Annotated in this window: 49 protein-coding genes and 2 tRNA genes (2 of these 51 cut by a window edge); 16 read left to right on the top strand and 35 right to left on the bottom strand. The window is 46.5% G+C overall.

Going from position 1 to position 57,671, the window contains the following annotated elements; genetic code table 11:
• A protein-coding gene (locus BM367_RS10540) for a TonB-dependent receptor (RefSeq protein WP_092460338.1) crosses the window boundary here: on the top strand, nucleotides 1–1,405 show its 3' portion. Its footprint begins 1,424 nt before the window's first position; 1,405 of the gene's 2,829 nt are visible here — the last part of the coding sequence; its start codon lies off the left edge, out of view; it ends in the stop codon at nucleotides 1,403–1,405.
• A gap of 19 nt (nucleotides 1,406–1,424) precedes the next feature.
• On the opposite strand, the gene BM367_RS10535 is transcribed toward BM367_RS10540, so the two are convergent.
• Nucleotides 1,425–2,192, bottom strand: coding sequence for a phosphatase PAP2 family protein (locus tag BM367_RS10535; protein WP_177224205.1), 768 nt, complete (start codon nucleotides 2,190–2,192; stop codon nucleotides 1,425–1,427).
• A gap of 103 nt (nucleotides 2,193–2,295) precedes the next feature.
• On the opposite strand from BM367_RS10535, the gene BM367_RS10530 reads away from it, so the two are divergent.
• Nucleotides 2,296–3,711, top strand: a complete 1,416-nt coding sequence (locus BM367_RS10530) for a methyltransferase RsmF C-terminal domain-like protein (RefSeq protein ID WP_092460334.1) — start codon at nucleotides 2,296–2,298, stop codon at nucleotides 3,709–3,711.
• A 149-nt stretch (nucleotides 3,712–3,860) separates the two neighbouring features.
• The gene (gene acnA / locus BM367_RS10525; RefSeq protein ID WP_092460332.1) at nucleotides 3,861–6,653 is read left to right on the top strand and encodes an aconitate hydratase AcnA; all 2,793 of its coding nucleotides are present in this window, start codon (nucleotides 3,861–3,863) and stop codon (nucleotides 6,651–6,653) included.
• Nucleotides 6,654–6,711: 58 nt separating this feature from the next.
• Here acnA and kdsB read toward each other — a convergent pair whose 3' ends face one another.
• The 13 genes from kdsB to panB form a co-directional block, all read right to left on the bottom strand.
• Entirely contained in the window at nucleotides 6,712–7,470 is a 759-nt protein-coding gene (gene kdsB / locus BM367_RS10520) for a 3-deoxy-manno-octulosonate cytidylyltransferase (protein ID WP_092460331.1), read from the bottom strand.
• A gap of 64 nt (nucleotides 7,471–7,534) precedes the next feature.
• Nucleotides 7,535–8,119, bottom strand: coding sequence for a YdeI/OmpD-associated family protein (locus BM367_RS10515; protein ID WP_092460330.1), 585 nt, complete (start codon nucleotides 8,117–8,119; stop codon nucleotides 7,535–7,537).
• Between the two features lie 43 nt (nucleotides 8,120–8,162).
• A complete protein-coding gene (locus BM367_RS10510) occupies nucleotides 8,163–8,645 on the bottom strand; it encodes a methylated-DNA--[protein]-cysteine S-methyltransferase (RefSeq protein WP_092460328.1) in 483 nt (160 codons plus the stop codon).
• A gap of 2 nt (nucleotides 8,646–8,647) precedes the next feature.
• Entirely contained in the window at nucleotides 8,648–10,129 is a 1,482-nt protein-coding gene (locus BM367_RS10505) for an alpha-L-fucosidase (RefSeq protein WP_143104011.1), read from the bottom strand.
• A gap of 98 nt (nucleotides 10,130–10,227) precedes the next feature.
• Nucleotides 10,228–12,039, bottom strand: coding sequence for a RagB/SusD family nutrient uptake outer membrane protein (locus BM367_RS10500; RefSeq protein ID WP_092460324.1), 1,812 nt, complete (start codon nucleotides 12,037–12,039; stop codon nucleotides 10,228–10,230).
• Nucleotides 12,040–12,059: 20 nt separating this feature from the next.
• On the bottom strand, nucleotides 12,060–15,392 hold the full coding sequence (locus BM367_RS10495) for a SusC/RagA family TonB-linked outer membrane protein (RefSeq protein ID WP_245759966.1): 3,333 nt from the start codon (nucleotides 15,390–15,392) through the stop codon (nucleotides 12,060–12,062).
• A 228-nt stretch (nucleotides 15,393–15,620) separates the two neighbouring features.
• Nucleotides 15,621–16,736 (bottom strand): FecR family protein, encoded by a 1,116-nt coding sequence (locus BM367_RS10490; RefSeq protein ID WP_177224204.1) that lies wholly within the window; start codon nucleotides 16,734–16,736, stop codon nucleotides 15,621–15,623.
• A gap of 127 nt (nucleotides 16,737–16,863) precedes the next feature.
• Nucleotides 16,864–17,424, bottom strand: a complete 561-nt coding sequence (locus BM367_RS10485; protein ID WP_092460320.1) for an RNA polymerase sigma-70 factor — start codon at nucleotides 17,422–17,424, stop codon at nucleotides 16,864–16,866.
• A 102-nt stretch (nucleotides 17,425–17,526) separates the two neighbouring features.
• The gene (locus BM367_RS10480) at nucleotides 17,527–18,387 is read right to left on the bottom strand and encodes a hydroxymethylglutaryl-CoA lyase (RefSeq protein WP_092460319.1); all 861 of its coding nucleotides are present in this window, start codon (nucleotides 18,385–18,387) and stop codon (nucleotides 17,527–17,529) included.
• A gap of 97 nt (nucleotides 18,388–18,484) precedes the next feature.
• Nucleotides 18,485–19,228 carry a 23S rRNA (guanosine(2251)-2'-O)-methyltransferase RlmB gene (gene rlmB, locus BM367_RS10475; protein ID WP_177224203.1) on the bottom strand — a complete coding sequence of 248 codons (744 nt, stop codon included), beginning with the start codon at nucleotides 19,226–19,228 and terminating at the stop codon, nucleotides 18,485–18,487.
• Nucleotides 19,221–19,811 (bottom strand): NUDIX domain-containing protein, encoded by a 591-nt coding sequence (locus tag BM367_RS10470; RefSeq protein WP_092460316.1) that lies wholly within the window; start codon nucleotides 19,809–19,811, stop codon nucleotides 19,221–19,223. The genes rlmB and BM367_RS10470 overlap by 8 nt, the downstream gene beginning before the upstream one ends.
• Nucleotides 19,808–21,352, bottom strand: coding sequence for an L-piperidine-6-carboxylate dehydrogenase (amaB, locus tag BM367_RS10465; protein WP_222842623.1), 1,545 nt, complete (start codon nucleotides 21,350–21,352; stop codon nucleotides 19,808–19,810). The genes BM367_RS10470 and amaB overlap by 4 nt, the downstream gene beginning before the upstream one ends.
• A 20-nt stretch (nucleotides 21,353–21,372) precedes the next feature.
• On the bottom strand, nucleotides 21,373–22,185 hold the full coding sequence (gene panB, locus BM367_RS10460; protein WP_092460312.1) for a 3-methyl-2-oxobutanoate hydroxymethyltransferase: 813 nt from the start codon (nucleotides 22,183–22,185) through the stop codon (nucleotides 21,373–21,375).
• Between the two features lie 155 nt (nucleotides 22,186–22,340).
• Between panB and BM367_RS10455 the strand changes: the two genes are divergently transcribed.
• Nucleotides 22,341–23,405, top strand: a complete 1,065-nt coding sequence (locus tag BM367_RS10455; RefSeq protein ID WP_092460310.1) for an NAD-dependent epimerase — start codon at nucleotides 22,341–22,343, stop codon at nucleotides 23,403–23,405.
• A gap of 1 nt (nucleotide 23,406) precedes the next feature.
• On the opposite strand, the gene BM367_RS10450 is transcribed toward BM367_RS10455, so the two are convergent.
• From BM367_RS10450 to panD, 5 genes are all read right to left on the bottom strand, one after another.
• Nucleotides 23,407–24,306 carry a Ppx/GppA phosphatase family protein gene (locus BM367_RS10450; protein ID WP_245759965.1) on the bottom strand — a complete coding sequence of 300 codons (900 nt, stop codon included), beginning with the start codon at nucleotides 24,304–24,306 and terminating at the stop codon, nucleotides 23,407–23,409.
• Nucleotides 24,303–26,372 (bottom strand): polyphosphate kinase 1, encoded by a 2,070-nt coding sequence (ppk1, locus tag BM367_RS10445; RefSeq protein WP_245759964.1) that lies wholly within the window; start codon nucleotides 26,370–26,372, stop codon nucleotides 24,303–24,305. The genes BM367_RS10450 and ppk1 overlap by 4 nt, the downstream gene beginning before the upstream one ends.
• A 152-nt stretch (nucleotides 26,373–26,524) precedes the next feature.
• On the bottom strand, nucleotides 26,525–27,028 hold the full coding sequence (gene rfaE2, locus BM367_RS10440) for a D-glycero-beta-D-manno-heptose 1-phosphate adenylyltransferase (RefSeq protein ID WP_092460308.1): 504 nt from the start codon (nucleotides 27,026–27,028) through the stop codon (nucleotides 26,525–26,527).
• On the bottom strand, nucleotides 27,009–28,022 hold the full coding sequence (locus tag BM367_RS10435) for a lysylphosphatidylglycerol synthase transmembrane domain-containing protein (protein WP_177224202.1): 1,014 nt from the start codon (nucleotides 28,020–28,022) through the stop codon (nucleotides 27,009–27,011). Before BM367_RS10435 ends, rfaE2 begins: the two co-directional genes overlap by 20 nt.
• A 4-nt stretch (nucleotides 28,023–28,026) precedes the next feature.
• Entirely contained in the window at nucleotides 28,027–28,371 is a 345-nt protein-coding gene (gene panD, locus BM367_RS10430; RefSeq protein ID WP_092460304.1) for an aspartate 1-decarboxylase, read from the bottom strand.
• A gap of 158 nt (nucleotides 28,372–28,529) precedes the next feature.
• Here panD and BM367_RS10425 point away from each other — a divergent pair, with 158 nt between their 5' ends.
• Nucleotides 28,530–29,642: a VIT1/CCC1 transporter family protein gene (locus BM367_RS10425; RefSeq protein ID WP_092460302.1), complete on the top strand. Its 1,113-nt coding sequence runs from the start codon at nucleotides 28,530–28,532 to the stop codon at nucleotides 29,640–29,642.
• A 21-nt stretch (nucleotides 29,643–29,663) separates the two neighbouring features.
• On the opposite strand, the gene panC is transcribed toward BM367_RS10425, so the two are convergent.
• The gene (gene panC, locus BM367_RS10420) at nucleotides 29,664–30,509 is read right to left on the bottom strand and encodes a pantoate--beta-alanine ligase (protein ID WP_092461022.1); all 846 of its coding nucleotides are present in this window, start codon (nucleotides 30,507–30,509) and stop codon (nucleotides 29,664–29,666) included.
• A 106-nt stretch (nucleotides 30,510–30,615) separates the two neighbouring features.
• On the opposite strand from panC, the gene BM367_RS10415 reads away from it, so the two are divergent.
• Both BM367_RS10415 and metK read left to right on the top strand, forming a co-directional pair.
• Complete coding sequence (locus BM367_RS10415; protein WP_092460300.1) at nucleotides 30,616–31,443, top strand: glycogen/starch synthase; 828 nt, start codon at nucleotides 30,616–30,618, stop codon at nucleotides 31,441–31,443.
• Nucleotides 31,444–31,635: 192 nt separating this feature from the next.
• Nucleotides 31,636–32,892, top strand: a complete 1,257-nt coding sequence (gene metK, locus BM367_RS10410; protein WP_092460298.1) for a methionine adenosyltransferase — start codon at nucleotides 31,636–31,638, stop codon at nucleotides 32,890–32,892.
• A gap of 80 nt (nucleotides 32,893–32,972) precedes the next feature.
• Here the strand turns inward: metK and rplT are convergent, their stop codons facing one another.
• The 4 genes from rplT to BM367_RS10390 are packed head-to-tail and all read right to left on the bottom strand — an operon-like array spanning nucleotide 32,973 to nucleotide 36,857.
• Nucleotides 32,973–33,320, bottom strand: a complete 348-nt coding sequence (gene rplT, locus BM367_RS10405; RefSeq protein ID WP_092460296.1) for a 50S ribosomal protein L20 — start codon at nucleotides 33,318–33,320, stop codon at nucleotides 32,973–32,975.
• A 31-nt stretch (nucleotides 33,321–33,351) separates the two neighbouring features.
• Entirely contained in the window at nucleotides 33,352–33,549 is a 198-nt protein-coding gene (gene rpmI / locus BM367_RS10400; protein WP_092460294.1) for a 50S ribosomal protein L35, read from the bottom strand.
• 54 nt (nucleotides 33,550–33,603) lie between these two features.
• On the bottom strand, nucleotides 33,604–34,305 hold the full coding sequence (locus tag BM367_RS10395; RefSeq protein WP_092460292.1) for a DUF4197 domain-containing protein: 702 nt from the start codon (nucleotides 34,303–34,305) through the stop codon (nucleotides 33,604–33,606).
• Between the two features lie 14 nt (nucleotides 34,306–34,319).
• Complete coding sequence (locus BM367_RS10390; protein WP_177224201.1) at nucleotides 34,320–36,857, bottom strand: TonB-dependent receptor; 2,538 nt, start codon at nucleotides 36,855–36,857, stop codon at nucleotides 34,320–34,322.
• 303 nt (nucleotides 36,858–37,160) lie between these two features.
• On the opposite strand from BM367_RS10390, the gene BM367_RS10385 reads away from it, so the two are divergent.
• The 4 genes from BM367_RS10385 to BM367_RS10370 all read left to right on the top strand — a co-directional run bounded on the left by BM367_RS10385 (nucleotide 37,161) and on the right by BM367_RS10370 (nucleotide 40,073).
• Nucleotides 37,161–37,234: transfer RNA gene (locus BM367_RS10385), tRNA-His, on the top strand.
• A 106-nt stretch (nucleotides 37,235–37,340) separates the two neighbouring features.
• A complete protein-coding gene (locus BM367_RS10380) occupies nucleotides 37,341–37,853 on the top strand; it encodes an FKBP-type peptidyl-prolyl cis-trans isomerase (protein WP_092460289.1) in 513 nt (170 codons plus the stop codon).
• A gap of 49 nt (nucleotides 37,854–37,902) precedes the next feature.
• Nucleotides 37,903–39,330 (top strand): L-serine ammonia-lyase, encoded by a 1,428-nt coding sequence (locus BM367_RS10375; protein WP_092460287.1) that lies wholly within the window; start codon nucleotides 37,903–37,905, stop codon nucleotides 39,328–39,330.
• Between the two features lie 17 nt (nucleotides 39,331–39,347).
• Nucleotides 39,348–40,073: an SDR family NAD(P)-dependent oxidoreductase gene (locus BM367_RS10370; RefSeq protein WP_177224200.1), complete on the top strand. Its 726-nt coding sequence runs from the start codon at nucleotides 39,348–39,350 to the stop codon at nucleotides 40,071–40,073.
• Between the two features lie 11 nt (nucleotides 40,074–40,084).
• Here BM367_RS10370 and BM367_RS10365 read toward each other — a convergent pair whose 3' ends face one another.
• The 3 genes from BM367_RS10365 to BM367_RS10355 are packed head-to-tail and all read right to left on the bottom strand — an operon-like array spanning nucleotide 40,085 to nucleotide 45,887.
• Complete coding sequence (locus tag BM367_RS10365; protein WP_143104010.1) at nucleotides 40,085–41,062, bottom strand: hypothetical protein; 978 nt, start codon at nucleotides 41,060–41,062, stop codon at nucleotides 40,085–40,087.
• Nucleotides 41,063–41,065: 3 nt separating this feature from the next.
• A complete protein-coding gene (locus BM367_RS10360; RefSeq protein ID WP_222842622.1) occupies nucleotides 41,066–42,760 on the bottom strand; it encodes a TonB-dependent receptor in 1,695 nt (564 codons plus the stop codon).
• Nucleotides 42,761–42,779: 19 nt separating this feature from the next.
• Nucleotides 42,780–45,887 carry a tetratricopeptide repeat protein gene (locus tag BM367_RS10355; protein WP_177224198.1) on the bottom strand — a complete coding sequence of 1,036 codons (3,108 nt, stop codon included), beginning with the start codon at nucleotides 45,885–45,887 and terminating at the stop codon, nucleotides 42,780–42,782.
• Nucleotides 45,888–46,107: 220 nt separating this feature from the next.
• Between BM367_RS10355 and BM367_RS10350 the strand changes: the two genes are divergently transcribed.
• Together BM367_RS10350 and BM367_RS10345 are read left to right on the top strand one after the other, a co-directional pair.
• The gene (locus BM367_RS10350; RefSeq protein WP_177224197.1) at nucleotides 46,108–46,515 is read left to right on the top strand and encodes a DoxX family protein; all 408 of its coding nucleotides are present in this window, start codon (nucleotides 46,108–46,110) and stop codon (nucleotides 46,513–46,515) included.
• 20 nt (nucleotides 46,516–46,535) lie between these two features.
• Nucleotides 46,536–46,955, top strand: a complete 420-nt coding sequence (locus BM367_RS10345; RefSeq protein WP_092460276.1) for an acyl-CoA thioesterase — start codon at nucleotides 46,536–46,538, stop codon at nucleotides 46,953–46,955.
• Here the strand turns inward: BM367_RS10345 and dacB are convergent.
• Nucleotides 46,934–48,403: a D-alanyl-D-alanine carboxypeptidase/D-alanyl-D-alanine endopeptidase gene (dacB, locus tag BM367_RS10340; RefSeq protein ID WP_177224196.1), complete on the bottom strand. Its 1,470-nt coding sequence runs from the start codon at nucleotides 48,401–48,403 to the stop codon at nucleotides 46,934–46,936. The genes BM367_RS10345 and dacB overlap by 22 nt on opposite strands.
• 222 nt (nucleotides 48,404–48,625) lie before the next feature.
• Here dacB and BM367_RS10335 point away from each other — a divergent pair, with 222 nt between their 5' ends.
• Nucleotides 48,626–49,873: a CinA family nicotinamide mononucleotide deamidase-related protein gene (locus BM367_RS10335; RefSeq protein WP_092460272.1), complete on the top strand. Its 1,248-nt coding sequence runs from the start codon at nucleotides 48,626–48,628 to the stop codon at nucleotides 49,871–49,873.
• Between the two features lie 321 nt (nucleotides 49,874–50,194).
• Nucleotides 50,195–51,106 (top strand): hypothetical protein, encoded by a 912-nt coding sequence (locus BM367_RS10325; protein WP_092460269.1) that lies wholly within the window; start codon nucleotides 50,195–50,197, stop codon nucleotides 51,104–51,106.
• Here the strand turns inward: BM367_RS10325 and BM367_RS10320 are convergent, their stop codons facing one another.
• Nucleotides 51,107–51,403, bottom strand: coding sequence for a hypothetical protein (locus BM367_RS10320; protein ID WP_143104008.1), 297 nt, complete (start codon nucleotides 51,401–51,403; stop codon nucleotides 51,107–51,109).
• Between the two features lie 291 nt (nucleotides 51,404–51,694).
• On the opposite strand from BM367_RS10320, the gene BM367_RS10315 reads away from it, so the two are divergent.
• A complete protein-coding gene (locus BM367_RS10315; protein WP_092460265.1) occupies nucleotides 51,695–52,618 on the top strand; it encodes a DUF3667 domain-containing protein in 924 nt (307 codons plus the stop codon).
• On the opposite strand, the gene BM367_RS10310 is transcribed toward BM367_RS10315, so the two are convergent.
• The 6 genes from BM367_RS10310 to BM367_RS10285 form a co-directional block, all read right to left on the bottom strand.
• Nucleotides 52,619–53,272 (bottom strand): protein-L-isoaspartate(D-aspartate) O-methyltransferase, encoded by a 654-nt coding sequence (locus BM367_RS10310; protein ID WP_092460263.1) that lies wholly within the window; start codon nucleotides 53,270–53,272, stop codon nucleotides 52,619–52,621.
• Between the two features lie 119 nt (nucleotides 53,273–53,391).
• Nucleotides 53,392–53,462: transfer RNA gene (locus tag BM367_RS10305), tRNA-Gln, on the bottom strand.
• A 45-nt stretch (nucleotides 53,463–53,507) separates the two neighbouring features.
• The gene (locus BM367_RS10300) at nucleotides 53,508–54,512 is read right to left on the bottom strand and encodes a bifunctional heptose 7-phosphate kinase/heptose 1-phosphate adenyltransferase (protein ID WP_092460262.1); all 1,005 of its coding nucleotides are present in this window, start codon (nucleotides 54,510–54,512) and stop codon (nucleotides 53,508–53,510) included.
• A 7-nt stretch (nucleotides 54,513–54,519) separates the two neighbouring features.
• Nucleotides 54,520–55,968 carry an APC family permease gene (locus BM367_RS10295; RefSeq protein ID WP_092460260.1) on the bottom strand — a complete coding sequence of 483 codons (1,449 nt, stop codon included), beginning with the start codon at nucleotides 55,966–55,968 and terminating at the stop codon, nucleotides 54,520–54,522.
• A 24-nt stretch (nucleotides 55,969–55,992) separates the two neighbouring features.
• Complete coding sequence (locus BM367_RS10290) at nucleotides 55,993–56,580, bottom strand: OmpH/Skp family outer membrane protein (RefSeq protein ID WP_092460258.1); 588 nt, start codon at nucleotides 56,578–56,580, stop codon at nucleotides 55,993–55,995.
• 126 nt (nucleotides 56,581–56,706) lie between these two features.
• Nucleotides 56,707–57,671, bottom strand: partial view of an aspartate kinase gene (locus BM367_RS10285; RefSeq protein ID WP_092460256.1) — the 3' portion only. It continues 358 nt past the right edge of the window; only the last 965 of its 1,323 coding nucleotides appear in the window; its start codon lies off the right edge, out of view; its stop codon occupies nucleotides 56,707–56,709.

The raw sequence follows: 57,671 nt of genomic DNA, 5'->3' as shown, positions 1-57,671 counted from the left end.
AGCTAAACAACAGGGCGCCCCCGATGCACTGGCATTTCAAATAGCAAGGGCTTACGCCGACCAGGGCATGCCAGCTCCTACCGATGTAAACTTCGGACAATATAAAGATCAGGTAAACAGCTCTCCGATTCCACAGGGATCCAGATTTATAGAACACTCCAGCCTCTGGCATTATGAAGGTTTCTATGACTTTTCCTATCTCACACAACAGGTGGTAGACCTGCAGGCCGGCATCAGCTACAATCGCTATCATCTGAACTCAAAGGGTACCTTGTTCGATGATCAAAGTAAAAAACTCACCATTGACCAATACGGATTTTTCCTGCAGGCCTCACGTAAGTTGATACACGAACGCTTGCGACTGATTGCATCTGCACGGTATGACAAGAATCAGAATTTTGAAGGGAAACTCACACCACGCTTTGCAGCCGTGATTACCGTTGCGCCCAATAATACCATTCGCTTGTCCTATCAGACGGGATATAAACTGCCCACCAACCAGAATCAATATATTGATTTAAATGTGGGACGGGCACGACTAATTGGCGGATTGCCCCAATTCATCAATAAATACAACTTAATCAATAATCCAGGATTTACGGTAGACAATGTAAATCAATATGCCGCTGCTTATCAGGCTGCCTATATTGCCAACCTGCAACAGGGACAATCTCAGCAACAAGCACAATACAATGCTGCCGTAACAGCAGAAAAAGTACTTCAGCCCTATGTTTTCAAAACATTCAAGCCAGAAACGGTTTATTCCTATGAACTGGGCTACCGCGGCATCATCCATCAGGTTTTGATGATTGATGCTTATGTGTATGCAGCTAATTACAAAGATTTCTTCGGCTCCGTATTTTTAATTCAGGCTAAAAACGGCCCGCAGCAAATCATTCCCCAGGATCCTAATAAATACTACGGTCCGCAGCTGGCCAGCGATCAAACCCGAAACGTATATCAGGTAACGGTGAACAGCGAAGGGCGAATTAAAACTTTTGGCTGGGCCATAGGTGTGGATTATCAACTTCCGCATCATTATTTGCTAAGCGGCAATCTGTCCTACAACAAACTCAATGGTGCTCCTGCCGGATTCTTTACCCAATTTAATACACCCGACTATCAAGCCAATATGGGTTTCAGCAATCCGGATGTATTTCATGGCTGGGGATTTGATATACACTGGAGATATCAAAATGCATTTTTGTATCAAGGCAGTTTTGCCGTAGGACAAGTACCTGCTTTCAGTACCCTGGATGCAGCTATTAGCTATCGGCTGGTCAGGCAAAAACTCTTGTTCAAGCTGGGCGGCACCAATATCCTGAATCATTATTATCAAAACGCATTTGGCAATCCCAAAATAGGAGCTTTATATTATGTGTCTGTAGGATATAATGTGTTTTGATAACCTCCTGGTAAAATTACTACCTGCCCTGCTTACTTAAAAACAGCCAGGGCAGGTTTTCTTTTGCCACATCAGGGGCTGGGTGTTTCCAATGAAACCAGCGGTCTATATCAGGTAAAATTGCATAGGAGGCTTCTGTGCAAAGTATGCCTAAAGCAGCACCTACCGCCACATCGGAGTACCAGTGCCTGTTGTTATACAACCGGAGGGCTGCGGTGGTAGCAGCTACCGGAAATCCCGTATATGCCACCCAGTGATGTGGACTGTTTTTGTATTCCTCATATAAAAACATAGCCCCACCAAAAGCCGTGGTGGTATGCCCCGAAGGGAAGGAATGAAAATCACTTCCATCGGGTCTTTGTTCATGCACGGCATATTTCAGGCTGGTCACGACTATGCCCTGAATCAATGTAGTAGTGAAAAACAAAGCTAACTGATGCTTTATATCGTGTGCAGGCTGCAGATGGGTGAATCGAAGGGTAAATGTCTCAACTGCTGGCACATACTGCAAATAGTTATCAACCGAAGTGTGAAAATGCGGATAATCTTCCACAATCTCCCCTTTCAGCCCAGCACTGCTGAACAAGAATTTGTGATGGTCATAAGTGGCAAGGCCATCGCCTATCAATAAGCCTGGCACCAGCCCATCCTTGACTATGGGCTTGTCAAACCATCGGTCAGGTAAGCCTTGATTTATATCCTTTGCAACACCCGTATGTTGAAACAATGCAGCCGTAGAATTTTCCGTCCGGAAAGCCGCCATTTGCTGGGCCTCAAGTGTATGCATAAAAAAAATGCAAGCATATAGCATCCAGCCCACGTTTTGTATTTTCCCGTTCCGCACAGGGCTCGTATTTTTGTAAAATGGATCGAATCAAATCCCTGGAAAGTTGACTTCCCTTCCTGAAGATTTTCTGAAATCTTTGTCTTCTTTGCCTGGTGTGGATGTGCAGGCCTTTTTGGACGCACATCAGCAACCGGCTCCGGTAAGCATCCGGCTGCATCCGGTGAAATGGAAAAAGTGGGCACCAGGCCTGAAGCCTGACACTCTTCTACCAATTGACTCACCCGTGCCCTGGTCGGCCAATGGATATTATCTTCGGGAAAGGCCTTCCTTCCTGTTTGATCCATTGTTTTATGCCGGCGCTTACTATGTACAGGAAGCTTCCTCGATGTTCGTGGATTTCGTCATGAAACAATGGAGTGCCCAACGCCGTTCCACAGCGGCTTTGTTGCTCGACCTCTGTGCCGCACCGGGCGGTAAATCCACCATTCTGCTCGATCATCTGCAACCCGATGACCTGCTGGTGAACAACGAAACCGTGCCTCAGCGCGGGCAAATCCTGCAGGAAAACCTGATCCGGTGGGGATATCCGCAGATAGTGCTTACACAAGCCGAGGCTCATTATTTTCAAAGCCTGCCGATGGGTTTTGACCTGATTCTGGTAGATGCGCCCTGTTCCGGATCGGGTATGTTCCGTAAAGATCGCCAGATGTGTAGGTTGTGGACACCCGGTAGCGTGACTGCCTGCAGCAAAAAGCAACAACATTTGGTGACCGACATCTGGCCGGCGCTGAAGCCCGGCGGATGGCTGATTTACAGCACCTGTTCTTTTTCAATGGAAGAAGACGAACAGGTCGTGGATGCATTGATTGCCCAAACCCAGGCTGAACCTTTGCATCTGCAGATTCCCGATAGCTGGGGCATTGTACACACATTCACTCCTCAACACCGGGCGCCTGTATATCGTTTTTACCCCGATCGGCTGGCAGGCGAAGGCTTTTTCCTGGCCGTGCTCCGCAAGTCTGATCACCAAACCATACAACCGCGTTCGGCATTTTTAAAAAAGCACCGGATTTTCGAATTTGGTCAACTGAAAAACGAATGGCCAGAAGCTTATCTACCGAAAAATGCTGATGTGAGTGTAATTCAATACGAAGAGAAAACCTATCTTTTCCCCACAGCACAAATACCTGCACTTCATGAGCTTGCCCGCCGTGTGCCCATACGCATGGCCGGTTTATGTGTGGGCAAATTCAACAAAGAATGGATACCCGACCATGCCCTGTCTTTGCAGATCGGGCTGCGGGAAGACTTACCTACTTTAGAATTGAATCGCGAACAGGCCTTGCGTTATTTGCAAAAACATAGTCCCGACGCCCATCCTTTAACTCCCGGATGGTATCTGGTTACATACCATCGTTTTCCGTTGGGATGGATCAAATCCATAGGGCATCGTATCAATAATTGTTATCCTGCTGCCTGGAAAATGAATCGTACGATTCCGGAACATTTTTTCCAGTGAATAAAACCATCGTATAGCATCCACACTCGCATTCCTGCATCTCCGCTTAAAAGCTTTGCTAAACAACAGGCAAAGTGGTAATTTTACAGCCTGTTTACCAATAGGTAACCTGCTTTTGCCAATCATTCCAAAGCCTTAAATAAAAAGTCATGAGAAAAGACCTTTTTTCCATTCGGAAAACATTAGACACTCCCAAAGGCAAATTTGATTATTACAACCTGCGTGAACTGGAAAAAAAAGGCTACAACATTCAACGGTTGCCCTTTTCTATCCGGATTTTGCTGGAAAATGCACTCCGAAATTTTGATGATTTTGCCATCACGCGCGATCAGGTAGAAACCCTACTCCACTGGCAGCCTCGCGGCATGGATAAAGATATTCCCTTTAAGCCGGCCCGGGTATTGATGCAAGACTTTACGGGTGTACCCGCCGTGGTAGATATTGCGTCCCTGCGCGATGAAATGGCCCGCAAAGGGAAAAATCCGGAAAAAATCAATCCGCTGATTCCGGTTGACCTGGTCGTAGATCATTCGGTACAGGTCGATTATTTCGGTACTGAATATGCTTATGAAAAAAATGTAGAGAAGGAATACGAACGCAACAAAGAACGCTATGAGCTGCTGAAATGGGCTCAGCAGGCTTTCAACAATTTTAGTGTGGTACCACCAGGCATGGGTATTTGCCACCAGGTGAACCTGGAATACCTGGCGCAAGGAGTGATCACACGCGATGGGGAAATCTTTCCCGACACCCTGGTAGGCACCGATAGCCACACGCCCATGGTCAATGGCATCGGCGTAGTGGGATGGGGCGTAGGAGGCATCGAAGCCGAAGCTGCTTTGCTGGGGCAGCCCATTTATTTCATCGTACCCGAAGTCATTGGCCTGAAGCTTACGGGAAAACTGCCAATGGGCACCACAGCCACAGATCTGGTACTCACCATCACAGCCCTGCTCCGCAAGTATGGCGTGGTGGGCAAATTTGTGGAAGTGTTTGGCCCGGGTCTCGATCATCTCACCGTGCCCGACCGGGCTACCATCGGCAATATGTCGCCCGAATTTGGCTGCACCATCACCTATTTCCCCATTGACCACAAAACGCTGGAATACATGCGCAGCACCAACCGGCCTGAGGAGCAAGTGCTGACGGTGGAACAATATTGCAAGGAAAACCTGCTCTGGCGTACCGGCAATGAACAGATCGAGTACACCGACGTGCTGGAACTCGATCTGTCGACCGTAGAACCCACCGTAGCCGGGCCACGCCGGCCGCAAGACAAAATCCTGTTGCGCGAATTCAAGCAAACCTTCATCAGCTTGCTGGATAAGACCTACAACCGCAAATACACGCCCATCAGCGACACCCAGCTGGAACGCTGGAACAGTGAAGGGGGCGATCAGGTGGAAACGGCTGCTGTTACCCAACCAGTAGAAGCCCCGGTGGAAGTGGATATAGAACCCGAAATCACCAATGGCATGAAACGCGTGTGGGTACACGTGGGACCGGAAAAGTTCCTCCTGTCGGACGGGGCCGTAGTGATTGCCGCCATCACCTCCTGCACCAATACCTCCAATCCCTATGTGATGCTGGGGGCGGGACTGGTGGCTAAGAAGGCGCGTGAGTTTGGACTCGACGTGAAACCCTGGGTGAAAACCTCGCTGGCCCCCGGCTCCAAAGTGGTGACCAGCTATTTGCAGCGGGCCGATTTGCTGGAAGACCTCGAAGCACTGCGCTTCCACGTGGTAGGCTACGGTTGCACCACCTGCATCGGCAACTCGGGACCCCTGCCCGAACCCATCGCCAAAGCCATCGAAGAAAACGACCTGGTGGTGGCTTCCGTACTTTCCGGCAACCGCAATTTCGAAGCCCGCATCCACCCGCAGGTCAAAATGAACTTCCTCATGTCGCCCATGCTGGTGATTGTGTATGCCTTGGCCGGAAGAATTGATATTGACCTCACCCACGAACCCATAGGCTATGATCCCAACCTGAAACCCGTGTACCTGAAAGATATCTGGCCCACTAACGATGAGATTGTGGCCTTGATGCAAAAAGTAGTGGATCGCCACGATTTCGAAAAAACCTACAACGAAATCTTCCAGGGCAACGACATCTGGCGTAACCTGCAGGTGCCTTCTGGCAAGCTCTTCCAGTGGAATCCGCAATCTACTTACATCAAAGAAGCACCTTTCTTCCACAATTTACCGGAAGAACCCGCCCCTCTGCAGGATATCAAAAGTGCGCGAGCATTGCTGGTGCTGGGCGATAGCGTCACGACCGACCATATTTCGCCTGCCGGCTCATTCCGCGAAAATTCGCCTGCCGGCCAGTATTTGCTCAGCAAAGGCGTGAAGAAAGAAGATTTCAATTCCTATGGCTCCCGCCGGGGCAACGACGAAGTGATGGTGAGAGGCACCTTTGCCAATGTGCGTATCAAAAACAAACTGGCCAGCCGCGAAGGGGGCTACACCACCTATCTGCCCACCGGCGAAGAAATGACGGTGTATGATGCCGCCATGCAATACAAAGCCAATGGCACACCCCTGATTGTGCTGGCCGGAAAAGAATATGGAAGCGGCTCTTCACGCGACTGGGCCGCTAAAGGCACCTACCTGCTGGGCATCAAAGCCGTGCTGGCCGAAAGCTTTGAACGCATCCACCGCAGCAACCTGGTGGGCATGGGCGTGCTGCCCCTGCAATTCATGGAGGGCCAAAATGCCGAAAAACTGGGCCTCACCGGCAGGGAAATATTTACCATTCAAGGTATTGCGAATATTGAACCCCTGAAAAAGCTGCAAATCATCGCCCAAAAAGAAGACGGACAGCAAGTGCAATTTGAAGCCATCGCCCGGCTCGATTCACTGATTGAGGTGGAATACTACCGCCACGGCGGCATCTTGCAATACGTGCTTCGGCAGTTTTTGAAGGCTGAGAAAAACTGAATTATCTAAATAACTCTAAAGAATTTCAATTCCAGGCCTCCTACCCCATGGAGGCCTTTTACATGTTTGCTTCCAGCTCATCTAACCTTTCCAGACAGCGCTGCAAATCTTCCGGTGTATCGATGGCAAATTGTTCGGCATGTGTAACAGCCATTCGAATGCGATAGCCATGTTCCAGCCAGCGCAACTGTTCCAGCTTTTCGGCCTGTTCCAATGGAGTAGCAGGCAATCGCACCAGCTCCTGCAATACATGCATCCGAAATGCATAAATGCCCACATGCTTGTAATACATGTGATGAGCAAGCCACTCGCTTTGCGGAACATCACGCAAATAAGGCACCGGCTGCCGGGAAAAATACAGGGCATCATTTTGCTGATTCACGATTACCTTCGGAAGATGCGGACTCATCAATTCTTCCGGATTCAGAATGCGCTTCATCAAAGAGGCAATCATCACTTCCTGATCATTGAAACATGCCACCAGTGCATGCAAATGGGCCTGCTGAATAAAAGGTTCATCGCCCTGCACATTCACCACAATGTCGGGCGCAGGATCTAACCTGCCCGCCAGCTCCGCACAGCGTTCCGTACCGCTCTGATGATGAACAGCCGTCATCATCACTTGCCCATTCCAGCTTTTTACATGATTATAAATTCTTTCATCATCTGTGGCTACCCATACCTCCTGTATGCCGGCAGCTGCTGATACGCGTTCATATACCCGCCTGATCATCGATTTACCCGCAATATCTACCAGTGGCTTCCCAGGAAACCGGGTTGAAGCATAGCGGGCAGGAATAATGGCAACAACACGCATTTTTTTGCGACGAAATAACAATTTTCAGATGAAAGAAAAATGCGGAGCTGCCATGAAATTGGATTTAATCCTGCAATCCTTTCCCCTGCAAGATCTGAGGAATGTATTTCTCTATGCGGGCTATCCGGGTTTTGGATTGTTTGGGAGCTGCGAAATACAGCAGATAAGCTTTTCGGCGGCCTGGCGTGAGCTTGTCAAATGCCTGTTTCAGCTGCGCATTTTCCTGGAGTTTTTGTTGAAACTCTTCCGGCATCGGATATGCTTCTGCTGGTTTGCGTTTCACCTGCATGCCCAATTTTTCCACTTCTATGGCTTGCTGGATATAGGCGCGAATGTGTGGCTCCAGCCGAAGTATTTCTGCTGCTTGGCGGAAGCGCATTTGCCGGGCTGCCTGTACATGGGGCGTTTGCTGCAGCAGCAAGCCGTAAGGATCTTTCAACAAAGCACCCTTGAAAAACAACAGCGCACAATATGTTTTAAAAGTGTGGATGAGCACCACATTTTTGCCATCGTAAGTATAGCAAGGCCAGCCCCATTTTTTTTCTTCCTGCAGCGGGAAATCGAGTACGATATTGCGCAAGAGCTGCATTTCTTTTTTCCAGGCTTTAGCCTGATCGAATATCGAATTGAGTTCAATGTTGATGGGCATATCAAGCAATGATTTCGGTGAAAACACGCCCTGCAATGGCCGATTACCAGGAAATTTCGGCCTGCATGGCTAAAGCTCCTTCCAGTTCCAATAGTTTTTGTTTGCGCCAGAGGCCACCTGCATAGCCTGTGAGATGGCCATGGCTGCCCACTACCCGATGGCAGGGGACCAGAATCAGCAGCGGATTGGTACCACTGGCATGTGCAGCAGCCCGGATGCATTTTTCGTCGCCCAGCCACAATGCCAGCTCTGTATAGGTGATGGTATGACCATAAGGGATGCGTTGCAGCGCAAGCCAAACTTTTTTCTGAAAATCGGTACCTCGAAATTCCAAAGGCAAGTCAAAACTCGTTCTTTTCTTCTCCAGGAATTCCGTTAACTGACAGGCTGCCCGAAAGGTCAATTCGTTAGGTTGGTCTGTTCCCTGTTTTTCAGAAAATTGGATAGCCGTCAGAGCCTGGTCTGTAGCCCGAATATGCAGCCAGCCAAGCGATGTAAACAGATACTGCTGATAGGCAACGGCCATGTTTATGGAAATGTGGGAGGTTGAAAATACGAATAAATACCCATTTCACTTAAGGCAAACCCTTGTTTTGTTTCAATGTGAAAACGCAAGGCACGCGTGGTTACCGGCGTAGGTAGTTCAATCAATCGGTTGGCACCTATGCCGCGAACCCGTGCAAGCGTTTCCCATCCTTTGGAAGTCATCGCTTCCACCCTCACCTGCCGGATATGCTGACCGAAGCGAATATCTTCTTTCAGTTGGATCAACCGAAAAGTCTGAGGTCGAGGCCAGGTACACACGAGGTTGGCACTGTGCCATGTGGCCGGTGTGAGCCAGCCGGTGGTATCATGGCCATCGGTCAGGCGCTGCAACAGGCGGGCGGCATTGGCCTTGCTCATACCTTCAGGGCCTGTGAGGCGAGCTGTTTTTAGCAGATTGGTATCGAATACCTGTTTCAGGAAAGTACCGAAAGCCCGGAGGATGCGTACATCTTGCGTATCGAGTATCCCATCGGGTGTGGGGGCCAATCCCAGATTCATGACCCCTGCACGGCCTACACTGTGTACATAAATTTCCCAGAGCTGCTGAGGCGTTTTTTGCTTGCCTTCCTCTTCCGGGTGATAAAACCAGCCGGGACGCAATGGCACATCACATTCAGTGGGCATCCAGAATTTGCCATTTGCAGTACCATAAGGTGAATAACGGGTCAATACATGGCCGGGTGCTGGCGGCTGATTATCGGGACTTTGGGGGGTGAAGGTTTCCCAGGTGCTGTCGGCTGCATAACCGCGTTCATTGCCTACCCAGCGCACATCCGGACCCACATCGCTGAAAATGACCGCTCCCGGCTGCCAATGGCGAATCAGCGCCCAGGTGGTATCCCAGCCGTAGTAATGCGAACGATCGATGATGCGTTTTTCACGGGCTCCTCCATAATATCCCGTTCCTCCGTTGGCCCCGTCAAACCAGCATTCAAACAACGGTCCGTATTGAGTGGCCAGTTCCTGCCATTGCTGCCGGTATAACTGCACATATCGGTAATTGCCATAATCGGCACTGTGCCTGTCCCAGGGCGAGCAATAAATCCCAAAAGCCAATCCAGCTCTCCTGCAGGCTTCCGCAAAAGCCCTCACCACATCGCCCTGCCCCTGCATCCAGGAAGAAGCCCGCACGCTGTAATCGGTAGTCTTCGTAGGCCACAAGCAAAACCCATCGTGATGCTTGGCTACCAGGATGATGCCCCGAATGCCGGCTGCTTTCGCTGCTTCCACGATCTGATCTGGATCAAAACGGGCCGGATGAAATGTATTGGGCGACACATCGCCGTATCCCCATTCCTGGTTGGTAAAAGTATTTAATCCAAAATGGATGATCGCAATCATCTGCAGGGATTGCCAATGCAGCTGTGCGGCTGTAGGCAGCGGATCCAAAGCTCGCAGCTGTTGCGAAAGAGCAGACTGGAAGCTGCAGAAAACAGTTATCAGCAGAAGGATGGCTCGTTTCATAAAGTTATGTACATGCGAAATCAGCAGCTTAAAAGTAAAGAAAAACGACGGCAACCCGTAGGCTGCCGTCGTTGCAAAGCAAATCCATTGCCCGTACGTCAATATCCGGGATTTTGGATCAGCTTGGGATTGCGGTTGATTTCATCCAATTGAATGGGCAGGAAATAGGCATGCGGCTGCCAGGCCCGGGGAATCGCCGAATACACCTTGTAAGTCGGCGTAGGCGAAGTGGTGTGATCGGGTAACATAGGGTAAATAATCAAAATCCCCTTGGCATTCTGGTAGGCCGAATCGGCAATCATCCAGCGCCGTACGTCGAAATAGCGCTGATCTTCAAATGCCAGTTCCACTTCCCGCTCCCGCCGATAATCGTTAATGAGTTGCTGACCGGTAGAGGTGATGGGGGGCATATAAGCCCGCTGGCGGATCATGTTGATGTAGGTCTTGGCTTCCGTTTCCTGACCCAGAGCCAGGCAGGCTTCTGCGTAGTCCAGCAAAATCTCGGTGTAACGGATGTAGCGCCAGGGCACGGTTTGGTGGACAAACTGGGCATCTACGGTTGGATCCATAAATTTTTTCATGTAATAACCCGTATAGGTGCCATTCCAGTTTTCAAACGGGCTCTTGCGGGTATCGAGGCCGGGAATGGTATCCACGCTGTTGGTTTGTGGATTCCATTTGGCCCAGTAGCCTGTTTGCACGATGCCATTCGGATCGAGGGGGGCCACATCTGAGGGCCGGGGCCGCCACTGAGCACCGTTATACAGGATGCTGGCATAAAAACGAGGATCGCGGTTGGCATACGGATTGGCTGCTTCTGCGGGATTGCTCCAGTCGAATGGTGTACCATCGGCCATCTCATACATATCCACCATTTGCTGGGTGGGCGTATTGTTGCCCCAGCAATGCCATCCATTGGGCTGGCAATATTGGCCAGGACTGTAACCCATCCAGTTCTCATTCACCTTCTGGGTGAAAAACTTTACGAAGATATCTTCGGGCGTGGATTGCTGAAGGAATAGCTGCTGATAATTCTGTGCCGCCTCTTGAGCCGACTGTGGATTGGGTTTATATAGATCATAAATACCCAAATCCATCACCGCTTTGGCCGCATCTTTAGCCGCCTGCCAGCGCGCCATCCGATCGCCACCCACATAGCTCACCAGCTCGGGATGAGCATATCCGGGAGCCCAGGAGGCCTGTGAATTAAACAAATCACTGGCTGCATACAGCAACATACGCGCTTTCAACGCAAGTGCAGCACCTTTGGTAGCACGGCCAATATTATCGCCTGAATACTGCAAAGGCAAGAGAGCAGCAGCAGAATCACATTCTTTGGTGATGAAATCCACACATTCGGCAAAAGTATTCCGGGGGACGTTAAAACTATCTGTGAGGGTATAAGCCTGTGTAATGATGGGTACTCCGCCATACATTTCCACCAACTGGAAATAAAGATATGCCCGCAGGAAATGAACTTCGCCCTTCATGCGCTGCTTCAGGCTTGCATCAATGGGTGCCTGATCAATCTTGGAAAAAAACAGGTTACAAGCGCGAATGTATTTGTACTGCGTTTTCCAGCTTCGGATCACCGTTTGCACGGATCCCCAAAATCCTGGATCAAAGATTTCCAGATCACTGGGTGTAAGCAATCCCCGATTCACATTTTCTGCACCCCAGTCGGGCGTAAACACGGCTTCATCGCTTAGGGAAGACATCATCAAAATATCAAACCCGTGGGGAATGCCTCCATAGATATTATCCACAAAAGCTTGAATCAAATTGGGATCATTCCATACGGCATTATCCGAATATTGATCCTTGGGCGAGACATTGAGAAAATCCTTGTTACAGGCATAAAAGCCAGAAAGGATCCATATGCTGAGCAATAAATATAGGATGCGTTTCATAGTCATTTCGTTTTAATACATTAAAAACTAGCATTCAAGCCCACATTCACAATTCGTTGCAAGGGGTAGCTTTGCCCGCTGCCAGCTGATGCTTCCGGATCAAAATCTTTATAGTGCGGACTGTAGGTAAGCAAGTTGTATCCACTCACATAAATCCGGAATTGTTGAAAGCCCAACCGCTGCAGGGCATGTGCAGGTAAAGAATATCCCAGTTCCAGGTTCTTCAAACGCAGATAATCCGTGCTATGCAGGAAATAGGTATTGGCCTGGGAAGCCCAGTATTCATTGCTACGATTGAAAGTACGAGGCTTGTTGGCGTTGGGGTTAGAAGGTGTCCAACGGCCATCAGCAAAGCTTTCCAGAAAATTTCCAATTTCTCCGGACTCTGTAAACACATAGTTTTCAGCTCCTGCAGCCCCCTGCAACAAGAATGACAGATCAAATGGGCCATATTGCAGCTGCGCGGTTAAGCCACCCGTAAACCGGGGTATATTATTTTTGTAACTCCTGATCCGATCATTACCATCAATTTTCCCATCGCCGTTGACATCCTTGAAAATGATATCACCGGGCCGGGCACCTGGCCAGTGCGGATATTTATCGATCTCAGCCTGATTATGAAAGACCCCGATGGCCACATAATACAACCCCGATGAGGGGAATGGATGACCGGTAGTTTGTTGATATTTGGGTGCACCGGGTGGCTCATCCCAGTAAATGACACGATTGCGCGCGTAGCCCCCGTTTACGCCCACCTGATAATGCAATTTACCAGCTTGATCCTGATAATTTACTGCAAAGTCAAATCCTCGGTTACCAGCTTTCCCAATGTTTTCTCGTGGCAAAGCCAAACCGGTTGATAAAGGCACGGTTGCATTCCGGTACCAGAGAATTTTTGACCGGATATAACTGAAATAATCAAACGTTACGGAAAGCTTGCTTCTCAGCAAGGTGGCATCAAAGCCCACATCCGTTTGATTGGCACGTTCCCAGGTTACATTGGGATTGGGAATTCGGGATTCATACAAAGTTTGATTTTCTACATTCCCATTCGTTACAAAAGGATAATAACTCAAACTCAATGAGCCATAGCCATAATTGCCGTTAAACCAGTTGCCTAAAGAGTAAGTGGCGAGGTATTGCCATTCATCAATGCGGTCATTACCCGTTTGCCCGTAAGAAGCGCGGAGCTTGAAATCGCTGATGAAAGGCAGGGCCTTTTGCCAGAAGTTTTCCTGAGAGATTCGCCATCCGGCCGATACGCCGGGGAAGAAACCAAACCGGTGATTTTCTGGAAAGATATATGAGCCGTCGTAGCGCCATACAAACTCCAACAGGTATTTTTCCTTGTAACCATAATTGACCCGGCCGAAATAATTTAATCGAGCATTGATATAGCCCGATCCCCCGTTGTTCAGGTATGCATCCTGCAAACCTGCAAAGAGTTGATCAATAGCTGTGGAGTTGAACCGGCGGAAAGCATTGAAATTATTCCCATAGCCTTTGATGGATTCCGTACCGACCATGAATTTAAAATCATGATTCAACCCAAAGCGATGTTCGTAATTCAATAAAGCATTTAAAGTGATGGTGGTATTGTCGGCCGCCCATTCGGTAAGCTGGGGTTTATCATATCCACGTTGGCCCTTGATGAGGATAGGATTGCCGGCCGAATCAAAGCCCTGCAGGGTATAGAGATACCAGGGTGTTTGCCAAAGCTTACGGAATTGAAATCCTTTATCAAATGCAGCATTGCCGGTTATGGATAATCCTTTAATCCAGGGAATATTGATGTCGAGATGCAAATTGCTGTTCAGATAATACCGCAAGTCCTTATCATATCCTGTAGCCGATGTAACAATGACGGCCGGATTATCGCCATATTCAATATCCGGACCCGGTAAGCCGTTGGGCCAATAAGCATTCATGGTGGGTTTACCCCGCATCACAAACCGAAAGATTTCTCCCGCGCCGCGAGTGGGAAAATGTCGGTATTCTTCCCGGCCGCTCAAATCCACCCCTACATGCACATCCTTATTGATGTGCGCATCCAGGTTTGCAAGAAAATTGTGCTGACGATAAAAAGTAGCACTGCGACGGTAATTACCATCTTCAAATTTAGTACCAACCAACACATAATACCGCATAGATTCTGTACCTCCTGAAATACTGATATCACCGGCATACTGATCTGACCATTTTTTAATCACTTCCTTAAACCAATCGGTATTGGGATGCAGCCAGGGATCAGATCCATCCTTGAATTTTTTGATATCATCGGCTGAATAAGGTTCTGGTGTGCCGGCATAGTCGGCGATTTCATTGAGCATGGTAGCATAGGTAGCTGCATCAGCCATCTTGGGAATGCGAGTGGGCTGGTTGTAGCCATAATTGAGACTCAAACCAATCTGGGGTTTCCCCACTCTTCCTCTTTTGGTAGTAATGAGAATAACACCATTGGCCGCTTCTGAACCGTAAATAGCTGCGGAAGCATCTTTCAGAATGGTGATGCTTTCAATGCTGTTCGGATCTATGCGTTCCAGGCTGCGATACGGAATACCATCCACTACTACCAGCGGATCGTTGTTATTGAAAGAGTTGATACCTCTGATGCGAATAGTTGACCCATCATAACCAGGCTCGCCACTGCTCTGCACGGCAGTGAGCCCGGGTAAACGGCCCACCAGGCTGTTGCTCACATTCACCGCCGGTGATTTCACAATATCTGATCCTTTCACGCTGCTGATGGAACCCGTCAGGGTAGCCTTCTTTTCCGTGCCATAGCCCACCACCACAATTTCGTTGAGTGCACTGGATATTTCGTGCAAACTCACGGCAATCGTTTGCCTGTCACCGACAGGCATCTCAACCCTGTTATAGCCAATAGCGCTGAATTCGAGCACGGCATCATCGGGCACTACAAGGGAAAAACGCCCATCCGCATCCGTAACGGTACCTATCTGCTTGCCTTTTACCCGAACCGTTACACCCGCCAGGGGCTTACCCGTGCTGTCGGTAACCCTTCCGGTAATGCGCCTGTCCTGCATGGCATGCAAATGAGTCCCGATCAGCACCAGCTTGTTGTCCAGGATCTGATATCCGATTCCCAATCGGCTGCTGAGGCTGTCCAGCAGCTCGGGCAGGGTAATATCTTTTAAATCGAGATCCAGGCTGGGAAGGGATTCCAGTTCGTCGTTGGTATAGTAAAAAACATAGTCGGAATGTTTTTCCACATAACGCAAAATCCGCTCAACGCTCGTTTTGCGAAAATGGAGCGTAAAGGTGTTTTGTGAATATCCTGAGGCAGAAACCTGTAAAAACGCCAGCAACAACAGCACAGTAAACTTTGACATAAGGCATACCTTTCGTGCAAGTGAATATTCGCGGGATAGAACCTGCGTAGGTAATTTTTTCATATTTTGCAAAGGTTTAAATCGTGAACAAATCGGAATTCATTTTTCGGTTGTTCCGGTCGCGGAGGATACCCCCATATCCTCCGTTTTTTTATTCCGGATAAAAGCCCGTGTAAGCTCAGGGAGGCTGCCAGTATTTTTTTATGCCGTGTTTGATGCCTTTGTTTTTCATGGTGTAAAGGATTGAATAAACACTGCCGTATCGGTAATCTGGTACCGGAACGGTTTAATTTTCTGCAAAATCTGCAACAGCTGGGTCAACGACACATTATCGGCCCGCCCTGTAAACCGCTGATGGGCCAGCGCTTCACTTTCAATATGAAACGGAATACCATACCAGCGCTGCAGACGCTGCGCCAGTTCAACAAAACTTTCATCTTCAAATACCAGTTGGTTATCTTTCCAGGCGATTTCCGGAATCAAATGATCGGCAAGGGGTTGCAGGGGTACAAGCTTTACCTGTTCTTGCTCAGGAGCAGGAAGGGTTTTTAATGGTTTTTGAGGAGATGCGGGCTCGGCTGGTGTCTCAGCATGTCGCCTCCGGAAAATAATTTTCTGATCAGGCTTCAAATAAATCAGTTGATCCTTACCTTGTTGCTCATGCAGTTTGATGGCTACTGCACCAGAAATCAATACGGTTTCCGTAAAATCTTCATCCGGATAGGCTCGCACATTGAATTCTGTACCCAAATCGCGAATATCCATTTCGCGGGTATGAATTACAAAAGGCTGATGGGTGCGATGCACAATTTTAAAATAAGCCTCACCCGTTAAGAACACTTCGCGCATGCTATTCGAAAAAGTTTCCGGATATTTCAGGGTGGTGGCGGCATTCAGCCAGATAGTACTTCCATCGGGTAGGCTGATCATGGATTTCACACCCGGTGCTGTACTGATGGTCTTCCATACCTTTTCAGCTGAATGCCTGTTCCCCTGAGTGTGCACCCACCAGGTGATACCCACACCGATGATAAGGACAGCACCCAGCATCCCCCAAACCAGCGTTTTGCCTTTTTGCCAAAAACTTCCGGTACGGGTATCCTGTAACACAGCGTTTTCAGCTGTTGCTTCCTCCTGAATCCGTTGTTTCACTTTTGCTATCATGGCTTGTCGGCGTTCTTCGTCAAGATCGTGTATCAACACCAATCTTGCTTTTTGCAATATGCCGCTTTTGATCCACGATTCCGGATGCTCCAGAAACCATTGCTGCAGCCTATCCTGCTCTTCAGCATCGAGGCCTTCGCTAAACATCTTGACAATCAATTCCCAGATAGATTCATCCATGCGATTAAACATATAGGCTGCCAACTATAAAAAGACAATTGCTGAGGAAAAAACAATTAGCGGAGAAAAATGATGGTGGATTGTTTTGTCTTACCCGATATGGGCACCTGCCTATCGAAATAGCAATTCAGGAAGAAACGAGATGAAGAGCTTCCAGCGTTTTCCAGAGCTTTTTCAATGCCTGCGTCATGTGCACATTGACGGTAGCCTGCGAAATGCCCAGCAGTTCAGCCACTTCAGCATAGCTGAGCCGGTATTCCTTGCAGAGCAGGAGCACCTGCCGGGAGCGAGGAGGCAGTTCATCCAATGCCTGCTGAATTTGTTGTATATGTTCTTTGGAAATCAAAGTATCTTCAGGGGTGATTTGCAAAGCAAAATAATCTTCCTGCAGCTCAGCTTCTGTGGCCAATGGTGCTTTGGAATTGAGTTTAAGATAATTCAGAGCCGTGTTTTTTACAGCTTTTAACAAATAAAAAACGGGATTGTGAACTTCGCCAAAGCTGGTGCGGCGTTCCCACAATTTTACAAAGACATCCATCACCGCTTCTTCTGCCAGCTGTTCGTGGCGCAGCAAGCGGAAAGCATAAGCATGCAACAGAGGCATCGTTTCATGCATCAGTGCTTCAAATGCCTGTTCATCCCCGCGGGCAATCTGTTGCTGAAGGCAGTGTAAAGTTTTATGTTTCATCTGGTAGTGGGTTTCAGGCTAATGAAATTGTCAGGGTAACACGCGAAAGTTAGCAGTTTGATTTTATTTTTCAAATAAATGTTTTGGCATCATGACCGGATTTCATACAAATATTTCCGCTACCATTTGCCGGGCCTTTTGCAACCATTCCTGGTGAATGGATAATGGTACAGACTGGTTTTTGAGGTATTCAATCAACTGTTCCGTTGCCAGGTTGCCGGTCAGTTGGTCTGCAGCCATGGGGCAACCGCCATAGCCTCCCAATGCACTGTCAAATCGCCGACATCCGCTTTCAAAAGCAGCTTGCAAATTTTGCTGCCAGTTGTGGGGCGTCACATGCAGATGGGCACCAATATGCAGTTCAGGAAAAGCGGGTAATACCCGCTGGAAGATGCGCCGGATGAGGTCCGGATGAGCCAGCGCTACCGTATCAGCCAGCGCAAAATATCGAATACCCAACGCAGCCAAACGATCAATCCAGGCATATACCCAATCTTCATGATAGGGATCTCCATAGGGATTGCCAAAGCCCATGGAAAGGTAAATCAACATTTGGGCCTGCGTGCCCTCCAGCATTGCCTGGATATGCTTCACCTGTTCCAGCGCCTGCTGCATGGTTTGATGGGCATTGCGTTGCTGAAATGTTTCAGAAAGCGAAAACGGAAAACCCAGCAGATCAATTTGCGGATAAGCCAGCGCCCGCTCCGCTCCTCGTTCATTGACTATGATAGCCAGCAATTGTGTACCCCCGCGTTTTTCCAGACCCTTCAACACTTCATCTGTATCGGCCATCTGCGGCACGGCTTTCGGCGAGACAAAGCTTCCAAAATCAAGCACATCAAAGCCCACCCGCATCAGGACATTCAGATAACGGATCTTTTGCTCCGTAGCAATCAGGCGTGGCCATCCCTGCATGGCATCACGCGGACATTCGGTGATGATAACTCGATTTTGATTTGACATGAAATGAAAATACAAAATTTCTCAACTCAGCCGTGCACAAGGTTTCTGCTGCGCTTCGTCTGCATTTATTACAAAACATGCATGCTTTTCGCAATTGTTATTGGTGAAAGGTTTGGCGTTGCATCGCAGCCTGATACAGCAAAATACCTGCAGCCACCGATACATTCAGGGAGTCGAAATCGGGATGAATGGGAATGGTAACCACTGCATCGGCCTGTTCCATACAGGGCTTGGGTAAGCCACTGTCTTCGGATCCCAGTACCAGTGCAATGGGTTGATTCCAGTCAATCCGGTCGGGCAAAACGCCGTTGTGTACGCCGGTGGCGACGATATGGATGCCGTTGAGTTTTAGTACTTCATAGGCCTGTTTCCATCCCGATACACGGGCCACCATCAGGTGATGAAGCGCACCAGCAGCCGTTTTGATGGCCAGTTCATTGATGGGAGCTGTGTCTTTTTCTGGTAAAATTAATGCCTGGGCCCCCAGGCAAAAGGCCGAACGAGCAATGGCTCCCAGGTTGCGCACATCCGTGATACCCAAGGCCATCACCAGCAAAGGTGTTTGCCCGGCTTCCACGATGTGGTTGATTACGTCCTGCAAATCATAATAAGCCACAGCCGATGCAATGGCAATGCAGCCCTGGTGATGGCCACGGGAAAATTTTTGCAGTTTTTCGGCTGGTACTTGTTTGACCGGCACCTGTTGCTGACGGGCTAATTGCAGGATTTCACGGATAAGTTCTCCGCCGGCTTTTCGTTGCAAGTAGATGGTTTGCAAAGGCCTGCCTGCCCGAAGTGCCTCCACGACCGGATGTCGACCGATAATCAACTGCTCAGCCACAGCACAACTGATTTTCCTTTTTCATCAACATCAATCGCAGGATAGCTGCTACGGAAATGGAATCCGTGATTTTTCCCTGCAAAACCTCTTCATAGGCTTCTTCCAGCTTTACTTTTCGCAACTGAAGCTGCTCTGTTTCTTCGGGTTGGCTATCATGATAGCTTAACCCGGTAGCCAGATAAATGAGAGCCTTTTCATCGGAAACCGAATTGGACAAATGCATGGTAAGAATCAGTTGCCAGTGTGTTGCCCGGATACCGGTTTCTTCCAGCAATTCCCGTTGTGCGGAAAGCAGCGGATCCACATCCAGCGGCCCGCCTCCTTCCGGAATTTCCCAGCTATAGGCCTGAAGCGGATAACGATATTGCCCCACCAGCCACAGATGTCCCTGTTCATCAAGCGGTACCATACCAATAGCCAGGTTTTTGAAGTGTACAACGCCATAAATGCCGGGACCACCGGAAGGATTAACCACCTGAAATTCGGTAACCTGAATCCAGGGATTATCATAAACCATTCGCTTCCCGGTTGTTTTCCAGGGATTGGTTTGTGGTGAAAAGATAGGAGAGGAAGAGGATATCATGATCCTGTGATTTCAAATCTGATTCCCTGAGCCAGGGGCAATGCAGCGCCATAGTTGATGGTGCAGGTCTGCCTGCGCATATAGTTTTTCCATGCATCGGAGCCCGATTCACGACCGCCACCGGTATCTTTTTCTCCGCCAAAAGCTCCTCCGATCTCTGCTCCACTGGTGCCGAGGTTTACATTGGCTATGCCACAATCCGATCCTGCAGCCGAAAGAAAATATTCCGATTCCCGCAGGTTCAGGGTCATGATGGCCGACGACAGTCCCTGCGGCATAGCGTTGTGGATGGCAATAGCCTCATCCAGATTCTGATAGGGCATGATGTAAAGAATGGGAGCAAAAGTCTCTTCCTGCACAATGGGCATATCAGGCGTAACTTCTGCAATGCAGGGCTTTACGTAGCAGCCTGATTCATAACCCGGTCCTTCGAGAACACCTCCTTCTACCAGAAATTTTCCACCTTGCTGTTTGCAGGCTGCTATGGCTGAGAGATATTGTTGCACAGCCTGCTGGTCAATCAGCGGACCTACATGATTGGAAGCGTCGAGCGGATTTCCGATGCGCAATTGTCCGTAAGCGTGCTTCAGCATTTCTTTAAAACGATCATACACATCCCGATGGACGATAAGCCGGCGCGTGGTTGTACAACGCTGCCCTGCCGTGCCCACTGCACCAAATACGGCTGCCCGCAAAGCCAGATCCAGATCGGCATGCTGGCTGATGATAATGGCATTGTTGCCACTCAGCTCCAGGATGGTTCGGCCCAGCCGACTGGCCACCGTAGCGGCCACTGCACGGCCCATCTTTACGGAACCCGTAGCAGAAACCAGCGGGATGCGCCTATCGGCAGCAAGCCACTGCCCCACTTCAGCAAATCCGCTTACCAGGCAAGATAAGCCCTCGGGCAACTGCATTTCTTCCATCACCTCACCAATCAACCGCTGGCAAGCAATGGCACACAAGGTGGTTTTTTCAGACGGCTTCCAGACCACCACATCTCCACAAACCCAGGCAATCATCGCATTCCAGCTCCATACCGAAACCGGAAAATTGAATGCTGTAATCACCCCCACCGGACCCAACGGATGCCACTGCTCAAACATGCGATGCGAGGGCCTCTCTGAAGCCATGGTAAGTCCGTATAACTGCCGCGATAACCCCACCGCAAAATCGCAGATGTCAATCATCTCCTGCACTTCTCCCCAGCCTTCCTGCAGGCTTTTGCCCATTTCATACGAAACCAGCTGACCCAACATCTGTTTATACTCCCTGAGCTTCTCACCCACCCTTCGCACAAATTCTCCCCGAACCGGCGGAGGTACCAGCCGCCATTGCTGAAAGGCCGCAACGGCCTGCTGTATGACCTGTTCATATTGCGCTTGTGCAGCCGGCATGAACCAGCCTATGCATTGACCATCAACCGGCGAATAGGATGCAACAGGCTGAGATTCACTGGCCAACCAGTTTCGCCCCGTACTCACGCCCGACTGGGATTCCTGCATGTGTAGGCCTTTCAGAAAATCAAGGTTTTGTTTCATATCGGACATGTTTTACATCCTCAATATTGTTCGTGCTCTCCGGGAAATTTCCGTTCTTTCACATCAGTCACATAATGGCGAACCGCGTCCTGTATGATTTGTTGCAGATTGGCGTACTGACGCAGAAAGCGAGGTTTGAAAGCCTGATTCATGCCCAGCATGTCATGCACCACCAGCACCTGTCCATCCACATCTCGGCCTGCACCGATACCGATTACCGGGATATGCAAAGCTGTTGTAACCTGTCCGGCCAATGCGGCTGGAATCTTTTCCAGCACCAGGGCAAAACATCCTGCCTGCTCCAGCAATCGTGCATCCTGAAGCAACCGTTCAGCTTCTTTTTCCTCCACCGCACGCACAGCATAAGTGCCAAACTGATTGATCGATTGCGGCGTAAGCCCCAGATGCCCCATCACCGGTATGCCTGCCGATACGATGCGACTGACAGCCTCTATCACCGGCTCACCTCCTTCCAGCTTCACACCATGTGCACCGGTCTCCTTCATAATCCGTACGGCCGAATGCAAAGCTTGACGGGCATCTTCCTGATAGGAACCAAATGGCAAATCCACCACCACAAGACTGCGTTTGGCTGCTCGCACTACCGACGCCGCATGGTAAATCATCTGATCGAGTGTGATTGGCAAAGTGGTTTCATAACCAGCCATTACATTAGCCGCCGAATCGCCTACCAGCAGCACATCCACCCCGGCCTCATCCAGCAACCGCGCCATCGTGTAATCATAAGCCGTGAGCATGGAAATCTTCTCACCCGCAGCTTTCATTTGCCTTAATGTATGTGTGGTGATTTTTTTCACTGTATCAGCAATCATATGTATGAAAAATGATTTGGATGTCTGTAACCATGATAGTTCTTATTCCTGCAAAATACAGATAAATTCTGCAAGCAAAAAGCAGCAAATCTGAATTTCAACATGCTGATAAATCAGCTTGCACTATCTTTACCACCTAAACAAATACCTCAATCATGAAAATTCTGATCACCGGAACGGCAGGTTTTATCGGATTTTTTTTAGCCAAACGTTTGATTGCAGAAGGATATGATGTGGTTGGACTGGATAATATCAATGATTATTATGATGTGCGTCTGAAGTATGCAAGACTTGAACAAACCGGGATTGCGCAGGATGAAATTGCTGATGGCCAACTGATTTCCAGCAAAAAACATCCGAACTATCGGTTTATAAAAGCCGATCTTGAAAATGAAAATGTGGTGCGAAAGCTGTTTGAAACGGAACGATTTGATTATGTCTGCCACCTCGCTGCGCAGGCGGGTGTGCGTTATTCATTGCAAAATCCCTATGCCTATATCCAGAGCAATATTGTGGGTTTTATGCATTTGCTGGAGATGGCCCGTCGTTTTCCGGTAAAACATTTTGTGTATGCCAGCACATCGAGTGTGTATGGATTAAATGGGCGCATGCCCTTATCGCCGCATCATCCGGCTGATCATCCCATCAGCCTGTATGCTGCAACCAAAAAATCCAATGAAATGATGGCGCACAGTTACAGCCATCTGTTTCGGATTCCGGTTACCGGGCTTCGCTTCTTTACCGTTTATGGCCCCTGGGGACGGCCCGATATGGCTTTATTTCTGTTTACCCGCAATATGCTGGCCGATAAGCCCATTCAGGTTTTCAACCGCGGAGAAATGATCCGCGATTTCACTTATGTGGAAGATATTGTGGAAGGTGTGAAACGCATCATTGAATATCCGGCTGAACCCAATCCACAATGGGATGCCCAAAATCCTGATCCAGCAAGCTCTTCAGCACCCTATCGGATTTACAACATCGGAAACAATCAACCTGTATCCTTAATGACTTATATCCATGCCATAGAAAAAGCACTCGGGAAAAAAGCAATCATGGAACTGCTGCCGATGCAACCCGGTGATGTATATGCCACGCATGCCGATGTAAGTGATCTGGAACAAGCTGTACATTACAAACCCCGCACATCTGTGGAAGAAGGCGTGAGAAAATTTGTGGAATGGTATCGCACATTTTATCGAGTATCACAATCGATATAATTCACTTACCCTTGTCCGATTCGTTGTTCAATTGCCGATACAGATGATCAATCAATCCGTCAGCTAAGCCGATCTGTGGTACCAGAATTTCTTCTGCACCTGACCAACGCATGATGTTCAGATAAATTTCCAAAGCAGGCACAATCACATCTGCACGATCTTCCCGCATCTGATACCGGTGCATCCGTTCTTCAACCGTCATTTGTTTAAATCTGCGATAGTAACTTTTCAATAAATCAATGGATAATGGTTTACCTGGTTTTGTCTTGGAAAGCGAAAATATTTTATTGATGTTTCCACCGGAACCAATGATGATAAGTTTCCTGGCTTTGATATTTTTTTTCAGAAATAGCTTTAATTCATCCCATTGTGCATCTGTGATTTGCTGATGCAACAAGCGAATGGTGCCAATATTGAAAGAAGCGGTAAATACCTGTTTCTGTTTGCTGAACAAAGAGATTTCCGTGCTGCCTCCACCTACATCCACATAAAGATAAGATTTTGATTTGCTCAAATGTTCGGCGATATGATTTTCAAATATCAGGCTTGCTTCCTGCTGACCGCTGATGATTTGCAGGGAAATGCCAGTTTGTTCACGCACGCGGGCAATAACCTGTTCTCCGTTTGCGGCATCGCGCATGGCAGAGGTTGCACAGGCAATGTAGTGATTCACTTCATAAATGTTCATCAGCAGCTGATAGGCCCGAATGGTATCGATTAAATGAGCAATACGCTCATCAGAAATCACACCCGTCTCAAACACATCAAAACCTAATCGCAATGGCACTCTCACCAGATTAAGTTTGATGAAATCAACCCCATTTCGGGAAACGGGTCTCACTTCCTTGATTAACAATCTTGCTGCATTTGATCCAACATCAATAGCGGCGAGTTTGATCATGCAGGATATTTTTTTCGGGAAAGATAATTATAAATCTGCAGCTGAGATCTTCTGGGTCGTCCTCTGGTAGGCACATATTTGTTTTGCTGTGCATTATCCAATATCCGAGCTTTTACGTTATCATGCAGTTGCAACTGCAATACATGCATGAGTTCAGCTTTCAGTTGTTCATCAAATATAGGTACAGTAGCTTCTACACGATGATCAAGATTCCGAATCATCCAGTCGGCCGACGAAATATACAGGCTTTCTTTATCACCAGCTTTGAAATAAAATACACGCCCATGTTCCAGATATTCATCCACAATACTGATGGCGTGAATATCCTTTGCCCAGCTTTTATGCCGGGTAAATGCACAGCAAATACTTCTTACAATCAGCCGCACATCCACCCCGACACGAGCTGCTTTATAAATGGCCTGGATGAGTTGTGGGTCGGAAAGCGCATTCATTTTCAGTATGATTTGTGCAGGGCGTTGATGTTTCCTGGCTTTGACGCAAGCAGCAATATGTGCCATCATTTTATCGCGGGTATGAAATGGGCTCAGGATAAGTGTTTTGCACTCAGCTGCATCTTTTTCATGAACACCTCCACTTTCCAGATACTGAAAAACCCTCTGCACCTCTTGCATGATATGTTGATGCGCTGTAAGCAAACAAAAATCGGCGTAATACGTGGCTGTATCTTCATTCAGATTGCCCGTACATACAAAACCATAATGAACAGATTGACCATTTACTTCCTTTTCAATCAGACCAAGCTTTGCATGGATTTTCATATTTGGAAATCCCACAAATACCTTTACGCCTTCTTCTTCCAGTTTGTTTTTCCACCGCAGGTTTTCTTCCTCATTAAATCGTGCCCGCAATTCAATTACCACATAAACTTTTTTGCCATTGCGTACGGCATTGATCAATGCATTGACAATCTTTGAACGGGTTGCAAGCCGGTAGGCTGTTACATGAATTGCCCGTACATCCGGATCTATGGCGGCTTCGCGTAAAAGATCAATCAACGAATTAAAATCATGATACGGAAAATGCAACAACACATCACGCTGCATGATGATGCGTGTAATACTGGGCTGGCGATGTAAAAGCGGATGAATGAAACTTTTCCGCCTATGCCTTCGTTCCTGAAAAATCAAATCGGGGAACGACATGAAGTCCTTGAAATTATGAATTCTGTCGCCCGGAATGAGATGATCTTTTTTGGTTAAATTCAGTCTTTTGATTAGATAGTCAAGCAAGGCGGGATCAATCTGCCTGTCATAGATAAACCGTACGGGGCGCCCATGTTTGCGGTTTTTTAATGCTTTTTCAATTTGCTGAATGAAACTTGTGGAAACATCATTGTCTATATCGAGCTCTGCATCGCGGGTCATTTTAATCACATGTGCCAAAAAACGGTCGTAACCAAAATAGGCAAAAACAGAAGGCAGATTAAACCGGATTATATCTTCCAGTAGAATGATATGCTTTTCATGATTGGAACCTGGTAATATTACAAAACGCGGCAGGCTGCCGGTGGGAATCTCAATCAAGGCATACCTTTTGGGCAGACGGCCATCTTTTGATGAAAGCACCACTGCCAGGTAAATAAATTCATCACGTAATGCAGGAAACTGCGGAATGCTTTCAATCATCAACGGTATGATTTGCGATCGTACCTGCTCTTCAAAATATTGTACAACAAATTGCTTTTCTTTTCCATTGAGTTGTTTTTCCGTTTTCAATTGTACTCCTGCCTGCTTTAATTCCCGTTTGATTTTTCGCCAGATCTTTGAAAAAACTTCCTGCTGGCGGATCACAATGCGCTGAATCTGATCGAGCGTACCTGCAGCATCTTCTTCCAGATGCACCTTTGCAAGCCTGCCGTATTCCACCATTCGTCGCAGGGTGGCTACTCTTACCCGGAAAAATTCATCGAGATTGTTGGAGAAAATACCCAAAAAGCGGATTCTTTCCTGCAAAGGCACAGCAGGATCACTGGCTTCCTGCAATACCCTTTCATTAAATGAAAGCCAGCTGATATCACGTTTGATAAATTTCTGCAGCTCGGGCATAGGGATATATCCTAATAAGCCAGGTTATTTATCCCAAAATAAAGGATATGATTGCAAAACTGCACATCACAAACAAAATTTAACATGGCAGGCAAATACAACAGCAAATGCTGAATGAGTAATATGCGTAATAAAAACAGGAATGAAACCTATTAACCCCGAATGGAACGAATTTGCTGCAGCAAAGCAGTAGTGCTGTATCCGGTTTCAAGCGGAATGGTTTTCACCTCACCTCCGTAAGCCTGCACAATATCTGCACCTACAATTTCATCTATGGCATAATCTTCACCTTTCACCAATACATCAGGCTGAACCATGCGAATGAGTTCATAAGGTGTTTCTTCATCAAAGATGGTTACTGCATCCACAAAACATAAAGCCGCGAGCAGCAAGGCTCTGTCCTGTTCAGCTACCAATGGCCTTTCCGGGCCTTTTAATTTTTTCACCGAATCATCACTATTTATACCTACTATTAGCACATCGCCCAGATCAGCAGCCTGAGAAAGCAAACGAATATGCCCACGATGCAGCAGATCAAAACAACCATTGGTGAACACAATCTTTTTGCCCAGCAGTCGCCAGCGATGCACGTGTCTGCTCAGGGATGTGCGATCTGCAATACGGGACTGAATCAGGTTAAACTTTGGCTGAGTCATGTCTGGTGGAATTTATAACAGGTAACAACAAAAGCATAATAAAACCGATGATTAGATACAAACCCATTTGCGCAATCCATAATAACCAGCTCATGGCCACACTGATTTTCACCGGCATACCAAACAACGTTAAAATTTTTTCCACGATAATCTGATAGGGACCAATGCCTCCCTGTGTGGGCATTAACATACCCACGCTTCCAAAAGTAAGCACCGCCAAGGCTGCTTTTGCTCCCAGCTGCTGTGTTTCTGCCAGGCAATAAAAACCAATCTTCACCATCACAAAATATACTGCCCACATCAGCAAGGTATAAATAAAAAACCAGACATTACCACGCATATGCAAAACCGTACGAAATCCTCTGCCAATACGGATTACAGAGATACGCATTTTTCTGTATACACGCAGATGACTAAAATACCGGATCATAATCCAGATACCCAGGATGATCAGTGCAACAGCAGTTATGATTACCCACACATGATAAGGCTTGCCTGCCGCCTGTCCCTGCCTCCTCAGGAATTGATGAAAGAAAAAATCACCTACCACATCAAGCTGAATGATGACGGAAAACAACAATAAAGCAGCCAGCGTGATAACATCCACGGCGCGTTCGGCAATCATGGTACCAATCAGCTTATCCACCGGAATTTTTTCATAACGAGCCAGCACGCCGCAACGGGAAATCTCACCGGCACGAGGAATAGCCAGATTGGTAAGATAACCGATCATCACGGCTGCAAATACATTAAACAATTGAGGATGATAGTGCAGCGGGCGGATCAGCAACCTCCAGCGTGCAGCCCGCAACACATTGCTGATCACCAGCAAAACGAAAATGGGAACTATCAGCCAGTAATCTGCAGCAGCAATGTAGGAAATGATTTCGGCACGTTGGCTGGCATTAAAATCTTTAATGGAAAGCCATACAAAAAACAAACCTATTGCCAGAAAAAAAATAAACTTAAATATGGTTTGCAACAGGCGTGGCATGGGATTACAGTCGATTACCCGAACGCGGAATAACAATGATGGGTTGGTGGCGACGGGCTTCTTCTTCATCCATCCAGGCATAGGCAAGAATGATGACCAGATCGCCCACCACAGCCTTGCGGGCAGCAGGGCCGTTCAGACAAATCACACCCGAATTGCGCTCACCTTTAATGACATACGTCTCCAACCGTTCACCGTTGTTGATATTCACTACCTGTACTTTCTGGTTTTCCAGAATACCGGCAGCTTCCATGAGCGCCTCATCAATGGTGATGCTGCCTGCATAATGCAAATTGGCTTCCGTAACCTCGGCCCGATGAATCTTGGATTTCAGCACTTCAATCCACATAGCGTTGCAAATGTAAAGAAATTCATACTCAGAAGTTGAAAGCCAGGCTGCCAGGCAAAACCTGCATTTAAGATCCCCTATCGAGCCGTAAAACAAAGGTTTTGAAAACAGGCAAGCAATAGAAAAACGTATATTTGAATCAATCAGAAATCTACCATATGGTCTCGCAATCTGTTTATCGCACCTGGCTGAAATACCTGCAGGATGAGGTGGATGCTGCTTTTTTGTACCAGAAACTGGCTGAAGCTACTCCCGCCTCCCGGAAAAAGGAAAGTTACAGGATGCTGCATGACATTGAAAACAGGCATCAGGCCGCATGGCTGAATCTGCTGCATGAACATGGCATAAAGGTAAAAAAGATAAAGCCTTCCCTGAAAGCACGGCTGATGGCCGCTATCAGTAAATGGACTGGCGTAGAATGGCTGAGCTATATCATGCTAAAAGAAGAGGGCAATGAAGTGAAGACTTATCTGCAATTATATCGACAGGCAACGGATGATAACACCCGCTCCATCGCTATCCGCCTTGCACAGGATTCAGCTGGACATGCAAGTGAATTGAATCAAATATTGGGCGAACAGGCCGAGCCCTGGCATAGCACTGCAGGGACAGGTGGCATGCTGAGAAATGTCGTGTATGGTTTCAATGATGGCCTCACGGCCAATTTTGGACTGGTGGCCGGTGTAATCGGAGCCCAGGCTTCGGCTCATTTTATCCTGATTTCGGGCCTGGCGGGTCTGGTGGCCGATGCACTTTCCATGGGCTCCTCGGGTTTTCTGGCAGCCCAGAGTGAACGCGAGGTATATACACATGAAATTGAAATGGAAGCCGAGGAAATCAAACTCATGCCCGAACTGGAAAAAGAAGAACTGGCTGCCATTTACCAGGCTAAGGGCATGGATGCCGCAGCAGCCCGTGCGCTGGCCAATGAAGTGATGAAGCATCCGGAAAAGGCTTTGGAAGAGCAAGTACACGAAGAGCTGGGGATCGGCGAACAGCGCATTACGCCATTCAGGGAAGGCTGGGTAACAGGACTTTCCACGGCCGTGGGAGCTTTCATACCCGTATTCCCCTTTTTGCTTTGGCAGGGTAAGCTGGCTATCTGGCTTTCCATTGTACTATCCATGTTCAGCCATTTTGCTGTAGGAGCCGCCCGGAGCTTTTTCACCGGCCGCAATCTCTGGCGCAGCGGCATGGAAATGTTTGTCGTAGGTATGGGAGTAGCCGGCATAGGCTATCTGCTGGGCGATCTGATTATCCGGTTATTCTGAACCGCCTGCTATTCCGAATTCTCATGGATGTATTGACATGTTGTCAATCAATCTCACGCCTCCAATCTTTGCTGCTATCAGGGCCCGCATCGCCGTATCCTCGGGTGCATGCAGCATCTGCAAATCAGCCGAACGGGCAATGACCACATAATCGATGGCAAAACCGGCTACCTGCAACTGTTCGCTGACAATGCCCGGCAGTTTGTCAAACGACGTATGCCTCCACTGGCTGCGGATGTACATCAGGCTTTCATAAATCAAGGTAGCCTTTTTGCGATCCGCGGCTGAAAGACGCCGGTTGCGGCTGCTCATGGCCAATCCATCGGCTTCGCGCACCGTAGGATGCATGTAAAACCGCACCGTTAAACCCATTATCTCCAGCAGCTTTTGCACGATCAGGCATTGCTGGTAATCTTTTTCTCCCATGACCAACACATCAGGCTGAATCATTTCCAGCAAACGACGCATCACCCTTGCCACGCCTTGAAAATGTCCGGGCCTGTATGCGCCCTCCAGCACGCTTTCTAATGGTCCCAAATCATAGGTTTCCAGATGAGCTGTCCCTTCGGGATATATCTCTTTTTCTTCCGGCACAAACACCACATCCGCCCGATGTGCTTCCAGCAACTGCAGGTCTTCATCCAGCGTTCTGGGATAAAGAGCAAAATCCTGCGGATCATTAAACTGTACAGGGTTCACGAATATGCTTACCACGGTACGACTTGCCTGCTCACGGGAAGCCTTCACCAAAGCCAGATGCCCGGCATGCAATGCGCCCATGGTAGGCACAAAGCCGATGGTATCCTGATTTTGCCGATATGCCTGAAGAATGGCCTGTAGTTCAGTTTGGGTATGCACGACTTCCATGTCAATCCGGATTTCAGAAGCTGAGCCGGGCAATCTAAATATTTTTCTTAACTTTGCGCAGCTGTTCTTTTTCAATTTCCATCCATAAACCTCATGTTTTAAGCCCATGTCTGCCAAAAAACGTATTCTTTTCATTGCTGAGGAAATGTCTCCCTACCTGGAGCTTACTGAATATGCCCAAATCGTGCACCAGTTAGCTGTAAAAGCCAATGAAGCGGGCATGGAAGTACGGGTGATTATGCCACGTTTTGGTGTGATCAATGAAAGAAGACATCGGTTGCATGAAGTGGTTCGCCTGTCCGGTATCAATATCATCATTGATAATGATGATTACCCTTTAATCATCAAGGTTGCGTCTCTGCCAAATGCCCGTTTGCAGGTGTATTTTCTGGATAATGAAGATTTCTTCAAAAGAAAATTTGTATTCCATGATGAACAGGGCAATTTCTTTGAAGACAATGCCCTGCGTGCTGTATTTTTCTGCAAGGGAGCGCTCGAAACAGTGAAAAAATTTGGCTGGCCGCCTGATATCATTCACCTGAACGGCTGGATGTCATCTCTGATTCCGTTGTATTTAAAAACTGCCTACAAAAAAGAACCGGTATTCTCACCCACCAAAGTGATTTATTCGGTTACCAACGATACCTTTGAAGGAAGCTTGCATTCTTCATTTGCAAAAAAAGCAGCCATCAGCCAGCAAATCAAATCCAAAGATCTGGCGCTTTACAAAGAAGGAACGCATCTGGCTTTGAATCGCGGAGCCATGGCGTATGCGGATGCGCTTGCAATTGGCGCATCAAAGTTATCCAAACCATTGATGGAAGAGTTGAAGACACATCAGGACAAACCGATTCTTCCCTTCTGCAGCGATGAAGAACAACTGAAACAATACCTGCAACTTTACGAAGAGCTCGCAGTAGAAAGCGTAAAATAAACTTAGTTTTACCGGGCTTCATTTCTGATTCTCATGCTGTTTCATGACGCAGCGCCATCTGGCGTGCTTGGATGTGGCTGTATTCATACCTTTTCCTGATAATTTTAAGTCATTTATATGTCGGACTTCATCAGGCAATAGCTAAATCTGTATATTTGCTGCGCTTAATTTTTGACGTTAACTACATACATTATGCCTTATCTGTTCACTTCCGAATCCGTATCCGAAGGCCATCCTGACAAGCTGGCCGATCAGATTTCCGATGCTTTGGTTGATCATTTTCTGGCGTTTGACCCCGATGCTAAAGTTGCCTGCGAAACGCTGGTTACTACCGGTCAGGTAGTGTTGGCTGGAGAGGTCAAGTCATCTGTTTATCTGGATGTACAAAAAATCGCAAGAGAGGTCATCCGCAAGGTTGGTTATACGAAGAGTGACTATATGTTTGATGCCAATTCATGTGGCATTCTTTCGGCCATACATGAACAATCACCCGATATCAACCGGGGTGTGGAGCGGCAGGATAAGGAAGAACAGGGTGCAGGTGATCAGGGATTGATGTTTGGCTATGCGGTTAATGAAACGGAAGATTACATGCCCTTGCCTATTTACCTGGCTCATTTGTTGCTGAAGGAGTTATCAGCCATCAGGCGGGAAGGTGAAGTCATGAAATACCTGCGGCCGGATGCTAAATCGCAGGTTACCATTGCTTATGATAATCGTAAACCCGTTCGCATTGATACCATTGTGGTATCTACCCAGCATGATGAGTTTGATACCGATGAACGCATGGCTGCCCGGATCCGGAAAGACGTATTGGAAATCCTTATTCCTCGTGTAAAAAGCAAGCTTTCCCCCGAAGTACAACAACTGTTTACCGATCAGATCACCTATCACATTAATCCCACTGGAAAATTTGTAATTGGCGGTCCACACGGCGATACGGGTCTTACCGGTCGCAAAATTATTGTGGACACCTACGGTGGGAAAGGTGCACACGGCGGAGGTGCTTTTTCCGGAAAAGATCCTTCAAAGGTTGATCGATCTGGCGCTTATGCAACCCGGCATATTGCCAAGAATATGGTGGCTGCAGGCCTGTGCGATGAAGTACTGGTACAGGTTTCCTATGCCATTGGTGTAGCCCGCCCCTGTGGCTTTTTCGTGAATACCTTTGGTACAGCCAAAGTGCCTTTGAGCGATGAAGAAATAGCAGCCCGCATCATCGAACTGTTTGATATGCGGCCTTATGCTATTGAACAACGGCTGAAGCTACGCAATCCCATATACCAGGAAACGGCCAGCTATGGCCACATGGGCCGTAAGCCCCAGACTGTAGTGAAAAAATTCTATAGCCCTGACAGAGGTGTACTGGAAAGAGAAGTAGAACTGTTTACCTGGGAAAAACTCGATTATGTGGATCTGATCAAAGAAGCGTTCAAACTGCCGAAATAAGTACTTGATTCAGATGTAAAAAAAGCGATGGTGTTGGGCCATCGCTTTTTTATTAATTAACGACTGATGCCTTGATGATATTAAGCCTTTACGGATTCTACCAGCTTTTTAAAAGCTGCAGGCTCATGCATGGCCAGATCGGCCAGCACCTTACGGTTCAGGTCAATATTTTTTTCAGCCAGCTTATGCATAAACACGGAATATGATAAACCTTCTTCCCGCAAAGCAGCATTGATGCGTACAATCCACAACCTGCGATAATCACGCTTCTTAAGCTTACGACCTACATATCGATAGGTTAAACCTTTTTCGAGTACATTTTTGGCAACGGTATATACGTTCTTGCGTTTGCCGTAAAAACCTTTAGCTTGTTTCAGAATCTTTTTCCTTCTGGCTCTGGAGGCTACTGCTGGAACCGAACGTGGCATAGATCAAATACTTTAAACTTAACTCAAACAATTATTTCAAACACAATAAGCGACGCACCATATTCAAATTGGCGGAATCAACCAGGGTGCCCTGGCGAAGACGGCGTTTTCTGGTTTTTGTTTTCTTGGTGAGCAAATGGCTCTTGTAAGCCCGAAATCTTTTGATTTTTCCGGTTGCCGTGATCTTGAAAGTTTTCTTGGCTCTGGAGTGCGTCTTCACTTTTGGCATGACGGTAAAAATTTGAAACGCAAAGGTAGCAGAATCTGATGAAAACAAGAAATTTTATCGCCCGGATGATACAGCGCCAAAAATATTCCGGATCAGGGCAGAAGCCTGTTGTTCGGGATGCGCCCGGATATTTTTTTCTTCCTGCCCTATGGTTAGGAACAATCCCTGCAGAGCCTTATCGGTCACATATCCTGACAGATCAGGATTGATCTTGCGGGTGAATGGAATTTTATCATAGGCTGTGAACATCTTTTCCCACCAGCGGGTAGCGCCTGTTTGCTGCAGGCTGGAATCGATGACCGGTTGAAAAGCCTGTTTCAGATCCGTGTAGGTGGTTTTCCGGAGATAGGCAGTGGCAGCCGTATCGCTACCTTTCAGGATTTGCAAGGCATCCTGAAGTTGCATCTGTTTGATGGCATGCAGAAAGATGGGTGCAGCTTTTGTTGCCGCATGTTCAGCAGCCCGGTTCATGGCCAGCACAGCCGAATCCACCATATATCCCAATCCCACACGCTGCAAGGTATTTACAACAGGCTTTGCTTCATCGGGCATTAAAATGCGAATCAACGGATTGCCATAATAGCCATTCAATGCCGACAGCCTGGCTGTAGCCTGTTGCGCACCGGCTGAGAGGGCTTCCTTCAGCGCATCACCTGCCTGTTGCTGAGATATTACCTGCGTCCGCCCGGTTAATGACCAGGCCAGGAGCACAAATGTCCAGCTATATTTCAATGAAATCATACGCTTATCTGACATTCAAGATATTCCATTTATCTCGGGCCTCCTACCCCGCCTGTATTAGGACCCAATTCCTCCTGTATGGAATTATCCTGCTGCTGGTTCTGCTGTTTTTTCCTGAACAACTGCATATCCATTTTTCCGAAACGATACATGAAATTTAACCGTACAATCTGTGATTCCGGATAACGGATATTGTCCTGCACCACCTGACCCCGAGTTAACTTTGTTTCAAATTTGCGGGTATTGAAAATATCCGATACACTCAACGTAAGCGAAGCAGCTCGGTTTTTGAGGAAATCCTTGCGAAGGGCAAAATCTACGCTTCCATTACCCAGTGTTTTACCCTGAGGTGTGGGCTGAGGCGCCTGATAATTGCCTGTAATTTGAATGGCAAAATTGGCTGGCAATTGCATGTTGGAGTTTACTTTGGCAAACCAACTGAATCCACTGTTGTTTAAATCAGATGTAACCAAATACCCCTGTTTAGCTAAATCACCCTGAATATTGCCTGCCTTGATATCTGTGTTATAGAAATTCAGATTGGTAGTCAAATTCCACCAACGTGTAATATCGTTTTGCAAGGTCAATTCCAATCCATAGGTGTTTGTTGAATTGGCATTGGCAAATGTGGTAAGCAAGGTATCCCCATTCAACGGTATGAACACAGAAGTGATATCATGATTGGAATTCCGGAAATAGGCCGAAAGCAGGAAGTTGACTTTGTTGTATTGATAATTGTAATTCAGCTCGAATGAATTGATAAATTCGGGTTTGAGATCAGGATTTCCTTTGCGTTGATTCTGAGGATTCGAATAATCAACATAAGGAATCAACTGCCAGAAATTAGGCCTGTCGATACGCCGCGAATAATTCAGCTGAATTTCATGGTGATCTGTAATTTTTTGTGAAAGATATATGCTGGGAAATAAACTAAGATAATCATTCGTATAGGAAACATTTTTGCTGATCAGTGTTCCCTTATAGTGCGATTGTTCTGCCCGTAATCCAACCTGATAGCTGAATTTATTGATCTGATTGGAAAAATCAACATAAGCTGCACTTACACTTTCCAGATATTTATAGTCGTTGGAAAGCGAATCATTGAATTTTGGAAAATCATTGATGATATCGTACACGTTATATACACTGGTAAAATCCCGGATTGTACTTTTCAAGCCGGCTTCCAGTTTACCATGTTCCCCAATTGGATTGGCATAATCAGCCTGAGAAACGATGAAGGTTGATTTGCCGCTTGTATTGTTGCGCTGTTCTTCAACACCCGTGAAACTACCTGTGGAGTCATAAAAATTGGTGAGATTATCGCCCGAGCCGCTGTTGTGAAACACATGATAATTGACAAAAGCAGAAAATGTTTCATCTTTCTTGATAAAGTTATGCGTATAACTCAGCTGTGAACGGCTTCCTCTAAAACTTCTCTTATCCAGGTTATTTCGAATACTCGAAGCAAGCAGATTTTTCTCATTATTCAAATAGGAAGTGGTTAACGTTTCTGGATTGGTAAAATCCCCTCCAAAAAAGCTTTGTTCAAAAGAAAGCGTGTTTCTGTTATCCAGATAATAATCCAATCCGAATCTGCCAAATTGAAAGGCGCGGTCATTCTTGCCGTCAGTCGATTGTTGGGTATTGCTGTATGTATTATGATCAGGAGAGGAAAGAATATCAGTTGTATTCTTACCCGAATAGATTTCGTTATTCTGAAAATAATTGTAATTCAAATAGAAGTTGAAAGGATTTTGCCGAACAGATAAATCAGCACCCGCATTATATTTATCGCGTGTACCCGCTCCCAGTCGTATCATGCCATTGATACCCGCTTTTTTATTTTTCTTCAGGATAATATTAATGATTCCACCCTGGCCCGATGCATCATATTTGGCAGAAGGGTTGGTAATCACTTCAATACTCTCAATGGCATCAGCAGGTATCTGATCAAGCGTTAAAGCCGTGGGCTTTCCATCTACCAAAATCTGAGGTGTAGCATTGCGCACGGTTACATTTCCATCAATATCCACGCTCACGGAAGGAACCTGGCGGAGTACATCCGTAGCGGTTCCACCAACCGTAGTTAAACTTTTTTCTACATTGAATACCTTCCGATCAATATTCATAGTATACTGCGGTTGTTGCGCCGTGATGCTTACTCCCTCCAGCGCTTTTGCAACTGGCGATAATTTGAAATTGCCCAGATCCTGCTGGACATCAGATGGTGTGATGACAACATTTTTAAAAATAGTCTGATAACCGAGGAAATTTAGTTTCAAAATATACCTTCCAAATGGCAGATGATCCAGATTAAAATCACCATTCGATTTGGTAAGCATACCATTTACAACTGATGAATCTTTTGCATTAAGTAATGTTACTGTTGCAAACTCAATCGGTTTTCCTGTGGTTGCATCAAGCACTTTTCCATATACCTGACCAATGGCCATGCGTTGCGAGTTGCCACCAGCAGGCATTTGTGCCAATCCCAATACCGGAAGACATATGCTTATCAAAAAATAAAAAATTTGTTTTTTGATTTTTTGTACAATCGAATTTTTCATGACTTCAGATGTTTTACGCTGCAAAGTTATCTGATGAAAACACAACGATTTGTAAATATGTGATGAGTGGAATGTGAATTTCAACATATATATGAGATTGTTCAACCAAATCCTGCATTATTTCCATATCTGATAAATATTTTAACAGCATCTTAACAGCCCAATATGTATTTCATAGTCTCCACCACTTAAGTAATGACCGATCCATCATATTGAAAGTGATATTTGTTTACAAACCAAGTTTCAAAACAAAGAGAATAGTTGGGGATTTAGCAATTTGTTATACCTTTGTGCACACAAATGGTGATTGTAGCTCAGCTGGTTAGAGCGCCAGATTGTGGCTCTGGAGGCCGAGGGTTCGAATCCCTTCAATCACCCAGATGACCCTCTCCGGATTTTTTCAGCTCTCTTTGCAACGTTTTCAGTTGTTTTTTACTCTCTTATAGCAGTGTATTTATTTATTAACTCCAAAATGATGTCTTTATGCACAAACGGAAAGCCATTATGATGGCAGCTTTGATTGCCCTGCTAACCACATCCTGCCTGAAAAATTCAGACAATAACTTTAATCAGGCGCTGCAAAACCGGTTAGACGACCAGGCGTTACAGACGTATCTGGCCTTCCATGGTATCCTGGCCAATCGGGATACAATCTTGCTGCTGGGAGGAGATACCACTTATCTGTATTATGTGATTGATTCTGTTGGAAGCGGTGACACCGTACGGCTGCAGGATACCATCACCGTACACTTCCGGGGACGCTTTTTAAACGACTCTACCTTTGCCAAAGCCGATACTACCACACTGACTACCGTGTTGCAAAATACCATACCGGCCTGGCAGATAGGCGTGCAGAAAATTACCGAAGGCGGAGGTATTGAAATATATGCTCCATCTGTATTATGCTATGGATATTACGGTTTGCCTCCCATCATCCCATCCAATACACCCCTGATTTATTCCATACAGTTGCTGGATGTGAAGCATGCCCACTAAACTCACCACACGTGGGAATTTCCCGTAACTTTAGGTGCAATCTAAGCCTATGTTACGGGAATTTATTTCTGTGTTTGATATGTTTAAAATCGGCGTGGGGCCCTCCAGTTCACATACGCTGGGACCCTGGCGAGCTGCGCTTTCTTTCCTCAACCAATTGGAGCAAAATCATTTTAATCCCCGACGCATTCAAATTCATCTGTATGGTTCCCTGGCCAAAACCGGACGCGGTCATGGTACTGATCTGGCTGTGATGATGGGACTCCTGGGAGAAGAGCCCGCCACCTGCGATACAAGCCTGATTCAGGAACACATGCAAAAAATCAGGCAACAGAAAAAGCTGCTGCTGGGCGGCAAACGGGAAATAGATTTTGATCCGACACAAGATATTGTGTTTCATTATCAAGAAAGCCTGCCTTTTCATCCCAATGGCATGGCCCTGGAAGCAACATCTGCTGCAGGAGAAATATTTCGTGAAGTGTACTATTCTGTAGGAGGCGGATTTATTGTAAAAGAAGGAGAGCCAACCGGCTATGTACAAACCACCACCGCCGATATTCCCTTCCCCATTGATACAGCTGCCGATCTGCTCTATTGGTGTCAGACTACTGGTTTATCTATTTCCGATCTGGTGATGGAAAATGAATTGGCCATCCGGCAGGAACAGGACGTACGTCAGGGATTAATCCGGATCTGGCAGGTGATGCGCGATTGCATATACAAAGGATGTCATACCGAAGGGGAGCTGCCTGGCATCCTCCATGTGAAACGCAGGGCAGCCGAGCTGAATCGCAGGTTGTTACACGGTAACGCAGACCGTGGATATGAAGATTGGGTGGAAAAAATCCGGCAGCATGCTACTTCCTTTCATGATGTGCTGGACTGGGTATGTTGTTTTGCATTGGCAGTGAATGAAGAAAATGCAGCTTTTGGCCGGGTTGTGACTGCCCCCACCAATGGTGCTGCCGGCGTAATCCCAGCCGTCCTGCATTATACAATTCTCTTCCGCCAGCACGATCAACCAACCGACATTGAGCGTTTCCTGTTGACGGCTTCCGTAATCGGGGGGATTTTTAAAAAAGGAGCTACCATCTCAGCCGCCATGGGTGGATGCCAGGCCGAAATAGGCGTCAGTGCTGCCATGGCCGCAGCTGCGTTGACCGAAGCCCTGGGCGGTACCCAGCGCCAATGCCTGATGGCAGCCGAAATCGCCATGGAACATCATCTGGGATTGACCTGCGATCCGGTTGCCGGATTGGTGCAGATCCCCTGTATTGAACGCAATACCATGGGAGCTGTAAAAGCCATCACGGCCGCTCAGCTTGCGCTGCAAAGCAACCCCGATCAGGCCAAGGTTTCACTCGACACCGTCGTGAAAACCATGTGGGAAACAGCGCTGGATATGAATGCAAAATATAAAGAGACGGCAGAAGGCGGATTGGCTGCGCATATCCCGCTTGGCCTGAGCGAATGCTGAACAAATACCTATGTTCCATGCCTCATCCACACATAGTGATTATTGGAGCAAGCAGCGGAATGGGATATGCCCTTGCCAGGCTTTGTTTGTCTAAAGGATACCCTACGGCCATGCTGGCCCGGCACACCGCACCCATGCACACCCTTGCTGCTCAGCATCCGCATGTGCCGCATGCAGTAGCACAGCTCGACGTATGCCAAACAGCCACCATCCCGGAAGTCCTCCAAAATACCCTTGCACAGTTAAAGGGTATGGATGTGCTTGTACACTGTGCCGGCTATGGCGTGGTAAATCCCCAACTGGACTATCGGATAGAAGAAGGCATGATTGAAACCAACATCAAAGGCTTTACAGCCGTTGTAGATTGGGCGTTTCAATACTTTCAGCAGCAGGGAAAAGGACATCTGGCTGTTATCACTTCGGTGGCCGGCCTGCGGGGCGACCGGCATGCGCCTGCTTATTTTGCCTCAAAAGCCTACCAGATCAGTTATTTGCAGGCCCTGCGTCATAAGGCACACAAAGCCGGTCTGCCCATTTACATTACAGATATTCGTCCGGGATTTGTTGATACCAAACCCATGGAAGGCAGGCGATTCTGGGTGTGCAGCCCGGAAACAGCCGCTGCTCAGATTTTCAAAGCCATCCGTCAGCACAAACGCGTGGCCTACATCACGCCCCGATGGCGATGGGTAGCTCTCGCCATGCGCATAGCACCCTCCTGGTTATATGAAAAGGTTATGTAAGAAATCTATCGTCAATGTTGCAGAAAATAAGGATGCCCCCCATAAATCCGCTGAATTTGCTCAACCCATTTTGCCGTGTCAGCAGCCGTAATACTCATGGAAAGCGTCACGAGATACTGGTAAGAAGAAGTATCCCTGATTAATTCAGCATTGGGCCATTGGGAAGAGAGCTGGCGATAAAAATTCGCCGCATCCAGGGAATCAGCAAAAGCAGAGACAACAAGCTGATAGGTTTTTATTGAATCAACCTGTCCACCATTGGAAGCATGTTCCATGCCCGAGTCAGGTAATGCAGGCATTTGTGAGGCTGCAGGTATGCTGAGGGAAGTCGTGTCACCCCATATTTTTTTTTGAAGCGAACTGAACCAGCCTTTATCCCAGGCCGTCCATCCCACAGCAACCAGAATCAGTAACACGCCCAGCACAATCCACCAACCTTTGCCCCGGGAATGATGATCTTCAAACGGATAAGGCGCTGCCCCGGCAGGTTCCTGCGATTCAGTCGCCACGGGTTGCTGTTCACTTTCCGCAACATTTGCAGCAGCAGAAACTTCAGCTTCTGGCTTTTGCCTGCCCACACCCGCACGTGTGAGTGGTTTGAGAGGTAAAGTCTCTAATCCTTCTTGCAGAAAAGGTGATTCGGAAAAAATCCACACCCCATTCTCATCCTGCCGCAAATTGCCTACCAGCGGAATTTCTATGAAATGATGTTGCTCAAATTGAATTTCCAGCTGGCGAAGAAATTTTTTTATCTGCAACTCTGCTACGGCGGGAATGATATTTTGCCATTCAGCTATGAATTGCACCAATGGAGCTGCATCCACAGCCGGGTTATGGGTAAAATGCACATGCAAGCGGGGTGGATATATCAGGCCTTCTTCGGGATGAATGCTTGCAGGCTCATTTTCCAGTGTCCACTCCCCAAATCCCGGCAGCATGGCTTTACCACGCTCGTACAGCATTTGCCGGAAATACATGAAAATATCCACTGATTAAAATTTAATTCTTACTGAACCCAGAATCTGCATGCCTAATGAAGGATATTGATGCCAGCGCTCATACACCGAATTAAACAGATTGTGTACATCCAATCCGGCTTCAAAATTAGTATTTATCTCATATGATGCACCGAGGTTCGCATCTAAAACACCGGAGGTTTTATGTGCGGAAAGATCTTTTGCCCGGTAAAAACTTCCGCTCCAGGCAAAAACATCGCCATACAAATGAAGCTTATTCCAGGCTGTGATGCGAGCATATACATCAGCCTGAAAAGGTACCAGTCCCCAGGGTTTTTGTTCGGTTTGTTGATGAAAATAATTGAACCAGTTCAGCCGAAAACCAGCCTGCACATTTTCTTCCGACATGTAATTCAGCTCCAGGTGCAACTGATAAGCTTCAAGCTTGCTTTCACGAACGACATAAAAAGTTTTTCCATCCAGGCTGTCATTCAAATACAAAGGACGATCATGATAAGTGACATAAGAAAACTTGGTGTTATAGGTAAAATGCCCGGCCAGCGAACCTTTGATGCCGGTATATTTTTCTTCCACACGCGTGTTGTATGGCTGCATCGGATAACCTACGAAATATGGATTCTCTGTTGACAAATGCTGAAAACTGTTTTGTATAAAATAAGATATCCATCCACTGCTCAGAATCAGTTTTTCCTTGATAAGCTGCGTTTCATTTACGATATCAGGCAAAAGAAAAAACTGATTGTTTGTCCACGAAGGATTTAAGCCTGCATGCAAGATAAATCCTTCCTTCACGATATGCAGTGCAGGATGAATGGCACTGATGGTGTTGGATACAGAAGCGGATGCTTGCTGATCTGAATAGGTGGCAAATTTTCCGACATAGGAAACACTGATGCTAATGCCATCGGCAATCTTTTTTTCAATTGGCGCTTCAATATCAAAACTGGATTCCCGATGCTGATAATGATCTGAAAAACTCGTGAGATTCAATATGGGATGAAAATTAATACCCACCGCATTTTCCCGGATATTGCTCATACCCAGTTGCACACCAAAGCGTGTGAATACCTGACGCAGATCATTTTTTTGATAATGCAGGCTATCATGATTGTAGCCGTAGTAATACAGCCCATCGCGTTGAAACTGAATATTGCCATCATAAGCAATATTAGGTGAGAAATAGCGGCCACTTGCTTCCACCTTATCATAACCAAATTGCTGGTAAGCCAATGAACCTTTGGAGGAAAGATGATTCATCCATACAGCATAGGTAAATGGAGTTTGTGCAGCAGTGCTATCAATTCTTCCGCTTCCAATGCCGGCGCGGAGTATGGTGGTGAGATAACTGCCTGCCGAAGCCTCCACAAAATAGCGATAGAGAGGTGCAGCTGTATCGTTCATCATGGCCAGCGGTGAAAGAGGAATTGGCTGATAGGTAAAATGTAGATTCAATGCGGGAATATTGTATATCAATCGTGGATGCGTGGTATCTGCTTCAGGCAGCGAGGTTGTGAGGCTGAGCTTATCGGCTTGTTTCAATACAGGCTGATAAGAACTAAAAATACTGATGGTTTGCGGTTGCAAGGTAGTATCCTGCGCAGAGGCCTGCAAAGCCATGAATAAGATAAAAAACCCTGCAAACAACATGATCTGCATGCAGGTTGTCCGAAAGTGATGATACACATTCATTGACTTAAAAATCATCGGCATATCATTCATATAGGTTCATTCAGGGATGTTGTAAAGTATCATTGGCTGAAGGGTTGCGCATGATTTTCGAAGATGCCTGTTCTTCTGCAATGACGCGCTGCAGCTTTTGTCTGGCAGAATCGCGTATTTCAGCTATCTGGCAGTTATCCACCACGCTTTGCAAAGTAGCTTTTGCATTGAAATAATCTTTTTCGGCTGCAAATATATCGCCCAGCAATACATAGGCTTTGGCTATCCAGTAATCGTACGATGGTGTAGATCGGATGACTTCAAATGCAGCTCGTTCAGCATCCTTGAGTTGCTGCTGCTGCAACAGGCAATCAGCCACATAATATCGGGATGCTGCACCTAATACCGATTTAGTCATTTGTATGACCTTGCGAAAATAGGATATAGCACTATCACATTGCTGTTGTTGGCGGAATGCCATAGCCAGGTAATAATTTCCGGTAATCTGATCGTTGGTGCTGATGTCCTGACGGGTCAGCAAATACCGGGCTTCGAGCTGCACACTATCCCATTGCTGCAATTGATAATCACATTCCAGCAAACCTCTGGCTGCTGTTAATTCATTCTCTTTTGTGGTGGCAAGTTGATTAAGCATTTCAAAATAGGTTCTGGCCTGTGCAAAGTTTTTCAGTTCATTCAGGCTGATAGCCGCAGCTTGTGCAGCACTGCGTTCAGCAAAACGGCTGTATCCCTGTTGCAATACATACTGGTAATCAGGAAGTGCATGCAAATAATCTTTTTGCATGTAATAACATTCCGCACGGTAAAAATGAGCGGGGACCACAAACTGACCATTGGGAAATTCCAAAAGATATTGATTAAAACCCTGCAAAGCAGCCGCGATATTTTCATTTCCGAACTGTGTTTCAGCAGCTGCATAGGTTACCGAATCGGCCGTGGATGAGCTTACAGCCATGCCAGTTTGCTTTACAAAATCGAGATAGCCTTGCGGATTTCCATTGTTGACATAGATGGTTCGTATGCTTGTCAGTGCATCCTGTGCTTCGTTGCTGTGTGGATATTGTTGCACCAGCTGCTGATAATAATCGAGTGCCCGTTGTGAATTGCCCATATTAAAATAGGCCAGACCTATTTTCAACAAAGCCTTAGGTGCATCCGGATCATGGGGCGTGGCAAGTATTTTTTCAAAATAAGGAATTGCCTGTGCATATTTCTCTTCCGTCATGTAGGTTAATCCTTTTTCATAATTGGCATCGTTCTGAAAACGTGAATGGGGATACTGAGCGGTAAGCTGATTGAGTAACTGCATTTTGGCAGCATAGTTTCCTTTGATACCTGCCAGAATGCTTTTTTGATACAATGCATAATCCGTTCCAGGTAAACGCTGGTTAATAATCTGATCATATACAGCCTCAGCCTGATCATATTGTTTCAACATATAGTAACAATCGGCCACACGCAACAACGCATCCTGTGCTATTCTTCTTCCCGATGTACCATAAGGCCGCTGTGCCTGCTGAAATTCTTTCAATGCATCTGCATAATCCTGTTTTTGCAGATAGCAATATCCCAGATTGTAATGAGCTGTTTGTACATTGGCCTCACCTAATGAAGGGAAAATGCCCGATACGGCACTGTTTAAATATTGCTGAATATCATGAATGGCATCATCTGTTTGTCCACGCCTGTAGGCAATTTCACCTTTCCAGAAATAGGCCAGTGCCTGATAAGAAGCATCATAAGGATGCACCAGTGAAATTGTCAGCAGGCTATCGGCTGCAGAAAGATCGCCATCGTTGATGAGCTGCATGGCCCGCCCAAATGTAAGTTTCTGATAAGCACGCAATAACGCTGGTGATGGGTTAGGCAAGGAAGCATACAACTCCAGTGCTCCCTTGTAATCGTTGGTATTCATGAGCAAAGGAACCAGCAATTCCCTGGCTTCATTGGCATAGTCTGATGCAGGATAGTCCTGCAAAAACTGCCTGAGTGTAGCCAGCGCAGCATCCTCATAACCCAGCTCATACGATAACTTACCGTAAATAAACCGAGCTATTTCCTGTTGCCTGGGATTATAACTGCTGCGTGCACAGATGGCAAAAGCATTGCGTGCATCGGCTTTCTGTCCGGTTTTCAAATAACAATCGCCTAACAAATACATGGCGTTTTGTCCAAGAGAATCCGTAACTGTACTTAATTGTTTAAATCCGAGAATAGCTTCAGGATATTGCTGTGTCTGATAATAACAAAAAGAAAGTTCATACACATCCTCCCGCCGCAGGCTATCGGCCTTGCGAGCGTATTGTTGCAAATAAGGCAGTGCCTGTTGATAGGCACCCAGTTCAAAGTAAGCTTGCCCGACTAATTGCTGAAGCTGCAACTGGTAATAATTATTGCCCCGTTGTAGTACAGGAAGGGCATAATCAATAGCTCGTTGCTTTTCACCCCGGAAATAATAAATCTCTGCAATGTAGTAAGGTACTACACGATCGTATGGTGGCTGGTTAGCTACTTTTAAAAATGATTGCAATGCCTGATCATACTGTTTTCTTTCAAAAGCAATAAATCCATCATAATAATTGGCAGGAATCTGATAACGACCTTCCATGCCTTTCACATCTGCAAACAAGGGCGCAGCATGGGTAAAATCTTTCTGATAAAAATAACAATAACCCAGCCGGAATTTGGCTTCAGCAATCTGATCATTGGACAACTGATCAATACCTGCAGCAACATAATATGGAATGGCTTCCCCGTAGCGATGTTGCTGATAATAATATTGCGCCAGATAAAAGCTGGCAAGTTGTCTGCGGGGAATACTGGTAGTGTGCTGGATGAAATCGAGCACCCGTTTTTCGGCATCAGGCTGAAGCAGCTGCAAGGCACATACGGCATCATAATAACGGGCATCCTCTGCATCCAGCGCACGGTTGGTTTGCTGAAAATATTCAATCTGGTGAATGATATCTTCAAACTGTTGTTGTGCTATCGCATAATCTCCGTGTTGATAGGCAACAACAGCTCTTTTAAACTGAGCAGCAGGATCTGCATCAATAGCTGTTGCCTGAGCCGATGCTTTATGCACAGCAATACCCCACAGCATACCAGCGCACAGGATCAGCTGCAGCACCCGGGAAAAACAGAATATTCGCCACATAAAAGGATGCCATTTCATAAGAGCGGGCCAATGAAATAGATAACGAATAGATATATCTGAATATTGCTGGCTGTTCATAAGCAAATATAATGATTCTCCCGGCTAAGCCAGGATGATAACAAATTTTATGCAGAAAAACGGAAGTGCAAAAATTCAGAAAGATTCTTTTATTTTGACGGCCGTCTTTGTTTTTTACATTAAATTTTTCATATACAGAACTATGAAAAATCTGTTTTCCGTTCGCTGGAGCCATGGTTTGGTAAATTTGAGTTTACTGGTATTGCGCGTAGGCACCGGAATGATGTTGCTCACCCATGGTCTGCCTAAGCTTATGCATTTTCAGGAAATGGCCGGACATTTTGCTGATCCTTTGCACATAGGATCTACGGCTTCTTTGATTGTCGTGTTGATTGCAGAAATTATCTGTGCATTTCTGCTGGTAATCGGCTTGCTGAGTCGACCGGTGGCCGCAGTGATTTTCATACAGATGATGATAATTCTATTGTTCATCCATCATCATGATCCTTTTGCCAAACAGGAGCTGGCCTGGCACTATCTGATCAGTTCATTTGTGTTGCTCTGCTGTGGCCCGGGAAGGATTTCCATTGATGGCATGATTTCCAGATAACCCTTGATTGTTTACCGATTATGTATGTGCATACTACTCAAATTCGCGTCAGGTATGGTGAAACCGATCAAATGGGTTATATGTACTACGGCTACTATGCGTGGTACTATGAAGTAGGCCGGGTGGAAGCCATCCGCCAGCTGGGCTTGAGCTATCGTGAGTTAGAAGCACAGGGTATTTTAATGCCTGTGGTAGAATTGCATATTCAATATCTGAAACCTGCGTTGTATGATGATTTAATCACAGTTAAAACCCTTATCAAAGAATGGCCATCACGTTCGGTAATCCGTTTTCACAGCGAATTATACAATGAACAACAAGAGCTGCTCAATAAAGGTGTAACCACCCTGGTGTTTGTGGATGCCCATACCCGCAAAAAAACCAGCATGCCCGATATCCTGCAGGAAAAGCTCCGTCCTTATTTCGCTGAAAATGCATGACCTTTCTTTATTGCATCCAATACTTTCCACATCGCATCTCTTACCTGTATGGATGAACCCGTAAAATTATTAACCATGAAAGCAAACACCCAGCTTTTGCCTGTTATGTCACTTATATATCCGGCATAACTTCTTACACCGGCAATATAACCGTCCTTCATCCGGATGTCGTGAATCACAGGCAATGCTTCAAAAAAATCAGCAAACCAGGGTTTGTGTTGTGCCTGATACAACAAGGTTGCCAACGCATGCGCTGTTACGCGGTTGATGGGCGATAATCCACTTCCATCCACTGTATTGACTGCAGTTTCGTCAATGCCTAACTGATTGCAAAACTGATGAATCATATTTAATCCTGTTTCTCTGGATGCTGGCTTCTGCTCCAACGCCGATAGAGTAAGAAGAAGCGCTTCCCCATACAAATTGATACTGCGATGCAAAAACCAATAAACGATTTTATTGAGTGGTGGCGAATACACTGTATCCAATACCGTCAGGAGATCAATTGGAGGAATGGAATCGTGCAGATGCGCTGCCAGCGATTGTCCATTCACTACAATGCCAGCCTGCAACAAAGTATCCTGAAATTGTTGTGCTGCATACAACACTGGATCAGGCACGGAGGCTGAAATAGAAAAATCAGCCGCTGCATCAAGCGGCACTGTGCCACGAAGGAAAATCACCGGCCGGGTGAGATCGAAAAATACATATGCCTGATCGCCACTGCCGGCTTTGCCGGTGAGCAATTCATTGACAATCTGCATGGGTTGCCCTCCGGATGCGGCATCCGGAAGGTTTCTCACGCCTGCCAGCCTGGCTGCATCGCCCACAGATTTTCCCGGTTGCAAGGCAATGTCGAATTGATTCTCATGCCAGTTCAGGCCGGCACATCCGGCACCGTAGTAATTGCCTATATCTTCCCAAACCCAGCCACCCGGTATGGCTTGGGTAGGGAAAACATGATCTACGCCTACGATATCGCCCTGAATGCGTTCAATTCCTGCCTGGCGAAGCGCATGTATCCATCGTTTCCAGATGCTATCCGATGTGGTAGATGGATATCGCCAGCTGCCCAGGGTGGGATCACCCGATCCCAACAAGTACAAGTTGCCTTCCAGCACATGAGAGCGAATCCTGCCACTGTAAGCCAATAAAGTCTGATAACGGAAAGCTGGCCCCAATCGGTCCAGAGCTGTTGCAGCTGTAAAAACCTTATTGCAGGAAGCAGGTGCCAGACCGATTTCAGGCTGATATTGAAATACAATTTTCCCGCTGGATGCGTCCATCACCACCATGCTGATGCTGGCATGACGAAGCTCAGGTATATGCCTGAAACGATTCCAGGTCTGCAAAAATGCTTGAGATTGGCCATAGGTCGGTATCAGTGCCAACTCAAAAAACAAATAAATCGCACAACAGATAACAAAATATTTACGGTTTCGCATCATAATTGGCTGTTTTTGATGTGCATGCATATCAAAAATGAGAAATTATTTTCACCATTTACCTCTCTGAACTTGAAATCTTTATCTCCATAGTACCTGGGTATGCTGTTGTATGAAATGAACCTGCCAACATGACTCAAGGCTAAAAGGCTATGAACTTCGCAAGAACAGGAAATTGCCTGTAGCTTGAAATACCTTACATTTGAACGGCAATCCTTCAAACCTATGTCCTTTCCGCAAGCCATCATTCTGACCATTGGCGATGAACTGCTTTTAGGCGAAACGCTCGATACCAACTCGGCCTGGATAGCGACAAAGCTGCATGAAACAGGCTTTAAAGTTTTACGACGGATCAGTGTAGGCGATGATCGGCAGGCTATTCTGCAGGCCCTGCAGGAAGAATCGGCCCGAACTGATCTCCTGATCATGACCGGCGGGCTGGGCCCTACATCCGATGATATGACCAAAACCGTATTGTGTGATTTCTTTCACACCCGCCTGGTTTTACACGAACCCACCCTGCAACATATCACATCATGGCTGCAGCAGCGGGGAACTCCCCTGCTGGAGCGCAACCGGGCACAAGCACTCGTGCCCGAAGGATGCACGGTATTGCCCAACCCCAGAGGTACGGCCCCAGGCTTATGGTTTGAAAACATGCAGCACACATGGATTGCATTGCCCGGTGTGCCGCATGAAATGAAGGGATTGATGGAAGAAGAGGTTTTGCCTCGATTGAAACAAAAATGGCCTGCGCTGCAGGCTATCCAACACCGGTATGTATTGATGTATGGACAAGGTGAATCGCAGGTAGCCGAGCGACTCGTGGGCTTTGAAGCCAGCTTGCCCAAAAACATCCGCCTGGCTTACTTGCCCGGTAACGGATTGCTGAAATTACGCCTCAGCACTGTGGATGGCCTTGCATTACAGTTGCTGGAAGATTATCATCAGCAGCTTATTACGCTGTTATCAGATATTGTGGTAGGTACAGAAAATCTTCCGTATGAACTGCTGATTGCCCAAAAGTTGTTGGCAAAGAAAGCCACACTGGCGTTAGCCGAAAGCTGTACCGGTGGCTATCTGGCACACCTGTTTACATCTCATCCCGGCAGCTCCGCCTATTTCACCGGCAGCCTGGTGTGCTACAACCCGGAAGTCAAGATCCAATGGCTAAACGTACCGGCTGAATGGATCCAACAACCCGGTGTGGTAAGCGAACCCGTAGCACGTGCCATGGCTGAAAGCATCAGAGAAAAATTGCATACCGACTATGCCCTGGCAATCACCGGATGGCTGGGACCGGATGGCGGAACACCTGAGGCCCCTGTAGGCACGGTGTGGATTGCCGCATCCCATCAGAGTCAAACTCTTACCCGCAGACACCAGCTCCGCGGCGACCGCCAGCGCAACCTGATCCTTTCCGCTACCCATGCCCTCCATCTGCTCGATGAACTGATCCGGCAAACCAGTTGACTCCTCTTCATCTGCCTATTTTTTTCATCTATGGCACTTTCAGATATACAAGCTCATCAAATTCAACTTTTTTAAACATCTCCGGGATATGTCTGCAACAAGTTGCCATTTTCAGGAAAAATTTTTTTCAAAAATGTTTGGAAATCTGAAAAAAATAACAATAACTTTATATGTAAGTTTTCTGCCATTGTTTTAGATTTGTGTGGGTTGGGTCGATTGCATGTGAAACCGTTCATCGTTTTTCCCCTCATCAGTTCCTGTGAAATGCCGGATTGCTGAATAACCATATCCTTTTAAACGAACCAAATACCTGTTTTAACCATGAAAATCGATCATCTGATCACGCAGTACCTGTTTCTGCACAAACAGGCTTACCTACCTTCAGTGGGGCTATTTATACTTCAGGATGCAGAAGACCCGCAAGGGACACCTGTTATACATTTCCAGTCGCTGAGCAAGGGCAATTTTGATGGTCTCGTTGATTTTATAGTGGAGCGTACCGGCAAAATGCGCGTGGTAGCTATTGCCGATGTACAATGTTTTTGCTATGAAATCAAGGAGATGCTTAACATTCACCAACCTTTTACCATTCAGGGTATCGGAACACTCTGGAAAACGCTTGATGGCACTATTCATTTCAAACAGGAAGATATTCAGTTAGATAAAAAGAAACATACCAACCGCACGCAGATAGCAGATATTTCACTACAGATACAAATGAAACACGATGCCCCACCCGTGAAATGGGGCAACACCTATGCATTTAATTATCATCGGCTCTGGCTGGCAGGTATTTTTGTGTTGCTGATCAGTGGTATTATTATCCTGGCAAACAGCCATGCACGTCTGCAAATGAGTGATCCGGAACCAGCCTCGCGCTTGATAGAATCATCGCTTTCGCCTGTAACTCTTGATAATAATGCAGAATCAGACGCCCGGCAATCTGCAGATCCTTCCGATCAAAAAGTCAGCTACCTGGTTATATTTGAAATTTCCGACAGCACACGTGCACATAAACGTTATGAGCAACTTACATCCTGGGGAGATCAAATTGTGATTTTCAAATGGGATAACCGGCACTATGCACTGGCCTCTCCCTTTACTACATTGCCAGCCGATACGGCCCATGCAAAAGATTCTATCCAGGTATTGTTTGGCAGACCCGTGTTTATTCAATACCTTTCTTCTTCGGTGAGTAAATCATCCGAAAACAATACCGCCTGGAATGAATGATTAGTTATCACAATGCTGAACCATTTCTTCAAAAATGATGAGCGTACGATCTATGCATATTCTGAAAAGATATTCCCTTACATGAGAATCCGGAAATGCTTCAATGGATTGTATGCTGTAATATACGGCACATAAATCATCCAATAACTTTTTATCAATCTTTGCGATAATAAATTTATCATCAGCTACCGAGAAGAAATGCATTAATTGTTGTTTCAGCTCAAAAGGATGTTTCGCTTGCTGCGCTTTGCTCCGCCATTGCATCAATTTTTCCTTGAAATCATGAGTAGACATCATTTCATAATTTTAAACAGCCGGAAGATAACATGCCTGCTCATGAGAGAAAGCCAGAAGGGGTAATATGCAGAAAGAGTAACACAAATTCTGCAAGAGATGTTTTATCGCATGATTTGTATTCCATACTTTCATAGGATATGGTTGTGCATCATGTATGCAAGATAATATTTATTTAATTAGACTGATTTATTTTTTGCTATGAAAAAATATTTTGAGAAGAGTTCATTAAAAAATAACATATATCAAAAATGAATTTTATTATCTTCGAATATCATTTTTGTTTATTCCAGAATGCAACATCCTTTACGAAAAGAGAAAATCTGCCTGAACTGTGGGCATAGAGTAGAAGAACGTTATTGCCCACATTGCGGGCAGGAAAATGTTGAACCCAGAGAGCGGTTCAGCGAATTAGCGGGTCATTTCATTGCAGACCTACTGCATTTTGATACCCAGTTTTTTTCTACAATTCGATATCTGCTGTTTAAACCGGGATATCTGACACTGGAATATATCAGGGGTCGCCGTAAAGCTTACCTGCATCCGATCCGGATGTACTTGTTTATTTCTTTGGTTTATTTTTTTCTGGCTTCTGTGATTCCCTTGCGCCATTCCCATATCATTATTGAGATGAATAAAAATCCGCAATTTACTGTTGAGATGAATAAAAATTCGCAACCGGCCAATCAGGCTAAAATGCTGTTGCCCTATGCTACTATCCGACAATATGATTCCATACAGGAAAGCCTGCCTTCCAAAAACAGAGATCCGCGTATCATTCAGTTAATGACCCACCGCTTGCTGGCCTTACAGATGCAATACGGCAACCATGCTGCAGATGTATTGCGGGAAAAGATTTTACATCATATTCCACAGGTAATGTTTTTTCTGTTGCCATTATTTGCGTTGTTACTGGAATTGCATTTTAGCAAAAAGAAATATTATTTCTCAGATCACATCATTTTCTCCCTGCATTTTCATATCTTTTATTTTCTGTTAGCCGTTGTAGCATTACTGCTGGAAAGTTTGCTGAATACGGATTTGTTTATGCTTATGAGTTTATTATTGTGGATTTATCTCATCCTGGCTTTACGAAGAGTTTATCAGAATAGCTGGTTCAAAACCATTTTAAAATCAATCTCTATTGGTTTTCTATATACCATAGTCATCTCTATGGTGATGGCTGGTTTATTGGCATGGGCCCTGGCTATCGGGTAATTATTTTTTCCCGCTTACCATAGGTACAAAGGAAAAATTATCAAACATTTCCTGTTCAAACTTCTGATCATCTACTTTCGTAATCCGATACATGCGCTGGCCTTCTCTTCCACCAATGGGAATTACCATCATGCCGCCAATTTTCAGCTGATCCATCAGCTTTTCAGGAATATAAGGTGCTGCAGCCGTTACAATGATTTTATCAAAAGGTGCAAAAGTGGGCAAGCCTTCGTATCCATCACCATAAAAGAAATGAATCGTAGGATAGCGGGAAAGAAAAGGAAAAGTTTTCAATCGTTCAAATAGTTTACGCTGGCGTTCAATGGTATATACGTGTGCACCCATTTCGGCAAGGATACATGCCTGATAACCGCTGCCAGTGCCAATTTCCAGAATTTTATCGTGTGGTTTCACCTGCAGCAGCTGTGTCTGATAAGCTACTGTATAGGGTTGCGAAATGGTTTGTCCTTCACCGATGGGAAATGCCCGGTCTTCATAGGCAAATGATTCCAGCGCCGTATCCATAAAAAAGTGCCGCGGCACGGCCTGCATGGCTTCCAACACAGATTCGTCTGTAATACCCTTGCGGCGCAAGCTATCGACCAGCTTCTTCCTCAATCCCTTATGCCGATAGCTGTCTTCATAATTTCTCATGCGGTAAAAATAGCAATTCAATTAGATTTTTTATTCCTTACCAAGTGACAACAAAATTATTGCAGCATAAAATCCACATCTGCAGCAGGGAGAAACAAAAGAGAAGGAGCTCGTAGAAGTTGCCCGACCAGGATTCGAACCTGGACAAGCAGAACCAAAATCTGCTGTACTACCGTTATACTATCGGGCAAAGAACCAGCGCAAAAATAAGGGATTTTTTACAGTATCCGTATTTTCATATCGAAAATGAAATATCTCCAAGCAGAAGCTCACATTCGGTTTGCAAACGACGGGGATCCACAGGTACTACACCCACCTGCTCGCATACCAATCCGCCGGCGATGTTGGCTATTTCGGCCATGAGGCGGGCATTGCGTGTGGCAGCCCATACCAAAGCAGCTGTGGCTATAACCGTATCTCCGGCACCACTTACATCGGCAATATTGCGCAGGTGAGAGGGTATGAGCCAGTGTTGCTGTCCATTGCTACAAAACACACCTTTTTCTGAAAGCGTTATCAACGAATACTCATGCTGCAACCGGCTTTGCAGCTCGGTATGAATTTGCTGCAGGTGTTGCAGATCAACTGGACATTCATCGAGATGCAGCCCTTCTCTTACTTCTTTCAAATTAGGCTTGAACAAGGTTACCCTTTCATAGGCCCAGAAATTTTTTTTCTTGGGATCTACGCAGGTAGGAATCTGCAATTGCCTGCATCTGTCCACAATTTCCCGGATGATATCTGGTGCAAGCACGCCTTTATCATAATCTTCAAAAATCACCACATCCGGATGGAAGTGCTGCAGAATATGATCGGCTTTTTCCAGAAGATATTGTTTTTCCGGTGCAGACAATTCCTGAATCTGTTCACGATCGAGCCGCAGCATGTGCTGGCTCCTGCTGATGATGCGGGTTTTACTCGTGGTGCATCGTTCTGTGGATTGCATCACACTCCAGGTTTGCAATCCCTGTTGCTGCAGGCATTCCAGCAACTGCTGTCCTTCAGGGTCTTTCCCTACTATGCCAAGCATGTACACTTCCGCTCCCAATGCAGCTGCATTGATCGCAACATTGGCTGCTCCACCCGGTCGCACTTCCTTGCGCTGCAACGATACAATAGGCACGGGAGCTTCCGGCGAAATCCGTTCTACCCCACCCCACCAATATACATCCAGCATCACATCGCCAATTACCAGTACTTTGGATTGCTGAAACTTCCGGAACAACTTATCGAACGACATAATCAAATCAGCTTTGAGAAGAAACAGATGAAGATTTTTGCCGGCGAATAAATGCGTAATACATGGGAATGCCAATCAACACAATGATAAGCCCCGGCCAGGTATAATCAGGCCTGAGCCAAAGCAGGGAAATGCATATACAGATGGCCATAGCAATGTATAACACGGGTAAATACGGATAACCAACAGCCCGATAAGGCCGATGCAGGTCTGGCCGGGTTTTCCGAAGGCGAATGATGCCCACGATGGTAAGAACATAAAAAATCAATACCACAAAAATCACATAATTCAGCAAGTCACTGTATTTACCCGATATGCAAAGCAAGCTGGCCCAGATGCCCTGTAGCCATAGGGCAGTAGCTGGTACGCCTTTTTCATTGAGTTTCCCGGCAGGCGAAAAAAACAATCTGTCATTTGCCATCGTATAGTACACCCGCGCACCACTCAATACCAAGCCATTGTTACAACCAAATGTAGAAATCATAATCATGGCAGCTATCATCCCGGCTCCCCATGTACCCAGAAAATGTACTGCAGCAGCAGAAGCCACCCGATCAGCAGGTGCTGTTGCTATCTCGTGCATGGATAAAACACCCACATACATGACATTGCATAATAAATAAACAATCGTCACCAACAAGGTACCCAGAAACATGCTTCTGCCAATGTTTTTCTCGGGTTTTTTGATTTCAGCAGCAATGAAGGTCACACTGTTCCATGCATCGCTGGAGAAAAGAGCACCTACCATTGCTACGCCCGTTAATCCGATTAGCAAAATACCCGATGATGGCTGCTGTATGGTTTGACCGTTCTGGAATACAACCTGAAAAGCATGCCATGCCTGTTGCCAGTTGGCCTGCCACACCTGGGCTTGAAAGCCTATCCAGAGGCCCAGTATTACCAATAACAACAAGGCCAGAATCTTAGCCAGGGTAAAGATCAACTGAATCCATTTGCCGGTGCGAATGCCACGGGTATTTACATAGGTTAAAAACAATATCATGGCAATAGCCAGCAACTGCGCGCGATTCACAGCAAAACCACCGATTTGCCAGATGATATAATCTTCTCCCACCTGCGGTAATAAATAAGCGGTGTATTTGGCAAAAGCCACAGCCACCGCGGCAATGGTTCCCGTTTCAATAACCAGAAAAAACGCCCATCCGTATAAGAATCCAATCAGCGGATGCAGGGCTTCACGCAAATACACATATTGACCACCTGCATGTGGAAACATGCCCGATAATTCGCCATAGCTGAGGGCACCAATAATCGTCATCACACCAGAAAGTACCCATACCAGCAACAAATAGCCCACGCCTCCTACTGTACGTGCAATCTCAGCACTTACAATGAAAATACCGGAGCCAATCATGACTCCAGATACCAGCATCACGCCATCTATCAACCGGAGTGAACGTTGAAACTGTGCACCTGATGAAGAATGCTTTTCCATTGTTTGTGGGCTAAAAGATACAGATTATTTCCCGGCATGCAATGCATTGAGGCCATCAATCACATCACGGGTAATATCTTGTGCAGGATTGGCATACAGAATATCTGAAGCACCTCCGGCATAGGAGAATATGAACTGAAAATGTTTGTCGGCATTATATCGTTGTAAAAACGTATGCAGTTCCTGCTGAAGGCTATCCTGAAAAGCCTGCTGTTGTGCCAGCAACTGCTGCCTCATGGCTTCCTGCTTGGCCTGCAATTGTTGTTGGTGTTGCAATAGTTTCTGCTGAGCAGCTTCTCCTTCGGCCTGCGTCATGGTAGGCGCTTTTTGCTGAAACTGATTATACTCCTGTTGCAGTTTTTGAGCATCCTGCTGAAGTTCTTTTTCCATTCTTGCCTGCTGAGCTTCCAGCTGGGCACGTTTTTCTTTAAAATATGTGTAATGTGCCTGCAAAGTGTCAATATTTACATAAGCCAGTTGTACAGCAGATGTACTATCTGCCATGCGCTGCTGAACAGGCTGCGAAGCATTTCTATGAAAATGCAGGTAAAACAAAATGCATACGGCAATCAGCAAAACGATATTGAGTACTCCGGATAATGTCCATTTCATGAGACAAGAATTTTATCCGGTGCAAGATAATAGAAAAGCCCGACTGATCCGAATAGAAAATAGCCGGGCTTTTTTCAGTCAAGGTATATATCAACCGATCTCCGGTTGCCGCACTATCTGATAAGTTTAATCCAGCCCAAACAAGCCCTTATTCAGTGCCCGCAAAGCCTGCTCTTTGTATGAACTGTTTATCAGCAACGACACGTTATGCCGACTTCCTCCGTAAGAAATCATGCGCAAAGGTATAGGCTCCAGCGCGCTGAACATATTTTTCAGAATGGCTTTCTGGGAGACAATTTCATTCCCCACAATCGCAATGATGGTTTGATCATGCTCCACTTCTACGCTGCCATAGGCTTCCAGTTCACGTTGTATGTTTTCCAGGTGTACAATCTGATCGATCGTTAAGGATACGGCCACCTCCGAAGTGGTAATCATGTCAATGGGTGTGCGGTATTTTTCGAACACTTCAAATACCTTTCTCAGAAACCCGTAAGCCAGCAGCATGCGGCTCGATTTAATTTTGATAGCCGTAATTCCATCTTTGGCAGCAACGGCTTTCACACCTTCCCCAGCTGCCTGATCGGTGATCAGGGTACCCTTGGCTTCGGGCTGCATGGTGTTCAGCAATCGCACGGGAATATTGAAATATTGTGCCGGCCATATTGATGCCGGATGCAATATTTTGGCTCCGAAATAAGCCAGCTCTGCTGCTTCATCAAAAGAAAGCTGTTCAATAGGAAAAGTATTTTTTACTACACGTGGATCATTATTGTGCATGCCGTCAATATCGGTCCAGATCTGGATTTCCGAAGCATTGACCGCAGCCCCAATCAACGATGCCGTGTAATCACTTCCGCCGCGCTTTAAGTTATCCACTTCACCACGGGCATTTCGACAAATGTATCCCTGCGTAACAAATAAATGCTGGTTGGGATATTGAGCCAGCAATGCGCTGAGCTTGCTTTTGATCTTATTTAACACCGGCTCGTGATATTCATCGATATACATGAATTCCAATGCAGGCAACAACACCACCGGCACGTGAATTTCTTCCAGGTAGGTGCAAAACAACTGGGTGGAAAGCAATT

This window comes from Thermoflavifilum thermophilum (assembly GCF_900116565.1).
Taxonomy (GTDB): Bacteria; Bacteroidota; Bacteroidia; order Chitinophagales; family Chitinophagaceae; genus Thermoflavifilum; species Thermoflavifilum thermophilum.
Note: the sequence above shows the minus strand (reverse complement) of the source record. Positions and strands in the feature narration are given on the sequence as shown.

What these genes read in the sequence shown, in the direction of transcription:
- BM367_RS10535 (WP_177224205.1), bottom strand. Translation starts at nt 2,192, where the DNA reads ATGCATACACTTGAGGCCCAGCAAATGGCGGCTTTCCGGACGGAAAAT.
- acnA (WP_092460332.1), top strand. Translation starts at nt 3,861, where the DNA reads ATGAGAAAAGACCTTTTTTCCATTCGGAAAACATTAGACACTCCCAAA.
- kdsB (WP_092460331.1), bottom strand. Translation starts at nt 7,470, where the DNA reads ATGCGTGTTGTTGCCATTATTCCTGCCCGCTATGCTTCAACCCGGTTT.
- BM367_RS10515 (WP_092460330.1), bottom strand. Translation starts at nt 8,119, where the DNA reads ATGCCCATCAACATTGAACTCAATTCGATATTCGATCAGGCTAAAGCC.
- BM367_RS10510 (WP_092460328.1), bottom strand. Translation starts at nt 8,645, where the DNA reads ATGGCCGTTGCCTATCAGCAGTATCTGTTTACATCGCTTGGCTGGCTG.
- BM367_RS10505 (WP_143104011.1), bottom strand. Translation starts at nt 10,129, where the DNA reads ATGAAACGAGCCATCCTTCTGCTGATAACTGTTTTCTGCAGCTTCCAG.
- BM367_RS10500 (WP_092460324.1), bottom strand. Translation starts at nt 12,039, where the DNA reads ATGAAACGCATCCTATATTTATTGCTCAGCATATGGATCCTTTCTGGC.
- BM367_RS10495 (WP_245759966.1), bottom strand. Translation starts at nt 15,392, where the DNA reads ATGTCAAAGTTTACTGTGCTGTTGTTGCTGGCGTTTTTACAGGTTTCT.
- BM367_RS10490 (WP_177224204.1), bottom strand. Translation starts at nt 16,736, where the DNA reads ATGGATGAATCTATCTGGGAATTGATTGTCAAGATGTTTAGCGAAGGC.
- BM367_RS10485 (WP_092460320.1), bottom strand. Translation starts at nt 17,424, where the DNA reads ATGAAACATAAAACTTTACACTGCCTTCAGCAACAGATTGCCCGCGGG.
- BM367_RS10480 (WP_092460319.1), bottom strand. Translation starts at nt 18,387, where the DNA reads ATGTCAAATCAAAATCGAGTTATCATCACCGAATGTCCGCGTGATGCC.
- BM367_RS10470 (WP_092460316.1), bottom strand. Translation starts at nt 19,811, where the DNA reads ATGATATCCTCTTCCTCTCCTATCTTTTCACCACAAACCAATCCCTGG.
- amaB (WP_222842623.1), bottom strand. Translation starts at nt 21,352, where the DNA reads ATGAAACAAAACCTTGATTTTCTGAAAGGCCTACACATGCAGGAATCC.
- panB (WP_092460312.1), bottom strand. Translation starts at nt 22,185, where the DNA reads ATGATTGCTGATACAGTGAAAAAAATCACCACACATACATTAAGGCAA.
- BM367_RS10455 (WP_092460310.1), top strand. Translation starts at nt 22,341, where the DNA reads ATGAAAATTCTGATCACCGGAACGGCAGGTTTTATCGGATTTTTTTTA.
- BM367_RS10450 (WP_245759965.1), bottom strand. Translation starts at nt 24,306, where the DNA reads ATGATCAAACTCGCCGCTATTGATGTTGGATCAAATGCAGCAAGATTG.
- ppk1 (WP_245759964.1), bottom strand. Translation starts at nt 26,372, where the DNA reads ATGCCCGAGCTGCAGAAATTTATCAAACGTGATATCAGCTGGCTTTCA.
- rfaE2 (WP_092460308.1), bottom strand. Translation starts at nt 27,028, where the DNA reads ATGACTCAGCCAAAGTTTAACCTGATTCAGTCCCGTATTGCAGATCGC.
- BM367_RS10435 (WP_177224202.1), bottom strand. Translation starts at nt 28,022, where the DNA reads ATGCCACGCCTGTTGCAAACCATATTTAAGTTTATTTTTTTTCTGGCA.
- panD (WP_092460304.1), bottom strand. Translation starts at nt 28,371, where the DNA reads ATGTGGATTGAAGTGCTGAAATCCAAGATTCATCGGGCCGAGGTTACG.
- BM367_RS10425 (WP_092460302.1), top strand. Translation starts at nt 28,530, where the DNA reads ATGGTCTCGCAATCTGTTTATCGCACCTGGCTGAAATACCTGCAGGAT.
- panC (WP_092461022.1), bottom strand. Translation starts at nt 30,509, where the DNA reads ATGGAAGTCGTGCATACCCAAACTGAACTACAGGCCATTCTTCAGGCA.
- BM367_RS10415 (WP_092460300.1), top strand. Translation starts at nt 30,616, where the DNA reads ATGTCTGCCAAAAAACGTATTCTTTTCATTGCTGAGGAAATGTCTCCC.
- metK (WP_092460298.1), top strand. Translation starts at nt 31,636, where the DNA reads ATGCCTTATCTGTTCACTTCCGAATCCGTATCCGAAGGCCATCCTGAC.
- rplT (WP_092460296.1), bottom strand. Translation starts at nt 33,320, where the DNA reads ATGCCACGTTCGGTTCCAGCAGTAGCCTCCAGAGCCAGAAGGAAAAAG.
- rpmI (WP_092460294.1), bottom strand. Translation starts at nt 33,549, where the DNA reads ATGCCAAAAGTGAAGACGCACTCCAGAGCCAAGAAAACTTTCAAGATC.
- BM367_RS10395 (WP_092460292.1), bottom strand. Translation starts at nt 34,305, where the DNA reads ATGTCAGATAAGCGTATGATTTCATTGAAATATAGCTGGACATTTGTG.
- BM367_RS10390 (WP_177224201.1), bottom strand. Translation starts at nt 36,857, where the DNA reads ATGAAAAATTCGATTGTACAAAAAATCAAAAAACAAATTTTTTATTTT.
- BM367_RS10380 (WP_092460289.1), top strand. Translation starts at nt 37,341, where the DNA reads ATGCACAAACGGAAAGCCATTATGATGGCAGCTTTGATTGCCCTGCTA.
- BM367_RS10375 (WP_092460287.1), top strand. Translation starts at nt 37,903, where the DNA reads ATGTTACGGGAATTTATTTCTGTGTTTGATATGTTTAAAATCGGCGTG.
- BM367_RS10370 (WP_177224200.1), top strand. Translation starts at nt 39,348, where the DNA reads ATGCCTCATCCACACATAGTGATTATTGGAGCAAGCAGCGGAATGGGA.
- BM367_RS10360 (WP_222842622.1), bottom strand. Translation starts at nt 42,760, where the DNA reads ATGCCGATGATTTTTAAGTCAATGAATGTGTATCATCACTTTCGGACA.
- BM367_RS10355 (WP_177224198.1), bottom strand. Translation starts at nt 45,887, where the DNA reads ATGTGGCGAATATTCTGTTTTTCCCGGGTGCTGCAGCTGATCCTGTGC.
- BM367_RS10350 (WP_177224197.1), top strand. Translation starts at nt 46,108, where the DNA reads ATGAAAAATCTGTTTTCCGTTCGCTGGAGCCATGGTTTGGTAAATTTG.
- BM367_RS10345 (WP_092460276.1), top strand. Translation starts at nt 46,536, where the DNA reads ATGTATGTGCATACTACTCAAATTCGCGTCAGGTATGGTGAAACCGAT.
- dacB (WP_177224196.1), bottom strand. Translation starts at nt 48,403, where the DNA reads ATGATGCGAAACCGTAAATATTTTGTTATCTGTTGTGCGATTTATTTG.
- BM367_RS10335 (WP_092460272.1), top strand. Translation starts at nt 48,626, where the DNA reads ATGTCCTTTCCGCAAGCCATCATTCTGACCATTGGCGATGAACTGCTT.
- BM367_RS10325 (WP_092460269.1), top strand. Translation starts at nt 50,195, where the DNA reads ATGAAAATCGATCATCTGATCACGCAGTACCTGTTTCTGCACAAACAG.
- BM367_RS10320 (WP_143104008.1), bottom strand. Translation starts at nt 51,403, where the DNA reads ATGATGTCTACTCATGATTTCAAGGAAAAATTGATGCAATGGCGGAGC.
- BM367_RS10315 (WP_092460265.1), top strand. Translation starts at nt 51,695, where the DNA reads ATGCAACATCCTTTACGAAAAGAGAAAATCTGCCTGAACTGTGGGCAT.
- BM367_RS10310 (WP_092460263.1), bottom strand. Translation starts at nt 53,272, where the DNA reads ATGAGAAATTATGAAGACAGCTATCGGCATAAGGGATTGAGGAAGAAG.
- BM367_RS10300 (WP_092460262.1), bottom strand. Translation starts at nt 54,512, where the DNA reads ATGTCGTTCGATAAGTTGTTCCGGAAGTTTCAGCAATCCAAAGTACTG.
- BM367_RS10295 (WP_092460260.1), bottom strand. Translation starts at nt 55,968, where the DNA reads ATGGAAAAGCATTCTTCATCAGGTGCACAGTTTCAACGTTCACTCCGG.
- BM367_RS10290 (WP_092460258.1), bottom strand. Translation starts at nt 56,580, where the DNA reads ATGAAATGGACATTATCCGGAGTACTCAATATCGTTTTGCTGATTGCC.